The organism is Nitrospirota bacterium (genome assembly GCA_040757595.1).
Classification (GTDB): domain Bacteria; phylum Nitrospirota; class Nitrospiria; order Nitrospirales; family Nitrospiraceae; genus JBFLWP01.
Window position 1 is genome coordinate 1 of the sequence record JBFLWP010000003.1, and the last position, 56,481, is coordinate 56,481.

Annotated in this window: 56 protein-coding genes (1 of these 56 only partly in view); 32 read left to right on the plus strand and 24 right to left on the minus strand. The window is 66.1% G+C overall.

Features of this window, described 5'->3' with window-relative positions; all coding sequences use genetic code 11:
- Positions 1-180: 180 nt before the first annotated feature.
- From AB1411_03540 to AB1411_03550, 3 genes are all read right to left on the minus strand, one after another.
- On the minus strand, positions 181-597 hold the full coding sequence (locus AB1411_03540) for a PIN domain nuclease (GenBank protein ID MEW6542664.1): 417 nt from the start codon (positions 595-597) through the stop codon (positions 181-183).
- On the minus strand, positions 594-794 hold the full coding sequence (locus AB1411_03545) for a type II toxin-antitoxin system VapB family antitoxin (protein MEW6542665.1): 201 nt from the start codon (positions 792-794) through the stop codon (positions 594-596). Before AB1411_03545 ends, AB1411_03540 begins: the two co-directional genes overlap by 4 nt.
- A 105-nt stretch (positions 795-899) precedes the next feature.
- Positions 900-2,201, minus strand: coding sequence for a hypothetical protein (locus AB1411_03550; protein ID MEW6542666.1), 1,302 nt, complete (start codon positions 2,199-2,201; stop codon positions 900-902).
- 113 nt (positions 2,202-2,314) lie between these two features.
- On the opposite strand from AB1411_03550, the gene AB1411_03555 reads away from it, so the two are divergent.
- From AB1411_03555 to AB1411_03565, 3 genes are all read left to right on the plus strand, one after another.
- Positions 2,315-3,313: a ChaN family lipoprotein gene (locus AB1411_03555; GenBank protein ID MEW6542667.1), complete on the plus strand. Its 999-nt coding sequence runs from the start codon at positions 2,315-2,317 to the stop codon at positions 3,311-3,313.
- A gap of 153 nt (positions 3,314-3,466) precedes the next feature.
- Positions 3,467-3,706, plus strand: a complete 240-nt coding sequence (locus AB1411_03560) for a CDGSH iron-sulfur domain-containing protein (GenBank protein ID MEW6542668.1) — start codon at positions 3,467-3,469, stop codon at positions 3,704-3,706.
- Between the two features lie 191 nt (positions 3,707-3,897).
- Complete coding sequence (locus tag AB1411_03565) at positions 3,898-4,488, plus strand: DNA-3-methyladenine glycosylase 2 family protein (protein ID MEW6542669.1); 591 nt, start codon at positions 3,898-3,900, stop codon at positions 4,486-4,488.
- A gap of 30 nt (positions 4,489-4,518) precedes the next feature.
- On the opposite strand, the gene AB1411_03570 is transcribed toward AB1411_03565, so the two are convergent.
- The 3 genes from AB1411_03570 to AB1411_03580 form a co-directional block, all read right to left on the minus strand.
- Positions 4,519-4,857: a type II toxin-antitoxin system PemK/MazF family toxin gene (locus AB1411_03570; GenBank protein ID MEW6542670.1), complete on the minus strand. Its 339-nt coding sequence runs from the start codon at positions 4,855-4,857 to the stop codon at positions 4,519-4,521.
- Complete coding sequence (locus AB1411_03575) at positions 4,844-5,101, minus strand: hypothetical protein (protein MEW6542671.1); 258 nt, start codon at positions 5,099-5,101, stop codon at positions 4,844-4,846. The genes AB1411_03570 and AB1411_03575 overlap by 14 nt, the downstream gene beginning before the upstream one ends.
- 988 nt (positions 5,102-6,089) lie before the next feature.
- On the minus strand, positions 6,090-6,734 hold the full coding sequence (locus AB1411_03580) for a DedA family protein (protein MEW6542672.1): 645 nt from the start codon (positions 6,732-6,734) through the stop codon (positions 6,090-6,092).
- Positions 6,735-6,938: 204 nt separating this feature from the next.
- Between AB1411_03580 and AB1411_03585 the strand changes: the two genes are divergently transcribed.
- Positions 6,939-7,124 carry a hypothetical protein gene (locus AB1411_03585; protein MEW6542673.1) on the plus strand — a complete coding sequence of 62 codons (186 nt, stop codon included), beginning with the start codon at positions 6,939-6,941 and terminating at the stop codon, positions 7,122-7,124.
- Between the two features lie 113 nt (positions 7,125-7,237).
- On the opposite strand, the gene AB1411_03590 is transcribed toward AB1411_03585, so the two are convergent.
- Complete coding sequence (locus tag AB1411_03590) at positions 7,238-8,011, minus strand: arylesterase (protein ID MEW6542674.1); 774 nt, start codon at positions 8,009-8,011, stop codon at positions 7,238-7,240.
- 84 nt (positions 8,012-8,095) lie between these two features.
- Here AB1411_03590 and AB1411_03595 point away from each other — a divergent pair, with 84 nt between their 5' ends.
- From AB1411_03595 to AB1411_03605, 3 genes are all read left to right on the plus strand, one after another.
- Positions 8,096-8,767, plus strand: a complete 672-nt coding sequence (locus AB1411_03595) for an ABC transporter ATP-binding protein (GenBank protein MEW6542675.1) — start codon at positions 8,096-8,098, stop codon at positions 8,765-8,767.
- Between the two features lie 41 nt (positions 8,768-8,808).
- Complete coding sequence (locus AB1411_03600) at positions 8,809-11,502, plus strand: FtsX-like permease family protein (GenBank protein ID MEW6542676.1); 2,694 nt, start codon at positions 8,809-8,811, stop codon at positions 11,500-11,502.
- Positions 11,503-11,727: 225 nt separating this feature from the next.
- Positions 11,728-13,107, plus strand: coding sequence for an HD domain-containing protein (locus tag AB1411_03605; GenBank protein MEW6542677.1), 1,380 nt, complete (start codon positions 11,728-11,730; stop codon positions 13,105-13,107).
- A 7-nt stretch (positions 13,108-13,114) separates the two neighbouring features.
- Here AB1411_03605 and AB1411_03610 read toward each other — a convergent pair whose 3' ends face one another.
- From AB1411_03610 to AB1411_03660, 11 genes are all read right to left on the minus strand, one after another.
- The gene (locus AB1411_03610; protein ID MEW6542678.1) at positions 13,115-14,362 is read right to left on the minus strand and encodes a magnesium transporter; all 1,248 of its coding nucleotides are present in this window, start codon (positions 14,360-14,362) and stop codon (positions 13,115-13,117) included.
- A 38-nt stretch (positions 14,363-14,400) separates the two neighbouring features.
- Positions 14,401-17,025: a M1 family metallopeptidase gene (locus AB1411_03615; protein MEW6542679.1), complete on the minus strand. Its 2,625-nt coding sequence runs from the start codon at positions 17,023-17,025 to the stop codon at positions 14,401-14,403.
- Positions 17,022-17,738, minus strand: a complete 717-nt coding sequence (gene rpiA / locus AB1411_03620; protein MEW6542680.1) for a ribose-5-phosphate isomerase RpiA — start codon at positions 17,736-17,738, stop codon at positions 17,022-17,024. The genes AB1411_03615 and rpiA overlap by 4 nt, the downstream gene beginning before the upstream one ends.
- The gene (gene glk / locus AB1411_03625; protein ID MEW6542681.1) at positions 17,735-18,838 is read right to left on the minus strand and encodes a glucokinase; all 1,104 of its coding nucleotides are present in this window, start codon (positions 18,836-18,838) and stop codon (positions 17,735-17,737) included. Before glk ends, rpiA begins: the two co-directional genes overlap by 4 nt.
- Before the next feature lie 17 nt (positions 18,839-18,855).
- Entirely contained in the window at positions 18,856-19,635 is a 780-nt protein-coding gene (gene pgl, locus AB1411_03630) for a 6-phosphogluconolactonase (GenBank protein MEW6542682.1), read from the minus strand.
- Positions 19,636-19,710: 75 nt separating this feature from the next.
- The gene (locus AB1411_03635) at positions 19,711-21,357 is read right to left on the minus strand and encodes a glucose-6-phosphate isomerase (protein ID MEW6542683.1); all 1,647 of its coding nucleotides are present in this window, start codon (positions 21,355-21,357) and stop codon (positions 19,711-19,713) included.
- A gap of 121 nt (positions 21,358-21,478) precedes the next feature.
- Positions 21,479-22,159, minus strand: a complete 681-nt coding sequence (locus AB1411_03640) for a hypothetical protein (GenBank protein ID MEW6542684.1) — start codon at positions 22,157-22,159, stop codon at positions 21,479-21,481.
- A gap of 11 nt (positions 22,160-22,170) precedes the next feature.
- A complete protein-coding gene (locus tag AB1411_03645; GenBank protein ID MEW6542685.1) occupies positions 22,171-22,827 on the minus strand; it encodes a L,D-transpeptidase in 657 nt (218 codons plus the stop codon).
- Between the two features lie 10 nt (positions 22,828-22,837).
- On the minus strand, positions 22,838-24,025 hold the full coding sequence (locus AB1411_03650; protein ID MEW6542686.1) for a L,D-transpeptidase: 1,188 nt from the start codon (positions 24,023-24,025) through the stop codon (positions 22,838-22,840).
- Between the two features lie 3 nt (positions 24,026-24,028).
- The gene (locus AB1411_03655; protein MEW6542687.1) at positions 24,029-24,634 is read right to left on the minus strand and encodes a hypothetical protein; all 606 of its coding nucleotides are present in this window, start codon (positions 24,632-24,634) and stop codon (positions 24,029-24,031) included.
- Positions 24,635-24,812: 178 nt separating this feature from the next.
- Positions 24,813-25,037: a hypothetical protein gene (locus AB1411_03660; GenBank protein ID MEW6542688.1), complete on the minus strand. Its 225-nt coding sequence runs from the start codon at positions 25,035-25,037 to the stop codon at positions 24,813-24,815.
- A gap of 365 nt (positions 25,038-25,402) precedes the next feature.
- On the opposite strand from AB1411_03660, the gene rpmH reads away from it, so the two are divergent.
- The 23 genes from rpmH to AB1411_03775 all read left to right on the plus strand — a co-directional run bounded on the left by rpmH (position 25,403) and on the right by AB1411_03775 (position 46,819).
- Positions 25,403-25,540, plus strand: coding sequence for a 50S ribosomal protein L34 (rpmH, locus tag AB1411_03665; protein ID MEW6542689.1), 138 nt, complete (start codon positions 25,403-25,405; stop codon positions 25,538-25,540).
- 13 nt (positions 25,541-25,553) lie between these two features.
- On the plus strand, positions 25,554-25,958 hold the full coding sequence (rnpA, locus tag AB1411_03670) for a ribonuclease P protein component (protein ID MEW6542690.1): 405 nt from the start codon (positions 25,554-25,556) through the stop codon (positions 25,956-25,958).
- The gene (gene yidD, locus AB1411_03675; GenBank protein MEW6542691.1) at positions 25,934-26,143 is read left to right on the plus strand and encodes a membrane protein insertion efficiency factor YidD; all 210 of its coding nucleotides are present in this window, start codon (positions 25,934-25,936) and stop codon (positions 26,141-26,143) included. Before rnpA ends, yidD begins: the two co-directional genes overlap by 25 nt.
- A gap of 111 nt (positions 26,144-26,254) precedes the next feature.
- Positions 26,255-28,042: a membrane protein insertase YidC gene (gene yidC, locus AB1411_03680; protein MEW6542692.1), complete on the plus strand. Its 1,788-nt coding sequence runs from the start codon at positions 26,255-26,257 to the stop codon at positions 28,040-28,042.
- Positions 28,043-28,054: 12 nt separating this feature from the next.
- A complete protein-coding gene (gene mnmE, locus AB1411_03685) occupies positions 28,055-29,461 on the plus strand; it encodes a tRNA uridine-5-carboxymethylaminomethyl(34) synthesis GTPase MnmE (GenBank protein ID MEW6542693.1) in 1,407 nt (468 codons plus the stop codon).
- Positions 29,462-29,562: 101 nt separating this feature from the next.
- Positions 29,563-31,452 carry a tRNA uridine-5-carboxymethylaminomethyl(34) synthesis enzyme MnmG gene (gene mnmG / locus AB1411_03690; protein MEW6542694.1) on the plus strand — a complete coding sequence of 630 codons (1,890 nt, stop codon included), beginning with the start codon at positions 29,563-29,565 and terminating at the stop codon, positions 31,450-31,452.
- A gap of 82 nt (positions 31,453-31,534) precedes the next feature.
- Positions 31,535-32,200, plus strand: a complete 666-nt coding sequence (gene rsmG, locus AB1411_03695; protein MEW6542695.1) for a 16S rRNA (guanine(527)-N(7))-methyltransferase RsmG — start codon at positions 31,535-31,537, stop codon at positions 32,198-32,200.
- A gap of 83 nt (positions 32,201-32,283) precedes the next feature.
- Positions 32,284-33,060 (plus strand): AAA family ATPase, encoded by a 777-nt coding sequence (locus AB1411_03700; GenBank protein ID MEW6542696.1) that lies wholly within the window; start codon positions 32,284-32,286, stop codon positions 33,058-33,060.
- On the plus strand, positions 33,038-33,883 hold the full coding sequence (locus AB1411_03705; protein ID MEW6542697.1) for a ParB/RepB/Spo0J family partition protein: 846 nt from the start codon (positions 33,038-33,040) through the stop codon (positions 33,881-33,883). The genes AB1411_03700 and AB1411_03705 overlap by 23 nt, the downstream gene beginning before the upstream one ends.
- 218 nt (positions 33,884-34,101) lie before the next feature.
- The gene (locus tag AB1411_03710; GenBank protein MEW6542698.1) at positions 34,102-34,542 is read left to right on the plus strand and encodes a polymer-forming cytoskeletal protein; all 441 of its coding nucleotides are present in this window, start codon (positions 34,102-34,104) and stop codon (positions 34,540-34,542) included.
- A gap of 120 nt (positions 34,543-34,662) precedes the next feature.
- Positions 34,663-35,115 (plus strand): polymer-forming cytoskeletal protein, encoded by a 453-nt coding sequence (locus AB1411_03715; protein ID MEW6542699.1) that lies wholly within the window; start codon positions 34,663-34,665, stop codon positions 35,113-35,115.
- A gap of 20 nt (positions 35,116-35,135) precedes the next feature.
- Positions 35,136-36,233, plus strand: coding sequence for a tRNA 2-thiouridine(34) synthase MnmA (gene mnmA / locus AB1411_03720; GenBank protein MEW6542700.1), 1,098 nt, complete (start codon positions 35,136-35,138; stop codon positions 36,231-36,233).
- A gap of 123 nt (positions 36,234-36,356) precedes the next feature.
- Positions 36,357-36,896 (plus strand): ATP synthase F1 subunit delta, encoded by a 540-nt coding sequence (gene atpH / locus AB1411_03725; protein MEW6542701.1) that lies wholly within the window; start codon positions 36,357-36,359, stop codon positions 36,894-36,896.
- A 3-nt stretch (positions 36,897-36,899) separates the two neighbouring features.
- A complete protein-coding gene (gene atpA / locus AB1411_03730; GenBank protein ID MEW6542702.1) occupies positions 36,900-38,417 on the plus strand; it encodes a F0F1 ATP synthase subunit alpha in 1,518 nt (505 codons plus the stop codon).
- Between the two features lie 53 nt (positions 38,418-38,470).
- Positions 38,471-39,337, plus strand: coding sequence for an ATP synthase F1 subunit gamma (gene atpG / locus AB1411_03735; GenBank protein ID MEW6542703.1), 867 nt, complete (start codon positions 38,471-38,473; stop codon positions 39,335-39,337).
- Positions 39,338-39,425: 88 nt separating this feature from the next.
- Entirely contained in the window at positions 39,426-40,871 is a 1,446-nt protein-coding gene (gene atpD / locus AB1411_03740) for a F0F1 ATP synthase subunit beta (protein MEW6542704.1), read from the plus strand.
- Positions 40,872-40,955: 84 nt separating this feature from the next.
- On the plus strand, positions 40,956-41,372 hold the full coding sequence (locus AB1411_03745; GenBank protein MEW6542705.1) for a F0F1 ATP synthase subunit epsilon: 417 nt from the start codon (positions 40,956-40,958) through the stop codon (positions 41,370-41,372).
- A 98-nt stretch (positions 41,373-41,470) separates the two neighbouring features.
- Positions 41,471-41,674, plus strand: coding sequence for a DUF6722 family protein (locus AB1411_03750; GenBank protein ID MEW6542706.1), 204 nt, complete (start codon positions 41,471-41,473; stop codon positions 41,672-41,674).
- A gap of 612 nt (positions 41,675-42,286) precedes the next feature.
- Positions 42,287-42,529, plus strand: a complete 243-nt coding sequence (locus AB1411_03755; GenBank protein ID MEW6542707.1) for a DNA-binding protein — start codon at positions 42,287-42,289, stop codon at positions 42,527-42,529.
- Positions 42,526-42,927, plus strand: coding sequence for a type II toxin-antitoxin system VapC family toxin (locus tag AB1411_03760; GenBank protein ID MEW6542708.1), 402 nt, complete (start codon positions 42,526-42,528; stop codon positions 42,925-42,927). Before AB1411_03755 ends, AB1411_03760 begins: the two co-directional genes overlap by 4 nt.
- Positions 42,928-43,558: 631 nt before the next feature.
- Entirely contained in the window at positions 43,559-45,277 is a 1,719-nt protein-coding gene (locus AB1411_03765) for a PAS domain S-box protein (GenBank protein ID MEW6542709.1), read from the plus strand.
- Positions 45,278-45,332: 55 nt separating this feature from the next.
- Complete coding sequence (locus AB1411_03770) at positions 45,333-46,292, plus strand: RluA family pseudouridine synthase (protein MEW6542710.1); 960 nt, start codon at positions 45,333-45,335, stop codon at positions 46,290-46,292.
- 95 nt (positions 46,293-46,387) lie between these two features.
- Complete coding sequence (locus AB1411_03775; GenBank protein MEW6542711.1) at positions 46,388-46,819, plus strand: hypothetical protein; 432 nt, start codon at positions 46,388-46,390, stop codon at positions 46,817-46,819.
- A 98-nt stretch (positions 46,820-46,917) separates the two neighbouring features.
- Here AB1411_03775 and AB1411_03780 read toward each other — a convergent pair whose 3' ends face one another.
- Positions 46,918-47,097 carry a hypothetical protein gene (locus tag AB1411_03780; protein ID MEW6542712.1) on the minus strand — a complete coding sequence of 60 codons (180 nt, stop codon included), beginning with the start codon at positions 47,095-47,097 and terminating at the stop codon, positions 46,918-46,920.
- Positions 47,098-47,189: 92 nt separating this feature from the next.
- On the opposite strand from AB1411_03780, the gene AB1411_03785 reads away from it, so the two are divergent.
- Positions 47,190-47,600: a GNAT family N-acetyltransferase gene (locus AB1411_03785; GenBank protein ID MEW6542713.1), complete on the plus strand. Its 411-nt coding sequence runs from the start codon at positions 47,190-47,192 to the stop codon at positions 47,598-47,600.
- 29 nt (positions 47,601-47,629) lie between these two features.
- Here AB1411_03785 and AB1411_03790 read toward each other — a convergent pair whose 3' ends face one another.
- Positions 47,630-48,409, minus strand: a complete 780-nt coding sequence (locus AB1411_03790) for a hypothetical protein (GenBank protein MEW6542714.1) — start codon at positions 48,407-48,409, stop codon at positions 47,630-47,632.
- Between the two features lie 113 nt (positions 48,410-48,522).
- Here AB1411_03790 and AB1411_03795 point away from each other — a divergent pair, with 113 nt between their 5' ends.
- A complete protein-coding gene (locus AB1411_03795) occupies positions 48,523-49,608 on the plus strand; it encodes an alpha-hydroxy acid oxidase (protein MEW6542715.1) in 1,086 nt (361 codons plus the stop codon).
- Positions 49,609-49,620: 12 nt separating this feature from the next.
- Here AB1411_03795 and AB1411_03800 read toward each other — a convergent pair whose 3' ends face one another.
- The 4 genes from AB1411_03800 to AB1411_03815 form a co-directional block, all read right to left on the minus strand.
- A complete protein-coding gene (locus tag AB1411_03800; protein MEW6542716.1) occupies positions 49,621-52,701 on the minus strand; it encodes a CusA/CzcA family heavy metal efflux RND transporter in 3,081 nt (1,026 codons plus the stop codon).
- Position 52,702: 1 nt separating this feature from the next.
- Entirely contained in the window at positions 52,703-53,842 is a 1,140-nt protein-coding gene (locus AB1411_03805) for an efflux RND transporter periplasmic adaptor subunit (protein MEW6542717.1), read from the minus strand.
- A 98-nt stretch (positions 53,843-53,940) separates the two neighbouring features.
- The gene (locus AB1411_03810) at positions 53,941-55,203 is read right to left on the minus strand and encodes a TolC family protein (GenBank protein ID MEW6542718.1); all 1,263 of its coding nucleotides are present in this window, start codon (positions 55,201-55,203) and stop codon (positions 53,941-53,943) included.
- A 783-nt stretch (positions 55,204-55,986) separates the two neighbouring features.
- Positions 55,987-56,481 carry the final stretch of an MFS transporter gene (locus AB1411_03815; GenBank protein ID MEW6542719.1) on the minus strand. 771 nt of this gene lie beyond the right edge of the window, so the window shows 495 of its 1,266 coding nt (coding positions 772-1,266); its start codon lies beyond the right edge, outside the window; its stop codon occupies positions 55,987-55,989.

The following is a 56,481-nucleotide window of genomic DNA, read 5'->3' on the forward strand; positions in this document are numbered from 1 at the left end:
CTGCGAGCTTCTGCTCAGCCGGCCACCGCCGCTTCCGCCCACGCCCATTCTGGACAGGTTTGATCGTCGCTTCCATTATCCCTCCTGACCTATTCTACCTGTCCAAACCTTAAGTGGGGCACGACAGCGAGGGAAGTGCCACTGTGTCGCATAGAACCCTCCAGCGCAGTGACGGCCGCGTTAGACAACCTCTTTGGGCAACATCCGATGAAGCCGGAGGCCGCGCACCTTGGCAATCGCGTCGAAGTCCCGATCGTTGTGGAACAGCTCCGCCCCGGCCTCCAGACAGACGGCCGCAATCAGACAGTCCACGGTGCTGCGGATCGTCAATCCCTTCTTGCGGCAGGCCCGGTAGATCGCCGAAGCTTCCTCGAACGTCTCAAGGCCGCTGACGCAGAGGATGGGAAAAGCCCGCAAGAGCTCACGAGTCCTTCGAAAGGTTGCGTCCGGCCCGATCCCCTGCAGCACTTCACAGTAGATCATGTCCGTGAGCCCAACAGGCGCGCCCTCCTCAATGAGGCGCGTGAGATGGAGGTCCTGCGGCGTCGCCCTGGCCTCCAGGAAATCAATCCAGACTGTGGTGTCCGCGACGATCATGATCGGCTACGGCGCAGCGCCGCCAGATCGCCTTCCCACTTAACTCGCCCGCGCAGGGTCAAGATCTCTTTCCGCTTGGCGTCCCTGAGGAGCTGTTTCAACGCCAAATTCACCAGCTCCCGCTTCGATTTGCACTTGTAGAGTCGCAAGCCCTCCCGGACCAGGCGGCTGTCGAGATCAATGTTGGTTCTTGCCACGGTCTGCCCTCCAGTTATGCTACGTGGTGTATAATTCACGCTCATCTAGTGTATGAGCTGAATCATAGAGCCTTGCCCGAAGGAAGGCAAGCCGTTTTCCGTCCGTTACTCCGGCACCAGGATCAGCATCCAGGGCGGCGCCTCCTCCTTCATGTCCGTGAACAGCCGCGCGGTGCGGCTGGCCGGCAGGCCCGCGAAGACGGCTCCGCGGCGAATCTCGACGTAACGGAAGCGGAAGGGCCGGCCCTTCGGACCGTCGAGCACGGAGGGCAAGGCCTGACGGAGCGGCGCCAGCTCGCCGAGCGAGACGGAGCCGCCGACCGGCAAGGCGGTCAGCCGTTCGTACACAACGCCGAAGACCTGCGGCAGGATTGCCTGGGTGAAGATCACGTCGCGCGGCCGCACCTGCTGGTCTTCCAGCAATTGCGCCAGCAGCTCCCAGAAGACCTCCGTGTCCACCGCCGAGAGGACGCCCAATGTCCCGCGCCGCGCGAGCACTTCGAGCAGGGCCAGGGGCCCGCGAATCTCGAACTTCCAGGGGGGAAACAGCAGAGCCCGTCCCCCGTGCAGGACCTCCAGCGCCTCTTCCCCCTCCACCCGGACCTTCCGGAACCGGCCTTTGGTGGCCCGGAGGTGGGCGTCAATGACGGAGGGGGCCAGTCTCGTCGGCTCGAAGGCGACGGTCGGCGTGGGGGGCGCATGGCAGGTCACGATCGTATAACGGGGGAGCAGCTTCTTGAGTCTCCCGAGGTCGAACAGGTCCTGGCCGTGCCAGAATTGGAACTGAGGGCCACGGGCTCCCTCGTGACGCAGCCGCGCCAGCCGGCCGGGATCGGCCTGGAGCACCCCGCCGAGCTTGGAGCCCGGTTGCAGCCGGTCAATTCCATGGACGGTCAGCGATCGGCCGGACTCGTGCAGCCGTGGGAGATACTGCCCGGTCAATTCCTCCACGAAGGAGAGGTCGCCGGCGCCCAGATCCAGGAGGGAGGGCTGTTCCGTCTCCAGCAAGAGGTCGAAGGGGTTGCGGTGGCTCCGCACGAAAGCTTCGACAAGGTCCGGTGCCAACGGAGGTTGCCCAGGGGCTGTCCGGTCCCCGGTCAGTCCGAACAGGAGGCAGAGCGAGCGGATCGCCTTGGTCGGCGGAAGGCCGGTCATGAGCTTCAGCGCGTCGCCGGAGAGCGATTGAATGCGATCCGCCTGCCCCTGGCTGAGCCCTTGGAGGAGGGCGTCGCGCAGGGGAGCAGCCAGCGAAGAGGTCCGGACCGCTTCGGCCAGCCGCGTCAGCGTGGCCTGGACCATCGGCTGGCTGACCAACCGACGCGAGGCTTCCCAGGCAGCGGGATCGGCATCGCGGGCTTGGGCCAGCTTGGCTCTGAACTCGGCGAGGAGCTGCGGATCGAGCGTCATGGGAGCGGCAGGATAGTCTCGGTTTTCCAAACCAGTCAAGGTCGCGCTTGCCGCTCGCCCGCCCCTGTGTTAGGTAGAAACTGGTTCGCTTCCCAATGATGGAAGGTCTTCTCATGGTTCGCGCGCTCCGTCGTCGGGTATTCTCCGCCGCGTTCCTGCTCCTCTGGCTGCTGCTCACCCAGTCCCTTCTCCCGTGGGCGGCGGAACCGTCCTCCGAGTCGGGCGACTCGCTGCCGCTGTTTCGGGAATGGCAGGTCTGGGAGGTGAAGAGCGGCAAGCCGATTCCCTTCGAACAGCTCGCCCCGGATCTGGCGGCCGTGGACGTCATCTACCTGGGCGAAGAGCACCATAATCGGTGGCATATCGAAGCGGCGCTCCTCGTCCTCCGGAGCCTCCTGGATCGGGGGCGCCGGCCGATCCTGGCGGTGGAGATGTTCGGCTGGGACGGGCAGGAGGCCCTGGACCGGTACCTGGCGGACCCGAGCGAGGCGCGGGATCGGTTCCTGCGGGAGTCTCTGTGGGAGCAGAACTGGGGCGGTGCCTTCGAGGACTATGAGCCGCTGGTCCGTCTGGCGCGGGAACAGCGGCTGGCCGTCCTGGCGCTCAATCCCCCCAAGTCCCTCGTCCGCAAGGTGGCGATGCAGGGCCTGTCCCGCGCCAAGGACGATCCGGAGATGGCGCGGTGGGGCATGAAGGAGGAGGTCCTAGTCGAGGAGCCGGCCTATCGGGAGATCATCGTCAACCAACTGCGGCTCTGCCACGGCGGGATGGCCGACGACGCCTACGAGCGGATGTACGAGGCCTCGGTCTTTCGCGATGAGGGCATGGCCAAGACCATCGCCGATCGGCTGAAGGCCGCTGGAGCTGCGCAACAGACGGAGCCGCTCGGCCCGATCGTCAGCTACACGGGCAGCGGCCACATCCAGTATCGCCTGCCGGTGCCCGACCGGGTCAGCCGGCGGGCCGAGTCGGTCCGACAGGTCACCATCTATTTGTCGTCGTACGATCCCTCCCGCGCCGAAGAGATCCGGTCGCTGCTCAAAGACTCGGTGGCGGATTACGTCTGGCTGACGCCGATGAGCCCCCACGGTCCGCCCCGCCGCTGCCGGTGATTCACGCCTTTATTTCCCGGATTGTGTTCAAGTACAATGCCGCTACTGTCGGGGCGCGAGGCCCGAGGCGAAGGGGCACGTGGTGAGATCCTGCAAGCCCACAACCGCGTGCCCCGTGCCTCGAAACCCCGCAGCCGTTTGCCGGAGGAAAACATGGCCGATCAGGTGGTGGTTGCCCAGCGGACGCCGTACGTGCTGGAGGTGGAGCCGGGCAAGTATTGGTGGTGCCGGTGCGGACGGTCGAAAACGCAGCCGTTTTGCGACGGGTCCCACACGGGCACGGAGTTCGCGCCGGTCGAAGTCGAGTTCAGGGAACGAAAGCGGGTCGCCTTCTGCGGATGCAAGCACACAAAAAAGCCGCCCTTCTGCGACGGCACGCATTCGAGGATTTAGCTCGAAATGCTGGACGATGAACGCTGAATTGAAGATTCCCGCCGCCTTGCTTTCAACGCTCTGCATTTTGCGTTCAGCGTACAGCATTTAGCATTGAGACGATGGCTCTCCTGCCCGCTTCCGACCGCCGCCTCACTGCGTCGAACGGATTCGATGAAGCCTGTCGCCGTCTGGCGCAAGCCGATCCGGTCATGCAGACCCTCATCGCCCGGGTCGGGCCCTGCACGTTGCGGCCGCGGCGTCACCACTTCGCGACCCTCTGTGATTCGATCGTCTCCCAGCAGCTCTCCATCGTCGTGGCCGAGGTGATCTACGACCGGTTCGTGACGCTCTATCCGAAGCGGCGTCCCACGCCGGAGACGGTCGCCGCGACGCCGCTTCGGCGCCTGAAGGCCGTGGGCCTGTCCGGTCAGAAGGCGAGCTATCTGAAGGACTTGGCGGCGGGCTTCCTGGACGGACGGGTTCAGCCCCGGCGGCTGGGGCGCCAGTCGAACGAAGAGGTCATCGCGGCGCTCACCTCGGTCCACGGGATCGGCCGATGGACGGCGGAGATGTTCCTCATCTTCTCGCTCAACCGGCCGGACGTGCTGCCGGTGGACGACTTGGGGATCAGGAAGGCGATCCAGCGCTGGTACGGGTTCAAGACCCTGCCGGCCGCCAGGACCATCAAAAGGCTCGGGGAGCCCTGGCATCCCTACGAGAGCGTCGCCTCCTGGTACCTCTGGCGAAGCCTGCGGCTGCCTAGCGCTTCCGCTTCCCCGATGGGGGAGCGGCGAAGGTGAGGAAGAAGCGTTGTCACAACGTTTCGGGCTTTACAGATCGAACACCTCGCGCAGCCGTTGACGGACCTCTTGGAAATCGCTTTCAGAAGCCGACCCAAGTTTTCGATGGATCATATCCTGTTTGATCGTCCTGACCACTCCGGTCACAACGGACGGGTGCAGGAGGCCGGATTGGCGCCAGTCGTTCAGCTTGAAATCCCCAAAGAGGATTCGACTGACATTGCTGGTGATCGCCGCCACGATGGTTTCGCGGCGCTTCTGATGGTAGCGGGGGACGCTCAGCACCAGAGCCGGCCGGCGCTTGACACCGCTTTCGTCGGAGAAGACGAAATTCACCAGCACGACATCGCCGTGATCACAGTCGATCATAGGCGGCGTCTTTGTCGTTGTCCCACAGGGCAGCCAGCACGGGATCGGCCTTCGACGTCAAGGCCAAGAGATGGTCCTGATCGGCCTCGTTGCCCAGGTCTTCCTTCAGGCGAGCCTCAACCGCTTCCAGGACATACTGGCTGATGGGAAGGTCCCGCTTGGCCGCGGCGATGCGAATGCGCCGGCGGGCCTGGGGCGGCACATCAATGCTGAGTCGGGCCCGTTTCGACGGGAGAGAAGCCATATCATCCCTCACTGGCGGACCGTAGCAGAGGCGGAACTGCCGTGTCAATCAGCATTGGCACATTGGCACAAAGGCAGAGCCCGAACCGCTTACGCCGTTTCGCGCATTGCTACGGTCAGTCGAGCTTGCTACTTTTTCGGCCAGTGGCCGATGATTTTTGACCTGGAATTCTCCACCGTTTCGGCCATCCCTCCCCATAAGTCCATGGAGGTCTCCATGCTAAGGACAACGAGGTGCCGCCGGTAGGTTAGTGGCATCGTTGCTGGTGGTTTTTGCCTTTGGGTGCGCACCCGGCACATATAAGGCAAATCTATACGGAGTCACCTGGGAAGGTGAACGGGCCCGCCTGTACCAACAGGCTGTCACCGAGAAAGATTGGCCATCCGCCCTGTCCCTCCTGCGCGAAGAGATCACCGACCCTTCCCCGAAGACCAATTTCCTTAATGCTATGTTGCGGCTGAAAGGTCTTGAGAGCCTTCGTGAAATAGTCCGTAACGTTGGGGTACGCCCTGGAAATGACGAGGATGCCTTGCAGTTTTACAACGAAGCGCCGCGGTACCTGCAAAACGACGAATACAATCAAGCTATTCTGCACAATGTTCTAGCTCAATACTATTCAACATCGTATCGGAACGGATTGGCTTTACCGTACGTCAGGAAGTATACCGACTATTTTGAGCGGACAAAGAGGGATCAAGCACTTCTTGCGAGGGGCTATTCCTTGCTTGCAGGAGCTTCCACTGATATGGGTGACCGGAAACTCGCCAAGCTTTACTGGGATAAATCACTTGACGTGTGGCAAGAACATCTTGAGCGATCGGGGAAGCGAGCAAGTCAACAGGACTGGCAGGGCTGGTACCGAGCTCTCACGGACTATGGGAACTTCGCATCCTCTAAGCCCGCCGCAGCGGGCCTAGCCCAGGAGGTTGAGAGAGTCTGGAAACTCATGGAGCCAGTCAGTAAAGACCCCCCAGCTTGCTGGGGGGCTTTACTCTCGTCGGCCGGTAGCGGCGGGCTTAGCCGTGAGCCGCATGACTAGCACGTAGAGCACACAGAGCAGCAGCGCGCCGCCCCCCACCAGCCAGGAACGTTCACGCAGCACTTGCACCAGGCGGCCGGGGTTGGCGACCAAGTCCGGCTGATCCCCCAGCAGATTCCCGCCGTACCAGGCCAGGACCCAACACCAGAGACCCGCGCCCACGATCGTCATCGCGCTGTAAAGCCCGAAGGGCATCCGCACGATTCCGGCCGGGATGCCGATCAGGTGCCGGACCACCGGCACCAGCCGGGCGAAGAAAACCCCGCCGGCCTCGTAGCGGGCGAGCCACCGCTCGGCCCGGAGCAGCTTGTCTTCGGGACAGAAGACGTACTTCCCATAGCGGATCAGCAAAGGACGTCCAAGCCACCGGGCCGCCCAGTAGGTGACCGCCGCCCCGATGTAGCTTCCGACCGTGCCCGCCAGGACGACGCCGCCGAAGCTGTACCGGCCCTGCGCCGCCCAATAGGCGGCGGGCGGGATCACCACCTCGCTGGGAATCGGCACGATAGAGCTCTCCATCGCCATCAGGACCACGATCCCGGGATAGCCCCAATCGTGGACCCACTGGAACCAGAGACTGATCCATCCATTCATGCGCGGGAATCTCCGCTACGCCGGCACGGTCTGCGACGAAGGCGCGCGATTGTACCGCGCCGGATCGTGCCACGCCACAAAAACCTGAACGAGTCGGCTGTGCGGAGAGAGCGTCAACCCCCTTGCGCCGGGTCAGGCGTTTCGGTACAATCGCCCCCATTTTGCGGCCGGGGGTCCCGGCCTGAACCATAGGAGGTTGTTCCCATGAGAAGAGTCGGTGTGCAGTTGTGGAGCGGTGCCTTGTCCGTGCTGATGGGGGCGTCCCTCGCGCTCGCCAACGAGCCGAAGGGTGGCGCGCCGGATTACAGCGGCATCTCGTACATGTACTATACGTTGATCGGCCTCATCCTGGCCTACGGCGTCTACGACACCTTCTTGAAGAAGTCCTGATCCTCCTCAGGTCTTTACTCTTCCGCCAAACCGGAACCACAAGCTCGGATCACGGTCCGATTGTGCGTCGCCGGCTTGGTGTGTCCTCACGCAGCCGCATCGTTCACAGCGGCCTACCCCTTGCTGCGATCGGGCTTCTCCAGCATCGGCTCCAGGATCGGGAGCAGGTGGTCCACGATCACCCGGTAGCCTTCGGCCGTCGGGTGGATGCCGTCCGCCTGGTTCAGTGAGGTCGAGGCGGCGACCCCCTCCAGAAAGAACGGCGGGGATGGGAGCCGGTACTTCCGCGCCAGCTCGGGATAGAGGGCCGCGAACCGGCCTGCGTACTCCGCCCCGTAGTTGGGCGGCAGCTTCATGCCGGCCAGCACGACCGTCACGCCTGCGGCCTGCAGCCGCTCGATGATCCGCTCCAGGTTGGCTCGCGTCTGGTCCAGGTTCAGCCCTCGTAATCCGTCGTTCGCGCCCAGTTCCAGGATGACCAGTTGCGGCTGGCTCGTGAGCACCCAGTCCACCCGCCGCACCCCGCCCGCGGTCGTGTCGCCGCTCACCCCCGCGTTGATCACCCGGTAGCGGTAGCCGGCCTGGTCGAGCCGACGTTGCAACTGCGAGGGATAGGAGTCCTCGGCGGCGACCCCGAGTCCGGCCGTCAGACTGTCCCCGAAGGCGACGATGCGCGGCCGGTCTTCACGGGCCTGGTCGCCGCCACGTCCGGGCTGGCTCGTAACGTCGGTCCCGATCCGTTGCCCGAACCCGTCGTGCGGCGAGCTGGCGACGGAAGAGGAGGGAGGGGGGACCGGCTCCTGGGCCCGGTCGCAGGCGGCCAGCCCGACTGCGGCCAAGAGGATGGCCGGCAGCCAGAGCGCGCGGTATGCCGATCCGTTGATCATGCGCAAAACAGTTGTGAAATCCTCCACACAGTATAATATAGCCGCTGGTCGCCCCGTGCACGTGCATCTCTCGGAGGACGGAGAATGATCTCAATCCAGCACCTCTTCATGTGCCTCACCGCCGGCGGCCATCCCGTCACGATCCTCAACAACGTGTCGCTGGAGATTCCGGAGAAGCAGATGGTCGCGATCGTCGGCCCGTCGGGGAGCGGCAAGTCCACCCTGCTGGGGCTGATCGCCGGCTTGGACAGGCCTACCTCCGGCTCGATCCTGCTGGATGGCGTGGACATCACCACCCTGGCCGAAGACCAGATGGCCCGCTACCGGCGACAGAAGATCGGCTACATCTTCCAGTCCTTCCACCTGATCCCCACCCTCACGGCCCTTGAGAATGTCGCGGTCCCGCTGGAGCTGAACGGGGACCCGCAGGCCAGGGACCGGTCGGCCGAGCTCCTCGACGCAGTGGGATTGGGCGACCGGCTGGGCCACTATCCGGTGCAACTGTCCGGCGGGGAGCAGCAGCGCGTGGCGGTGGCCCGCGCCTTCGCGTGCCGGCCGCCGATCCTCCTGGCCGACGAGCCGACCGGCAACCTGGACTCGACCACCGGGCAGCAGGTCATCGAGCTGCTCCTCTCGCTGAACCGCGACCAGGGCAGCACGCTCGTGCTCGTCACCCACGACCCGGCCCTCGCCTCCTACGCCGAGCGGGTCGTGGCCCTCCGCGACGGCCGGATCGAATCGGATCAAACGAGATGAAGGGTAGTCCTTCTCTGAGGTCGTTCCCGTTTTCTCTTCGCATGGCTTGGCGGGAAACACGGGCGGCCTGGCGCCATTTCCTCTACTTCTTCGTCTGCATCGCGTTGGGAGTGGGGGCCCTCGTCGGCGTGGCCCTCTTCGCGGCTAAGGTGGAGCGGGCCGTCACGCGGGAGGCGCGGGGCCTCATGGCGGGCGACCTGGAAGTCCGCCTCTCCCACCCGCTGAGCGAAACAGGGCAGGAAGTCCTCCGTTCACTCGCCCCGCGCGGGATCGCGGTCGCGCACGTGAGTGAGCTGGCCGCCATGGCGGCGGTGGTCACGGATGACCCCACGGCGCAGCGGATTCCTTCGCAGATCGTGGAGCTCAAGGCGGTGGAGGAGGGCTATCCCTTCTACGGCGCGCTCGTGCTCGACTCGGACCAGACGTTGATGCGCTTGCTGGCTCCGCCGGAGGAAGTGTGTCGGCGGGGAGAGGGTGTGGGGGAAGGGAGAGCCTGTTACGGAGCTGTGGTGCAGGAGTCGCTGCTGATCCGCCTGGGCCTTTCGGTCGGCCAGCAGGTGAAGATCGGCGAGGCGGTCTTCACGATCACCGGCGTGCTCAAGAAGGAGCCGGACCGGGTGGCCGGGGCCTTCAGCCTGGGACCCCGCGTGATGGTCTCGCAAGAAGGGCTCGCCGCCGCTGCGCTCGTCAAGCCGGGAAGCCGCGTGCGGGAACGGTATCTTCTGAAGGTCCCGGCCGGCACCGCGATCGAGCCGCTGCTCTTTGAGCTGCGCGGCCGGCTTGCGCGGGAGTCGGCCCGCGTGATCCATTACCGGGACGCTCAGCCGCAGCTCAAGCGCTTCCTGGATCAGCTTACCCGCTACCTCGGCCTCATCGGCCTGACCGCCCTCTTCGTCGGAGGGATCGGCGTGGCCAGCTCGGTCCAGGCCTTCCTGCGGGAGAAGATGACGACGATCGCCGTCCTCAAGACCGTGGGCGCCAATTCGGGAACGGTCCTCCGCACCTATCTGATCCAGACCCTGCTGCTCGGGACGGTCGGCAGCCTGGTCGGCATCGCCCTCGGCCTGGCCCTGCAAGCCGGGCTTCCCGGGCTGATGGCTACGCTCCTGCCGCTCGCCGCGATCGAGTTGACGGCGACATCCGCTTCAGCGGCCCTGCCGATCCTGAAGGGGATGGCCATGGGTATCCTGACCACGCTGCTCTTCACCCTCTGGCCGCTTTTGGGCGTCAGGGACGTCCGGCCGGCGGTGATCTTCCGGCGGGACGTGCTTCCCGTCGCAGGCATGTGGCAGCCCCTGTTTCCCTTGGACTGGCGGAAGCTCCTCGCGTCGGTGGACCGGGTGCGCGTCGGGACGGCCCTGGGCATCGGGCTCGGCCTGGCTGGCTTGGCCATCTGGCAGGCCGGTTCCTGGCGGGTTGGGCTCCTCTTCATCGGGGCCCTGGCTGCGGCGGTGCTCGTGCTCTACGTGGCCACGCTGCTCCTGATCCGTGTCCTCCGGCTCGTGCCCGGTCCCCGCTCGCTGGCCCTGCGTCATGCGATCGGGAACCTCCACCGGCCGGGCGGCCAGGCCGTGGGGGTGATGGTCTCGGTAGGCATCGGGGTCATGGTGATCGTGGGCGCCTCGCTGCTCGAACGGTCGCTCGTCAACGAGCTGGGGGAGAACCGGCCGGTGAATTCGCCCACCTTTTTCTTCATTGACATCCAGCCGGACCAGCGGGAGGGCTTCATCCATCTGTTGGGCAGCCTGCCGAACGTGCCCCGTCCCGAGCTGACGCCACTCGTCCGCTCGCGCCTGCATGCGCTCAACGGGAAGCCGGTGGAGCTGGAGGAGGAGGCCGGCGGGGAGGCGGCTGAGGGCGAGCGGAACCGGCCGGAGCGGCCAAGAGACCAACAGAAGGGTCGAGAGGATCGGAAATCCTGGTACGCCACCCGCGAGTACGTGCTGACGTTCCTGGACTCTCTGCCCAAGGACAACGTGATCCTCAAGGGCCGGTGGTGGCCGGCCGGGGAGCTCTCGCCCGGGCCGCTCGTGTCGGTGGAGGAAGAGGCGGCCAGGAACCTGGGTCTGGACCTCGGCTCCACGGTCGAGTTCGAGATCCAGGGGGCCACGGTGACCGCTGAGGTCTCCAGCATCCGCAAGGTGGACTGGAGCACCTTCTCGACGAACTTCTACATGATCCTCTCGCCCGGCTCACTGACCGGGGCGCCGTTCACCTACGTCGCGACGGTCCGGGTGCCGCCCGAACAGGAAGTCCCGCTGCAGCAGGCGGTGGTCGCCGCCTTCCCGAACGTCACGGCCATCAACATCGGGGACGTGCTGGACAGTTTTTCGCGGATCGTCGAGCGCCTCTCCCTGGCCATCCGGGGCGTAGCCCTCTTCTGCGTGCTGACCGGCGGCATCGTCATGGCCGCCGCCCTGGCCGCCACCCGCTACCGGCGGCTCTACGAATCCGTGATCCTCAAGGCATTGGGCGCCACGAGAACGTTGGTCGCACAGGCCTTCGCCGCCGAATATGCGATGCTGGGAGCCGTGGCGGGCCTGCTCGGCATCCTGCTGGCGAGCGTCCTCTCCTGGACGCTCCTCTATTTCGTCTTCGAGTTGAGCTGGTCGTTCCATCCGAAGATCCTCGTCGTCAGCCTCCTGCTGACGGTCCTCCTGACCCTGGCGGTCGGCTTCCTCAGCACGTTCCGCCTCCTTGGGGAGAGGCCGCTCGCCATCCTCCGGCACGAGTAAGGCTGCTGAAAAAAGCCGCCAGCTTCGTTCAATCACCCATTGCACGAAGCTAAGCAATGGGTACCCGGCGTCTCCCTGCGACGTACCTCCCCAAAAGTACGCCTCAGTCGCCGCGCTTCCTGCGGCCTTGCTGGCAGCGTTTTTGAGCAGCCTTCAGGAAGGAAAGCGGGCTGGTTGCCTCCTGCCGCTTGCCTCCTGTGCCCGGTTCGTGCAGGATCGGCTCCCATGGGGATCACTCTGCGATTCGAGGACCAGGAGCTGGCCCGGTCGCTCACGGCCATCTGCGAGACCGTGCGCGCGGCGGGAGGCCGTGCCCTCTTGGTGGGCGGTTGCGTCCGTGACGCGGCCCTCGGCCTTCCAGCCAAGGACCTGGACCTCGAAATCTACGGGATTGCGCCGGAGGGATTGCGCGACCTGCTGGCGCCGCACTTCCCTCTCGAGCTCGTCGGCCAGTCCTTCCGGATCTTCAAGGTCCGGGGCCTGCCGATAGATCTGTCCCTGCCCTGCCGTAAGTCCGTCGCGGTGCCCGCGGCGGCCTCCTACGATCCGACCATGACGGTCGGGGAGGCCGCCTCGCGGCGGGACTTCACGATCAATGCGATCGCGCTCGATCCGCTCACCAGCGAAGTGCTCGATCCGCACGGGGGCCTCCGCGACCTTGAGGCCCGTGTCCTTCGGCACACGTCGGAGAAATTCGGCGAAGACCCGCTGCGCGTCCTCCGCGCCGTGCAGCTTGCGTCCCGGTTCGACCTGACCGTGGCGCCGGAGACCGTCTCGCTCTGCCGGACCCTGAGCCACGAGGGGTTGGCCAGGGAGCGGGTGTTCGAGGAGTGGCGCAAGCTGCTCCTCAAGGGAGTTAGACCTTCCCGCGGCCTGAGCTTTCTCAAGGACTGCGGCTGGGTGAACGGTTATCCGGAGCTGGTCCCGCTCAGCGGCTGCCCGCAGGGGCCGGACTATCATCCGGAGGGGGACGTGTGGACCCACACGCTCCACTGTCTGGACGCCTTCGCGGGGGAGCGAATCGGCGACGACTGGGAAGATTTAATCGTGGGCTTCGCCGTCCTCTGCCACGACCTCGGCAAGCCGGCCGCGACCAGGACGGAACGGGGGCGCATCCATTCGCGCGGGCACGAGACGATCAGCGAGGAGCTCACCGTGACGTTTCTCCGCCGACTCACGAACCAGGAGGCCCTCGTCGAGGCGGTGGCGCCGCTCGTGCGCGCGCACCTGCGGCCGCAGGCCCTGTACGAGGCCAAGGCCGGGGACAGCGCGGTCCGCCGCCTGGCCCGGGAGGTGGGCCGGATCGATCGGCTGGTGCGGGTGGCCCGCTTCGACCAGATGGGAAGGCCGCCGAGACCCTTCGACGGCTTTCCCGCAGGAACCTGGCTGCTGGAGAAGAGCCGGACCTTGGGGGTGGAGCGGGAGAAGCCCAAGCCGCTCGTCCTGGGCCGGCACCTGCTGGAGCTGGGGCTCGCGCCAGGCCAGCAGGTCGGCCGGATCCTCGCCGCCTGCTACGAGGCCCAGCTCGACGGCACCTTCACGACGCTGGACGAGGGCATCGAATACGCAAAACGGGAGCTGACCCGGCGCAGAATTCTGAGTTAGGGGACCGTCACAGGACCAGCATGGTGGCCAGCCAGAGGAACAGCCCCATGCTGGCCACGTCCGTCGCGGTGGTGACGAAGATGCTCGAGGCGGTGGCCGGGTCCGCGCCGAACTTTTTGAGCGCAATCGGCACCAGCGCGCCGAAGACCCCGCTGACGATGCAGCTCCCGGTCATCGCCAGCAGCACGACCGCCGCCAACATCGGGGCGTGCGGATGGCCGTGCAGGCTGGCGTAGCCGTACATCGCCAGCGCCGCCACCACTCCCACGAGCGCGCCGTTCAGCAGGCCGAGCAAGGCTTCCTTGCTGAACTGTTGTTTCTCCTTGCCGCGGCGCAGCTCCCCCAGTGCGAGCCCGCGCAGGGTCACGGCCAGGGCCTGGCAGCCGGTGTTCCCCGACTGGCCGGCCAGGACCGGCAGGAAGACCGCCAGGGCCACGACTTGGCCGATGGTTTCTTCAAATACTCCGACCACTCCCGCGGCCAAAAACGCCGTGAGCAGATTGATCTGCAGCCAGGGGTGACGGAACTTGAAGCTGCGCCACCAGTGCGTGGCCAACCGCTCTTCCTCCTCGACGCCGACCATGCGGCCGGCCTGGGCGCTGATCCTGGTGTTCTGCTCTTCGAACAGCACGTAGCCGCGGACCAGGCCGACGATCCGGCCCTGTTCGTCGCACACCGGATAGACCGGATAATGCCGGTGCCACACGGCGCGGACGGCATCGGGCACCCCCATGCGCGGGGTGAGGAAGAAGGGGTCCCGCAGCATGATGTCGGCCACGCGCTGCGTCGGCTCCGCGAGCACCAGCTCCCGCATCACGAGCACGCCCAAGAGCTTCTTCTGCGCGTCCGTCACGTAGCCGTAGGTGATGAAGGCTTCCTTCACCATCGTTCGCAACTGCTCGATCGCCTCCCGCACGGTCAGGTCCGGGCTGAACAGTCCGATGGGCCGCTCCATCAGCCGGCCGACGGAGTTCACCGGAAAGGTCAGGTTCACGGCCCATTGCTCGCTCTGCGGCGACGGCAACAGGGAGAGGACGGCTCTCTTCCGGTCCTTCTTGAACCGCGACAGGATTTTCAGGGCGAGCGAGTGATTGAGGGCCAGCAGGACCTTGCCGATCACCTGATCCGGCTCCTGCATGAGCTGCTCCGCGGCCCCTTTCGGCGTGCTCTGCTCGACGTCCGCGGTCAGCTTCTTGACGTGCTGCTCGTGGCCGGCGTCGGGAGCGGCGGTTGAGGATTGCGGCGTCGGTTCCATCGTCAACCCCTTCGTGTCGGTTGTCGGTGAGGGAAAGATCAGGTCGCGGGGTGCGGCTGCCCGGTGAACGGCTTGAGATACCGGACGAGGCCGTCGCCGGCCGTCCTCTTGAGCCTGACGAAGACGTGCAGTTGCTCGAGATACTGGTCGAGGATCTTCCCGCCCAGGTCAATCTTACGGTCGGCCAGGAACCGGTGCACGTCCCGTTCCAGCTCGGGCGTGGCCAGCCCGGCGAAGCCGTCGCACATCCGCCGGAGTCCCTGCTTGGGATAGAGCCGGTCCATCGTGTCCCAGTTGGCCTTGACGAATTCCCAGGCCAGCTCCCGCCCGGAGGGGCTCATGAGCAGCAGCCGGACCATGAACGGCGCGTCCTGCGTGCGGAAGTCTCCGTTGATCGTGCAGCCCAAGGTCCGCTTCAGCAAGTCGGGCGGCTGGAAAGAAGCGAGCGAGAAGAGATAGCGCCGCTCCTCCTGAGGCGTGGCCGCGGTCCGGAACCGCTCGAAAAATTCCTCGTATCGCGCCGAATCGCCCGTGTGGGCCAGGACGGCGATCAACGCCGGCAGCACGTTGGCGTCCACCGCGGCGGGATTTCTCTGCTGCTCGACATAGGCTTCGGCCGCGCGGGCCTGGACGGCCGGGTCGTTGCCGATCGTCCCGAGCGCCCGGATCAGGTCGCCGCGGAGCTGGCGGGCCAGCTCGTCCTCGGCCGGCCTCGGCGTCCAGCCGAGGGAAGCCGCCGCCCGGTGCAGACGGTCGCGGACGAGGGCCTCCAGCCCGGCCCGGTCTGCCGGCTCGACGAGCCGGTAGAGGGTGTGGAAGGAATCGATGAGGACCGTCCAGACGTTCTTGTCCTGCTCCGTGCGGAACCGTGCCGTGAGGTCGAGGTACTCGGTTACGGGCAGGAGGCCGGCGACCGTGACGGCCCAGGCGTCGTTGACCAGGTTGAATCGCTCGATGGGGGCCAGGTGCTCCGGTGTCCGTAAGAGCCGTTCCAACAAGGCCGGCTCGTAGCGCACTCGATAGAAGCCGTGACCCTGCTCGTTCACCAGCACCGATTCGAAGCCAGGCGGCAGATCGAAGCTGGTCCCCTTCTTGGTCAAAAGGAGCCGATGGCTGGCGGCGGCGCCTCGGACGGTCACGCGGAGCTGCAGGGGCACCTGCCAAGTCACATCGGCCGGCTCGCCCGCCGCGGGCGCGGGGCGCGAGGCACGAGGCGAGGGGGAAGGGAGATAGGTGAAGCGTTGTTGGGTCAAGCGCAACTGCGAGCCTTGCAGCCTCACCGTGATGAGCGGATAGCCGGGCCGGAAGATCCAGCCGTCCATCAGGGCCGGCACCGGCTGCCCGGCCGCCTCGCCCAGGGCGGTCCAGAGGTCGCCCGTGTCCGCGTTTCCGTAGGCGTGGCGGCGCAGGTATCCGCGGATGCCGGAACGGAACACCTCCGGCCCCAGGTGCTGCTCCAGCATGCGGAGCACGGAGGCGCCCTTCTCGTAGGTCAGCACGTCGAACATCGCGTCCGCATCCTTCGGGGCCCGCACCGGGTATTCGATGGGCCGGGAGCTGTGCAGCCCGTCCACCGCTAGGGCCGCGGCGCGCGACACCCCGAAGGCGGTCCAGCGCCGCCACTCCGGCTTCCAGGCGTCCACCGCCAGCATCTCCATGAACGAGGCGAAGGCCTCGTTGAGCCAGAGCCCGTTCCACCAGCTCATCGTCACGAGGTCGCCGAACCACATGTGCGCGTTCTCGTGGGCGACCACGTCGGCGATCCGTTCGAGCTCGGCGTGGGTGGCGGCCTGCTCGTCCACGAGCAAGGCGGACTCCCGGAAGGTGATGGCGCCCAGGTTCTCCATCGCGCCGGAGGCGAAGTCGGGAATGGCCAGCAGGTCCAGCTTGTCGCCCGGGTAGGGCAGGCCATAGTAGTCCTCGAAGAAGCGGAGCGAGAAGGCGCCGATCTCCCGGCCGAACCGGGCCAGCCGGCGCTTGCCGCGCACGCACCAGACGCGCAGTTGGGTCCGGCCGACGGCCACCGGGTCGCTGGCCTCCAGCTCGCCCACGACGAAGGCGACCAGATAGGTGGACATGCGGATCGTGTCCTTGAACCGCACGACTTTTTTGCTTCCCTCGATCCGCTCGTCGAGGATCTCGGTGTTGGACAGGGCGGTCAAGATCGGATCGATCGCGAGGGTCACGGAGAAGACAGCCTTGAAGGCCGGCTCGTCCCAGCAGGGGAAGGCCCGGCGGGCGTCGGTCGCCTCGAACTGGGTGGCGGCCAGCGTGCGGATCCGGCCGGCCTCGTCCTTGTAGGTGCTCCGGTAGAAGCCCCGTAGCTTGTCGTTCAGGAGGCCCTTGAACGAGAGGCGCAACAGCCAGGAACCGGGGGCCAGCGGCTCGGGGAAGGAGAGCCGGCACCGTTCCTCCGGTTCCTGGAGCTCCACCGCCGCCTGGAGCCTCCGCCTGGCCTCTCCGTCCCGTTCGATCGTCGCCTCGGTCACGGTCAGCTCGGCGGCGTTGAGGAGGATCTCGCTCGTGGGCTCGGCGACGGTCACCGAGATGGTCGCGAGGCCGGAAAAGGTGCAGGTCGCCAGGTCCGGCTCGAGCCGCAGCTCGTACCGGCTGGGGATCACGGTGGTGGGAAGCCGGTAGGGATCCACTGGCCCGTCCTTCACCGTCCGGCGCGCCGGGACGCCTGCCTGGTCTCCACTCCGCGGGAGGTGCCCACGATCAGGAGGGCCGTGCGGCCGACGAAGAGGCCGGTTTCCACCACGCCGGGAATCAGGTTGAGCCGGGCTTCCAGGGCGGCCGGCTCGGCGATCCGGTCGAGGTGCAGGTCCAGGATGTAGTGGCCGGCTTCGGTCCGGAACGGCTCGCCGTTCTTCTCGCGCCGCTGGGCCTTGGCGCCCGCTCCCGCCGCCTGCTCAACCTGCTGCGCCGTGCTCCGCCAGCCGAAGGTGGCCACTTCGATCGGGAGCGGGAAGGTGTTGCCCAGGACCGGGACCAGCTTCGATTCGTCCACGACGACGATGAGCCGCCGGGACGCGGCGGCCACGATCTTCTCGCGGAGCAGCGCGCCCCCGCCTCCCTTGATGAGGTTGAGCTGCGGGTCCACCTGGTCCGCCCCGTCGATGGCGACGTCGATCTGCCAGGCCCCGTCCAGCTCCAGGAGCGGGATGCCCGCCTGGGCGGCCAACTCGGCCGTTTCCCGCGAGGTCGGCACGCCCTTGATCGCGAGACCCTTCCGGACCCGCTCGCCGAGGGCCTTGATCATGTGGCGGGCGGTCGAGCCGGTGCCCAGCCCCACGATCTGCCCGTCGCGGACGTGTTGGACCGAGGCCTCAGCGGCCATTCGTTTCAGGTCGTCTGCTGAAGTGTTCATGCTCATGACGCTGATTCGGCTCTCATCCGGGCGGCGACCGAGGCCGCGCCCAGCAAGGCGGTTTTCTGGTTCGTGATGACGCGGACCGGGATCGCGCCCAGAAGCTGCTTGTAGCGGCCCTTGGCTGTGAAGGCCTTCATGAAGGTTCCGTCCTTCAGCTTGGGCAGGATCTTGGGCGCGATGCCGCCGCCCACGTAGACCCCGCTCAGCGCCAGGGCCTTCAACGCCAAGTTGCCGGCCTCGGCCCCGTAGATCGAAGCGAACAGGTCGAGCGCCTGGACGCAGATGTCCGCCTGCCGGTTGAGCCCGACCTCGGCGATGACGGCGGCCGGGTCCCCGACCTTCAGCTTCTCCGCTACCCAGGTGGGCTCGTTGCGCTTCGTGTCCCGGAGGAACTCATAGATGGCGTGTAGGCCCGCCCCGGACAGGACCCGCTCGTAGCTCACGTGGAGGTACTGGGTCCGCAGGCGCCGGAGCAGGTCAATCTCCAGGTCGCTGGTCGGGGCGAAGGAGACGTGGCCGCCCTCCGAGGGCATGGGCCGGTACTGGGTGCCGTCCCAGAACAGGATGGCCTCCCCCAGCCCCGTGCCTGCGGCGATCAGAGCCATCGGGCCTTTCGAAGGCGGCGGCGTGCCGGCATTCAGCGTGGCGGTTTCATCCGGGTTCAGAACCAGGAGCCCATAAGCCGTGGCCTCCAGGTCGTTCAGGAGCCGAACCGGGCCGATCTTCAGGTCCTTGGCCAGCTCGTGACCGTCCACCATCCACGGGAGGTTCGTCGTCCGGCAGCGGTTGTCAATCACCGGCCCCGCGATCCCGAAACAGGCCGCTTCGACCGTGGGCGGCTCCTCGGCCACTGGCTTGGCGGTCTCCGCGGTCGTCTCCTCCGAGTCTTGCTCCTTCGATGCTCCTTCGTCCTTTCCCCTCCCTTCCTCCTCCGGTTCCTCCTCGGGAGCCGGCGGGGTGAGAAACTCCGTCAGCACCTCTTCGAAGGACTTGTAGTCCCCGCTCGCGAAGGTCTGCTCCCGAACCGGCTCCACCCGCTCGGTGCGCCAGTCGAAGAGGGCCAGGATGGTTTTGGTGCCGCCGATATCGCCTGCGAGAATCATTTCTGCATATCCCTCAATTACTCCTCGTGCGAAACCATCCCTTGCTTGGCGATCGTGAGGCCGGCCGCGGCCACGCGATCCAGGAACCAGATCAGCCGTCCCTGCGCCGGCCGGATCATGGTGGCCGGCAGGCTCCGGTCCTCGCCCTTGGTTCCCTCCAGCACCGAACGGACGATCGCCTCCTTCCCGGCGCCGCTGACGAGGAAGACGACCGTCCGGGCCCGGTTGATGGCCGGCACGGTGAGGGTCAGTCTGGCTTTCACCCCTTTCGGCGACTGGCTGCTCACGACCAGCCGATCCTTCTCGTCCAGCGCCGGCGTGCCGGGAAAGAGGGAGGCGGTGTGCCCGTCCTCGCCCAATCCCAGCAGGACGAGGTCGAAGCAGGGCCAGGCCGGCGCCGGCGTTTCGAACTGTGTACGGATCATGGTTTCGTACTGGCGGGCCGCTCTCTCCGGATCTGGAGCCTCCCCGGGCATGCGGAAAATCTGCTGCTGGCCGATCCTCAACGGCTGGAACAGGGTCTCCTGGGCCATGCGGAAGTTGCTCTCCGGATGGTCCGGTGGCACGCACCGTTCGTCGCCGAAGAAGAACTCCGCCTTGCTCCAGTCCATCCGGCGCGACGAGTTCAAGCCGGCCAGGGTGCCGTACAGGGTCCGCGGCGTCGTCCCGCCGGAGAGCGCGACCCGGAAGCGCCCGTTTGCGGCGATGGCCTCCCCGCCGAGCCAGACGACCAGGTCGGCTGCCTCGCGGGCCAGCTCCGTCCCGTCGTCCATGATCCGGAGCTCGGGCGCAGTCATCTCCGGCGTCCTCTCCCGCAGACTCGTGGCTTGCCCGCCTGTAGACGTACCATAATCCGGCTTCCGTCTGCTCGGTCAGCCCCGCGTGCGGCGCGAAGCCTTCCAGGCTTGGCGCGCGGCGCGCGCCAGCGCCTTGATCTTCGCCAGCGGCTGCCGTCCCAGGTGCACGGAGACGACCGGGCGCTGGTGGGCTTGCAGCGACTGGAAGTCACCGACCGCCTGGGCCTGGGCCAGGGTGCCGAACGAATACGGGGCGCCGGGAATCGGCACGTCGGGAGCCATGGGCTCGAGGAGCTGGAGGAACAGCCCGCTGTTCGGCCCGCCCTTGTGCAATTGCCCGGTCGAGTGGAGGTAGCGCGGTCCGTAGCCGGCGGTGGTGGCGACGCAGTAGGTCGTGAGCAGGGTCTTGCGGAGCGTCCGGACCGCTGCGTCCGTCTTGGCGGAGAACCGGGCATAGTTCAGCACCGCGAGGTACTTGCCGGGCGCGGCCTTGGCCAGCAGGTCCGACAGGGAGTCGCTCGCCGGCGGCGTCGGCAGGCGTCCCTGGCTCTTGACCTCTTCGAGCACCCGCCCCGTGTTGTCCTTGCTCTCCTGCACGTTCGGCTGGTCGAACGGGTGGATGCCGAGCAGCCGCCCCGCCACCGCCGTGGCGAACTCCCAGCGGAAGAACTCCGCCGCCAGGTCGTACCGGTCGCGGAGCGTCAGACGCACCACCGGCTGCCCGGCTTTCTCCAGCGCCTTCACGTGCCGGTCCGTCGGCGTGTTGGCGTCGCCGTTGAGGCGGAGGTAGACGAAGAGCCGGTCGTCCCCGTAGGAAGCCGGCGGCGCGAGCGGCTCCTCCGCGACCGGGATCAGGCCGGTCCCCTCTTTGCCGGTGCTCTCGGCCAGCAACTGTTCCGCCCACAGGCCGAAGCTCCGGATCTTCGGGGAGGTCACCAGCGTCACCTTGTCGCGGCCGGCCCGGCCGAGCGTGCCCATGATCGCGCCCAGCATCGCGCCGGGATTCTGCCGGACCGGCACGTCCCGGCCGCAGGCCCGCCCCATCTCGACCCCTCGCCCCAGCAGCACGGTCAGATCAAGGCCCAGGAGGGCGGCCGGGACCAGCCCGAAATAGGAGAGGACGGAGTAGCGTCCGCCGATGTCCGCGGGGTTGAGGAACGTGTCCCGGAATCCACGCTCCTGGGCCAGGGTCGCCAGGCCCGTGCCGGGATCGGTGATCGCGATGAACTGGGCCCCGCCGCGGTTGCCGCGCGTACGGCCGACCAGCTCCCGGAAGTGGGCGAAGAGGGACATGACCTCGATCGTTCCGCCGGACTTGCTCGCGAGGATGAAGAGCGTCTTGGCCGGCTTGATGGCCCTGGTGACCTCCCGCACGAGGCCGGGGACGGTGGAATCCAGCACCCAGAGGCGCGGAAAGCCGCGGGCCGAGCCGAAGGTGCAGCGGAGCACCTCGGGCCCCAGGCTGCTCCCGCCCATGCCGAGCAGCACGACGTGGCCGATGCCCTCGGTCCGCACCGAGTCGGCGAAGCTCTTCAGCCTGGCGACCTGCTCCTGCATCTGCTCGGCCACGGTCAGCCAGCCGAGGCGGTTGGCGATCTCGGTCGGCGTCGGCTTCCAGAGCGTGTGATCCTTGGCCCAGAGGCGGGCCGTGACCCGCTCGGTTTCCATGTCGCGCAGCGCAGTTTCGACCCCCGTCTGCCAGGAGCCCACTTTGACGCTCATTCCGATGTCCGGCATCGTTCGCCTCGCCTCATGGGAGTATCGGCTGACCGGCTGAGAAGCTCGAGAGCTGGGAAGGTTGCGCCCGCATCTTAGGCCGGCGGGCCGCAAAAGGCAACGGCGCTCAGGGGAGAGGGACGGTCGTCCGCCCGATCAGCAGCGGCATGCCGTCGGTCACGGACCAAGCCAGCGAGCGGGCCGCTTCGGCCGAGAGGGTGAGGCGCAGGAGTGGCGCCGACCGGTCCTGCGCGGGGACGAAGCCGAGCCAGGAAGCGAGGCGGGTCCGCCATTCGCGCCAGCGGCTCCTGCCCCACAGCCAGGGCTGTTCGCGCGCGGGAGGGCCGACGAAGATGGCGAGGGGGGGATCGAAGCCCAGGTCATATTCGCCCGGCATGTCGTCCAGGGCGACGGGTTCCAGGGTCGGATCCTTGCCCGGCTCCAGCTTGGGGCGGTCCACCTGAGGCCTGGCCCTCAGCCGGAAGAGGCCGCGCACCGGCCCCTCTCCCGCCCGACGCGACAGCCTCCAGCCGTGGATGGGCAGCCGGTGCAGCTCGACCCCACGCCCTTTGATGAGCAGCACCCGCTCGGTGAGGTCGAGGATCAGATAGATCTGCGGGCGGGACGCGAGCTTGATCTCTCCTTCGAGCGTCTCGGTCGCCTCGCGGACGGCTTCGACCTCTCCAGCTTCCGCGGGGCGAGGCGTCCACAGGGCGAGGCTCGAAGCGGTCGCCAGAAGCAGCGGCAAGATGAGCCAGAGCGGAGCGGGAAGCGGAATCCGATGCGGGGCGGAGTGGGCGTCCAGCACGCGCTCTCCGGTCAGAAGATCATGAGCGGGGTGCCGATCCTGGCCAGTTGATAGACGGCCCGCAGGTCTTCGTCGTTCAGGCGAATGCAGCCGTGGGTCACGTTCTTGCCCAGCAGCCTGGTGTAGAGGGTACCGTGGATGAAGTAGCCCTTGCCGAATCCCAGGGCGTACTCGCCGAGGATGCCTGGCTCCAGCCGTTGCGCGGGATCCGTCGGCACGTCCAGGCCCTCCTCGAGGAAGGCCCAGTCGGGCTTCACCCAGACCGGGTTGGTCAGCTTCGATTGGACCTTGAACTCGCCGCGCGGCGTGTCGAACACCCAGCGGGTGCCGGGCCGGTCGGGATTGTCCAGGATGGTTCCGGAGCCGGTGGAGGCCAGGGCGGAGAGGAGCACCTGGTCCCGCCGTTTGACGAGCAGCAGGTTCCGCGCCGTGTCCACGACGATGTAAGGCCCGTCGGGCACCAGTTGCGCCAACTGTCTGGCGAGGGCCGTGTGGCGCGCCTTGAGGGCGTCGAGGGACGGCGTCGGCTTGGCCTGCGGCTGACTCGCCGGTTTGTCCGCGCTCGTGCCCAACGCGTCCGGCCGGTCTCCGGAGACGGCTGCGGCGGCCAGGAGCAGCGCGGCGGCCCCTGCGATGGCCGTCATCCTGATGTGGAACAGCAGGCTCACGTCGTTTCTCTCAGCTCTCGACCGACTGCGCCAGCTCGGCGAGGGCCGTGGAGACGGCGTTGGCGACTTCCGTGGCCCCCACGATCGTGACCGGCGTGCCCACCTCGACGGCCTCGAAGAGACGGTCGATCTGGCGGTTCTCCAGCATGACGCAGCCCAGGGTCTGGACGAGGCTCTCGTCGTCCCCGCCGTGGATTTCGATCTGCCCACCGATGAAGGACGAGGTCGGAATCGAGCCGGCCACCCGGGCCCGCGTGAAGCGCCGCCGGTCTTCCGCGTTGGGATAGTCCAGCAGCAGCGCCCGGTAGAACTTGGTCTGGCCGCGGTCCCGCTTCCGGATGATCCGGTACTGTCCCTCCGGCGTCGCGCCGTCGCCCTGGTAACGCTTCTCCAAGATGCCGTTATAGCCGAGCCCGATGGAATAGGACACCACCGGCCGGCCGTTCCGGTAGAGGGTCAGGCGGCGGTCGGCCTTGCTGATGACGATCGCGGGGGCGTGGTGCGCCCGCGACCAGTCCACCGTGTGACGGACCATGCGCCGCCAGCCCACCACTCGCCGCGCGTCGGCATAGCGGCCGAGCTCGGCGCTCAAGCGGGCGATCTGATCGTCCAGCAGATCGGAAGCCTGCTCCGCCGTTCGCAGGGAACGGGAGTAGAAGCCCTGCTCGAAGAACGACCGGGCCTGCCTGGCGAGGAGCTCCGTCTCGACGGGCCGCTGTCCCAGGACGACCCGGCCGCCCATCCCGTCGAGGCTGCTGGTGAACAGCTTGAGCCGGTCTTCCAGCGCGGTCAACCGCCCTTCCGCCTTGACCCGTTCGGCTTCTCTCCGTTGCGAGGCCGCGGAGGCGGCGCGCAGTCCCTCCTCATGCACCTTGTGCAGATCGGCCAGCAGCGGGTTCGTCTCCCAGGGCCAGTGAATGAGGTCTTCGTCCACCGACAGCCGCCCCTTGAACGAAGCCCAATGTTCGACGAACCGGGCGTATTCCTCCGGCGCGAATTCCGCTCCCTGGATCGCCGTCAGCTCGCGATCCAGCGTCTCCACCGCTTCGAGCAACTCGGGCGGCATCTTCTGCACGCAGGCGACCAGGCTCAACCCCAGGCCCAGACAGACGACGGCCAGCCGCAGGCCCCCCGAGGCCACACGACGGCTGGCCGAATCGGCATGGGATCGTCTGATCGAAAAAGCGGGACCCGGCATCGGCTACTTCTTCTTCCCCTTGGCCGCGGACACCTTGGCGAGCGCCTTCTCGACCTCGGCCGAGACCGCCTGGCTCTTTTCCTGGATGGCTTTGGCCTTGGCTTGGGCCGCCAGGTAATCCTCCGCGTCAATCGCCTTCTGCACCTCGGCCAGCGAGGCGGCCAGCCCCGCCGCATCCGCCTTGATCGCTTCCAGCGCGGCCCGATCCTTGCCGGCCGGCGCCTTGGCGACCAGTTCCTGGGTCTTCTTCACCGATTCCTGCGCCGCCTGCTGGGCCTGGGCGGCCGCCGCCTTGGCCTCCTCCTTCTTCTTCCCGGCCTCGGTCGTCACCCGCCCCGCGTCCGTCTGGACCGAGGCCAGCAACTCCTCTGCTTTACCATAATCGCGGACAAGAGCAAACTTGGCATCCTGATCCGCAATTTCCTTCTTGGCGCTGTTCAGCGCTCCCTCCAGTTTAGCAAAATCTTCCGCCAGGTAGGCGGGGGCGCCGGCGGTGCGGGCCTCGTTCACCGCTTTTTCGGCGGCCGCGAGCTTCTCGGTCGGGGCCTGCGCGCATCCGACCGCCAGGACGAACAGGGGCGCCAGCGCGCCTGCGAACCATCGCTTCATTGAGCAATCCTCCTTATCTGCTTGAACCTTTTCCCTTGCGTCGCCGTGCCGTCATCGCTTGGGGAATTCGCCAAGGGCCCCGAGACCGTGGGTGAGATGGTGACTCGGACGGGAAACTGGTGGTCCCTCCGGCCAAGCGGAACTTGGCCGGAGGGACCAACCCTTCCGCCAAGCCGTGTTACTTCTTGGGCATCTCTTCCTTCTTGGCCTCGCCCTTCTTCTTCCCCTTCATCTTACCGGCCTTCTTGCCCTCTTCCTTCTTGGGCTCTTCCTTCTTCTCAGCCGGAGCCGCGGGCGCAGCAGGCGCGGCAGGAGCCGCCGCCTTCTCGTCAGCCTGCACGAAGGTGGTCGCGCTGAAGCTTAGCCCGATGACCAGGGCCAACATGGACAGGAACAGCTTCATAGAATCGTCACCTCCTTTCTTCCATAGTCTCGCCTCGCGTGAGGCGGATACAGGGCTCTTAGAACAGGGATCCCCACCGAGCAGAAAGGATCGAGCAAAATTGACGCCAAAAGGCGGACGCGGCTCGGAGCCGATAAAATGTCTCGAAGTTCCCGCATCCTGTGCGAACCCCAAAACTCTCTGATGCTCCGTTTCCGTGGCGGAATGGTCAAGATTCGACAAAACCGCCTCAGGGCGGGAAAGCCAGGAGAGAAGAGAGGCAGACGCCGGCAATTCCAACGGGGGCATGGAATTGACAGGCTCTCGCAAGGCCCCCTATAATGCCCACCTTTGTCCATTCCGAACGGGCGGGAAGGAGCCAGGTCATGTCGTTCACGTTCAGGCAACCCTCGAATTTAAAAAGAAAAAGAGAGCACGGATTCCGGAAGCGGATGAGCACCAAAAACGGCCGCAAGGTCCTCGCCCGCCGGCGAGCCAAGGGTCGGGCTCGGCTCGCGGTTTGAATCCAGGCGTGGGATGCCCCGCCCGTCCGGAGACCGCCGATTCTTTCTCCGCGCCAGCAGGGAGATTGAGCGGGCCAAGCGGGAGGGTCGTCGGCTTCAGACACCGGTCTTCAACCTCGTCTCCTGTCCTAGGCTGCCTTCCGAATCAGGCCAGGCGTCCTCGCGGGTCGGCATCGTGGTCGGGAAACGTCTGGGCGCTGCGGTCACGAGGAACCGCGCCAAGCGAATTTTTCGCGAGCTCGCCCGGCAGATCAGGGGGCAGTTGGCGGGGGGCCACGATCTGCTGGTCTTTCCGAGACGGGAGGCGCTTGAGATCAGCCACGCGCAGCTTCGGAGCGCCTGGGTGTCCGCGCTCAGCCGGGCCGGCCTGTTGACCGCCGAATCATCCGAGCCATGCGGCAACTCTGCCTCAGAATGATCGGCCTGTACCGACGGTGGGTCTCGCCCCTGCTGCCCCCCGCCTGCCGATTCGAGCCCACCTGCTCGCAGTATGCGTGGGAAGCGGTCAGACGGTATGGGGTGCTGCGCGGACTCGGCCTGGCGTCGTGGCGGCTGCTGAAGTGCCATCCGTTCCATCCAGGCGGGTACGATCCGGTGAAATGAGCGGCCTCCGTCGGCAGCCCGCTTGGCCGAGGTCCTGAATCGGGAGCCGCACGGGCCCAGATTTTCTACGAGAGGCCGGTCGCTGATCGGCTACGTCATACACGTCATACAATGGAAAAGCGCGTCGTCATCTTTCTTGTCCTCTCGCTGGCCATTATCCTGAGCTACGACTACCTCCTCAAGGAGTTCGGGCTCGCTCCCAAGCCGTCCCCGCAGCCCAAGCCGGCGTCGCAAGCGGCTCCACCTCCTGCGGCTTCTCAAAGCCGGACCGGGTCTCCGGAATCCTCCGGCGAGCCGGTCCAAAGCCCGCCGCCGTCCGGCCGGCAAGCTGCGGCGAACGGGGCGCCGGCCGTTCCTGCGACCGGTGAGCAGACGGTGGAAGTCGTCACCCCGCTCTATCGCGCGGAGTTCACCAACCGCGGAGCCGAGATCAAGGGATGGGAATTGGCTCGTTACCGGACTGCAGACCGGGAGCAGCCCAAGCCGGTTCAACTGCTGACCCAGCACGACCCGGCCACGGGGCCGCTGGCGATCCACACGGTAGACCCGAAAATCACCAAGCGGCTGCGCGAGGGGCTCTACGGCGCTGAGCGGGACTTCTCGACGCTGGACGCCGAGCATCCGACCGGTCACGTGACGTTCACCTACCGGGAGCCGGAATCCGGCGCGAGGGTGACCAAGCGCCTGACCTTTCACCACGACAGCTACCTGGTGGACGTCTCGGTGCAGGCGGAGGGGCTCCCCGGCCCGCTGGACGTCGGGCTGGGCGCGAATTTCGGCATCGTCGAATGGGGCGAGGGGTTCATCGGGCTGATCGGGCCGGCTTCGCTGGTGGACGATCAGGTCGAGAAGTCGCTCCCCGAGGCCGAGCTGGAGCGGAAGGGGGCGGTCCGGTGGGTGGCCCTCCAGGACAAGTATTTCCTGAGCGTGTTGATTCCGACCGAGGCCAGCGCGGCGGTCGTCCGGAAGGAAGGGGACAAGCTCGCGACCGCGCGGGTCCGGTTCTCCCCGGCTGCAGGCACGGCCGCCGGGACGGCCAACCTCTCGCTGAAGCTCTACGCCGGGCCCAAGGAGTACGACGGGCTCCGGGCCCTGAACGTCGGGCTCGAAGAGACGATCGACTTCGGCTGGTTCATCTACGGGAGCTGGGACATCGTGCGGGCCGTCGCCAAGCCGCTGTTCTACGTTCTGCGCTTCCTCTACGACTTCACGCACAACTACGGGGTCTCGATCGTCCTCCTCACCGTCGGGATCAAGCTGCTCTTCGTGCCGCTCCAGTACAAGAGTTACAAGTCCATGAAGGAGATGCAGTTCATCCAGCCGAAGGTGGTCGCGCTGCAGAACAAGTACAAGGACGACCGGGAGCGGCTGAACCGGGAGCTGATCAAGCTCTACCGCGACCACAAGGTGAATCCGGTGGGGGGCTGCCTCCCGATGCTGCTCCAGATGCCGGTCTTCGTGGCGCTGTTCAACATCCTCTACATGACGATCGATCTGCGGCAGGCCCCGTTCCTCCTCTGGATCACCGACCTGTCGGTGCAGGATCCCTACTACGTGCTGCCGATTCTGATGGGCGTCTCGATGGTCGTGCAGCAGAAGATCATGCCGAGCACGATGGACCCGGCGCAGGCGAAGATCATGCTGCTGCTGCCGGTGTTCATGACCTTCCTCTTCCTCACGTTCCCGGCCGGCCTCGTGCTCTACTGGCTGACGAACAACGTGCTGACCATTACCCAGCAATTCGTGACGGACCGCTACGTCTACAAACAGCCGACCTTCGCGTCGGCCCCGGAATCGGGCGGAGCGGAGGCCCAGCCCGACGGCCAGAAGCAGGGGGGCAAGCGCAGGAAAGACCGGGGCGCGGAGAAGGTCGAAGCGGACAGCCGGGTCGAAACGTGAAGGGGGCGGACCGTGGAGGGACCCTCCCGACAGGCCGACGATACGATCTGCGCCATCGCGACGCCGCAGGGGGAAGGCGGCATCGGCGTCCTCCGCATCAGTGGTGAGAAGGCCGTCGAGATCGCGGCCGGCCTCGTCCGTCTCCGCTCAGGCAAGAAGCTCGCGTCCATCCGCAGCCACACCCTCTCTCACGCCGACATCCTCGATCTGAGCCAGACAGGGGGCCGCAGCCCCGGCGTCGTGGACGAGGCGCTGGTCGCGGTCATGCGCGCGCCCCGCTCCTACACGGGCGAGGACGTCGTCGAGATCCACTGTCACGGCGGGGCGCTGGTGCTCCAGACCGTTTGCGACGCCCTGCTCCGGCTGGGCGCCAGGCTGGCCGAGCCGGGCGAGTTCACCAAGCGGGCCTTCTTGAACGGGCGGCTGGACCTGACCCAGGCGGAGGCCGTCCTCGACACGATCCGATCCAGGACCGCCGGCAGCCTCCGGCTGGCGCAGGCCCAGTTGCGGGGCAGCCTGTCGGACGAGATCAACCGGCTGCGCGAGGCCCTCGTCCCTCTCCTCGCGCAGGTGGAGGCGGCGATCGACTTTACCGAGGAAGACATTGCCTTCATCCAGCCGCAGGAACTGGCCGACGGTCTCCGGCAGGCCGGCGAAGCCGTCACCCGCCTGATCGAGAGCAGCAAGGAGGGGTTGGTGCTGCGGGAGGGCGTGGCGGCGGCCATCGTTGGCCAGCCCAACGTCGGCAAGTCCTCCCTGCTGAACGCGCTGCTGCAGACGGATCGCGCCATCGTGACGCCGATCCCTGGAACCACGCGCGACGTGCTGGAAGAAACGGTGAACATCCGGGGCGTGCCGGTCCGGCTGCTGGACACGGCGGGCGTGCGGTCCACGGACGATCCGGTGGAGCAGGAGGGAGTGAAGCGGAGCCAGGCGGCGATGGAGCAGGCCGACCTGCTGGTGATCGTGCTGGACGGGTCCTCTCCGCTCACCGAGGCGGACCGGCAACTGCTGGTCCGATCGCGAGAGAAGAAGCGGCTCGTGGCCGTCAACAAGAGCGACCTGCCTGCGCGGGTGAGCGAGGCCGAGATCGAGGCGGCCACTTCCCCCGTGTGGATCTCGGCTAGGACCGGGGCCGGCCTGGACGACCTGCGGGATGCGATCCGGGCGCTGGTGCTGCGTGCGGACTTCGAGCCGGGCGAGTCCCCCGTCGTCACGAAGGTCCGGCATAGGGCTTCGCTGATCAAGGCCGGAGACGCGCTGGCCAACGCCCTGCGCTCGACGGAAGCGCGGCTCTCGGGCGAGTTCGTGGCCGTGGACCTGCGGGCCGCGGTCGAGGCCCTGGGCGAGATCACCGGAGCGGTCACGACCGAGGAGATCCTGGACCGGATCTTCAGGGAGTTCTGCATCGGGAAATAAACAGGCGAGAGGCGCGGGGCAAGCGGCTAGAGGGAATGGCGAAGATGCGAAGGCTCCTTTGCCCCTAGCCCCGCGCCCCTGGCCTCTTGCCAGAGACTCCTATGGCTCTTGAATTCGACGTCATAGTAGTCGGCGGCGGGCACGCCGGCTGCGAAGCGGCGCTGGCCGCGGCGCGGATGGGGGCCCGCACCCTGCTGCTCACGATGGACGAGGGGACGATCGCCCAGATGTCCTGCAATCCCGCGGTCGGCGGCATCGCCAAGGGGCACCTGGTCAAGGAGATCGACGCGCTGGGCGGCGAAATGGGCCGCAACACCGACCGGGCCGGCATCCAGTTCCGCCTGCTCAACACGAGCAAGGGGCCGGCCGTGCGGGCGCTGCGCGTCCAGTGCGACAAGGCCCTTTACCGGCGGGCCATGCAGCAGACCCTGCGGGAGCAGGCCGGCTTGGAGGTCGCCCGCGGCACGGCGGACCGGATCCTCACGCGGGGCGGGGCCGTGACCGGCCTCGTGACCGATTCGGGCGGGTTCCTCACTGCACGGGCGGTGATCCTGACATCGGGTACATTCCTTAAGGGTTTAATCCACGTCGGGCTGAGCCATTTTCCGGCCGGCCGGGGCGGTGAGCGCGCGGCCGAGCACCTTTCGGACTGCATGAAGGACCTGGGGTTCGAGGTCGGCCGGTTCAAGACGGGCACGCCGCCCCGCCTGGATCGCGACACGATCGACTTCGGCGTCATGACCGTGCAGCCGGGCGACGAGCCCCCGCCGCCCTTCTCGGCGCGGACGGAACGGATCACGACGCCGCAGGTTCCCTGCCACCTGACCCACACCAACGAAGAGACGCACGCGGTCATCCGCGGCAACCTGGACCGGTCGCCGATGTACAGCGGCGTGATCGAGGGCATCGGGCCCCGCTACTGTCCTTCGATCGAGGACAAGGTGGTCCGCTTCGCCGACAAGCCGCGGCATCAAGTGTTCATCGAGCCGGAGGGGCTCGAGACGAACTCCTACTATCCGAACGGCATCTCGACGAGCCTCCCCGTGGACGTGCAGGCCGCGATGCTCAAGACGATCCCCGGGCTGGAGCGGGCCAGGATGCTCAAGCCGGGCTATGCGATCGAATACGATTACTTCCCGCCGCGGCAGTTGCACCCGACGCTGGAGAGCAAGCTCGTGGAGGGTCTCTACCATGCGGGGCAGATCAACGGGACCTCCGGCTACGAGGAGGCCGCGGCTCAGGGCATCATGGCGGGGATCAACGCGGTGCTGAAGCTCAGAGGCGAGCCCCCGCTCGTCCTGGACCGGTCCCAGGCTTACATCGGGGTGCTGGTTGACGACCTCATCACCAAGGACGCGCACGAGCCTTACCGGATGTTTACCTCGCGCGCCGAATACCGGCTCCTGCTCCGGCAGGATAACGCGGACCTGCGGCTGACGGAGCTCGGCTATCGGCTCGGTCTGGTCTCTGAATCCCTGTATGCGAAATTTTGCTCCAAGCGGGAGCGAATCGAGCGGGAGGTCGCCCGGTTGAAGGAGACCAGGCTCCAATGGACGCCCGCGCTGAGGGAGAAGCTCGGCGCATGCCAGATCGAGCCGGGCTCGTCCGGCCTGACGCTGGCGCAACTGCTTCGCAGGCAGGACCTCACCTATGACGGGCTGCTGGAGCTGACCGGCGAGGTCGGGCCGGAGGATGGGGAAACCAGGGAAGCCGTCGAGGTTGCGGTGAAGTACGAAGGCTACATCAAGCGTCAGTTACAGCAGGTCGCTTCATTCAAGAAGCTGGAAGAGCGCCGGATCCCGCGGCACTTCAACTATGACGGCGTCGTCGGGTTCTCCCGGGAGGTTCTGGAAAAGTTCAAGAAGGTCCAGCCGGCCTCCATCGGACAGGCCTCGCGGATCTCCGGGGTGACGCCGGCCGCCATCGCCCTCCTGCTCGTTGCCCTCGAACGGGACCGACGGCGAGAGTCTTCACCCCCTTTCAAGACATGATTAAAAACATTTTTATTATCAAATGGTTATAATATAAATCCGGTGAAAAATACCCCTTGACGCCGGAGCCGGATTGTCGTACATGTTCCACGTGGAACAGGACAGGGTTCTGTCCGAAGTCTTGCGACAAGGGGCTCGAGATTTTGGCCTCTCGCTCACCGGCGAAGCACTCGCTTCGTTTCTCCTCTACCTTCATGACCTTTTGGTTTGGAACGACAAGTTGAACTTGACGGCGATCCGCAAGGAGCGAGAGATCGTCGTGAAGCATTTCCTGGATTCCCTGGCCTGCCTTCAGGTCCTCCCGAAAACTGCGGAGCACGTGCTGGACATCGGAACCGGCGCCGGCTTCCCCGGCATTCCAGTGAAGATCCTCTGCCCGGAGGTCGAGCTGACCCTGTTGGAGCCGAGTCTCAAGAAGACGGCTTTCCTCCATCACGTGATCGGCACGCTGGGATTGAAGAAGGCGACGGTCGTCTCCAGGCGAGTCGAGGTGGTGGCTGCCGATCCGGAGCATCGAGCCCGGTATGGAACCGTGCTCAGCAGAGCACTTGAGATCATGGACGTGCTCCCCTTCCTCCGCCCGCTTCTTCGTCCTGACGGCCGGGCTATCCTCTGGCGGGCCAGGCCTTTGGATAAGAACATGGCGCTACCCGGTCTCAAGCTGGTCCAGGAGTTGACCTATACGCTGCCGGAAGGGCATGGTATGAGACTCCTTGCGGTGCTGGAGCCAATCACGAACCAGGCCTGAGCTGCTGGCAATGTTCCACGTGGAACATTGCCTAAGCCACGCAAGATAAGCCGGCGAGATAAGTCGGATAGACGAGGGAACCATTGGGCAGGATCATCGCGATTGCGAATCAAAAAGGAGGAGTTGGAAAAACAACGACTTCCATCAATCTTGCCGCCTCGCTGGCAGTCAGCCAGCGATCCGTTTTGCTGGTGGACCTTGATCCCCAAGGAAATGCCACAAGTGGCCTGGGCGTAGAGCTCGAGGCCGATGATCCGACGATCTACGATTGCCTCATGGGTGGAAGGCCGGCGACGGAGGTCGTTCGGCAGACGGCTGTGGCCGGGCTTAGCCTGCTTCCCGCCAATGCCCACCTGGCCGGAGCCGAGGTAGAACTGGTCGCCGTGCCGGATCGGGAAACGGTGCTGAAGGCGGCGCTCCAGGGGATTGACTCCACCTACGAGTTCATCATCATGGATTGCCCGCCGGCCCTGGGGCTCTTGACGATCAATGGCTTGACTGCCGCCACCTCGGTCCTTGTGCCCGTTCAGTGCGAATACTATGCGATGGAGGGGCTAGGCCGCTTGATGAGCAACGTCCGGCGAGTCCAGGACTCCCTCAACCCGGCCCTGGAGGTGGAAGGTATTCTCCTCACGATGTTCGACTCCCGCAACACCCTGGCCAAGCAGGTGGTCGAAGAGATCCGCTCCCATTTCAAAGACAAGGTGTTCACCACCGTCGTTCCACGCAACGTCACGCTGGCCGAGGCGCCTAGCTACGGTCGCCCGGTCCTGCTCTACAACGCCGCGTCCACTGGCTGCCAGGCTTACCTGGAGCTGGCCAAGGAGTTTCTCAACCATGGAAAAACGAGCGCTCGGTAAAGGACTCGAAGCCCTCCTCCCCACCGTGGTCAGGCCGGCTGCGCCGGATCGGGACGTGCAGCAGGTTTCCGTCGAGCAGATCCATCCGAACCGCTATCAGCCGCGGACCGACTTTTCCGAGACGGAACTGGCGCAATTGGCCGACTCGATCAAGCAAAACGGGCTGCTTCAACCGGTCTTGGTGCGGCGGAAGGGAGACGGGCAGTTCGAGCTCATCGCCGGTGAGCGTCGCTGGCGAGCGGCTAAGCTGGCTGGATTACAGCAGATTTCGGCGATCGTGCGGAATACGAGCGATGAGCAGGCCTTGGTGCTCGCGCTGCTGGAAAACCTCCAGCGCGAGGATTTGAACCCGATGGAAGCGGCCCGGGCCTACCATCGCATGGTCGCGGAATTCGGTTTTACCCAGGATGCTCTGGCCCAACGGATCGGTAAGGACCGCTCTTCCGTAGCCAATATCGTCAGGCTTGTTAATTTGCCAAATGAAATCCAGCAGTTAGTAGAGAGTGGCCATCTGTCGTCCGGTCATGCGAAGGTGCTGCTGGGACTTCCCAAAGGAGAGGCTCAGATCAACCTGGCGCGACAGATCGTCAAGGATCAGCTCTCCGTGCGCCAAGCCGAGCATCTAGCCGAAAGCCGCGTGAAAGGGCGGAAAGCTCGGCGGTCGGCTCCCCGGCAGAAGGCCTACCCTGATTTGGAAGAGCGGCTCCAGCGGCGGCTGGGGACGAAGGTTAGCATCGTCAAGGGTCGGAGCGGCGGGAAGATCGTCCTGGATTATTTTTCCACGGCTGAGCTCGACCGTCTCGTGGAGTTGCTCTTGGGCTGAGCCGCCCGCGCCGGTCGGGCGAGAAAAACGGAATTCCTTGCCTTCCTTCCTACCTTCCAGTATCCTCTGACTTCTTCTTACACTTAGCTGGTTGATCGCGGCGAACCGCACCGTCTTCATGCTTGGGAGGAGGGACCCTTATGTGGAAATGGGACAAGGAAAAGGAAGCGAAACCATCGAGCGCGCCAACCGGTATTTCTCAAGAGGAGGGGGGAGAGATGGCGAATCAGGAAGCAGCAGCCGCCGGGGCCGAAGGGGGAGAGAACGTCATCGCGTTCGTCGGAAAGGGGGTTGAATTCAAGGGCGTCATCACCTACGACGGCACGGTCCGGATCGACGGGCAGCTCGACGGGGAGATCCACACGGAAGGCATCTTGGTTGTGGGCGAGGAAGCGGTGATCACGGCCAAGGTCAGTGCCGGCACGATCATCAGCCGGGGGAAGATCACCGGCGACATCGTGGCCAAGGAAAAAATCAAGCTCATGTCCCCGGCGGTCCTGAACGGGTCCGTGAAGACGCCCATGCTCTCGATGGAAGAGGGGGTCCTCTTCAACGGCAACATCGAAATGGCGCGGGCGGAAGTGCACGAGCTGCCGCGCGAGGCGGTCATGCGCGCGGTCAACGCTCCGCTGTCCAGCATCAAGCGGGTCACGGGATAACGTGCTTGACGGGGCGATCGGTCCCGGCCCGGTTCGGGACTCCGCCCGGTGCGGCAGGCGGTTCGCTGCGGTTCACCGGAACGCTCTGGCCCCGCAGCGGCCAACCCGAGGAGACACCTTATGTGGGGACTCAACGGTCAAAAGAAATCCTCCCTCGTGGAAGACGAAAACTTCACCTTCCTGGGCAAGGGGGTGGACTTCAAAGGGGTCGTCAATTTCGACGGGACGGTCCGGATCGACGGCCGCCTGGAAGGCGAGGTGCACACGAAGGGTACGCTCATCATCGGCGAGCATGCGGTCATCAAGGGGGTCGTCACCGCCGGCACCCTGATCTGCGGCGGGAAGATACAGGCCAACATCACGGCGATTGAGAAGGTCCAGCTCCTCAAGACGGCGATCCTGATCGGCGACGTCCGCTCGCCTTCGTTCTCGATGGAGGAAGGCGCCCATTTCCAGGGCATGTGCGACATGGGCGTGGACAAGTGGGCGGATCAGGAGCGGGCGGCCGAGCGCGAAAACGTGCACGACCTGGTCGCCCACCGGGGCAAGGTTCGTCTACAGGAAACTTCCTAGGTAACACGCCTCTTCATCTCATGAGCAAGCCCACCGTCATGCTCGGGATGAGCGGCGGGGTGGACAGTTCCGTCGCCGCCGCGATCCTCGTCGAGCGGGGCTACGACGTCCGCGGCGTCACGCTGCAGGTCTGGGAGCCCGAGGACGAGTCCGCCGCCGTCTCCAAGCGCTGGCAGGAGCGCGGCTGCTGCAAGATCGGCATCGCCCGGCACGTGGCCGCTCGGCTGGGGATCCCGTACGAAGTCGTGGACACGCGGAGCGCGTTCCGGACCGGCGTGATCGACGACTTCCTGGCCGGCTACCTGGCCGGCAGCACGCCGAACCCCTGCGTGCGGTGCAATGAGCGCGTCAAGCTCCGGATGCTGCTGCAGCTCGCCGCGGAGCGTCACGTGGAATATGTTGCGACCGGCCACTACGCCCGAATCCTCCGGAGCGGAGGATTTCGCAGTCTCCGTCGCGCCTGCGACTCGCGCAAGGACCAGACCTATTTCCTCTATCGGCTCAGCCCGGCCTGGCTGCCGAGGCTGCTGTTTCCGGTGGGGGACATGCAGAAGTCGGAGGTCTGGACCAGGGCGGAGGCCCTGGGCCTGCCGGCCGACGAGCTGAAGGAGAGCCAAGAGATCTGCTTCGTCTCCCAGGGCAACTACCGAGCTTTCATCGAGGCTGAGGCGCCCGAAGCCAGGCGGCCGGGAAATTTTGTCGATCAAGAGGGCCGGGCCCTCGGGGAACACGAGGGGATCGCCTTCTACACGCCGGGCCAGCGGCGCGGGCTGGGCGTCGCCGCAGGCCGGCGCCTGTACGTTCAGCGGGTGGAGGCGGCGACCAACACGGTGGTCCTGGGTCCCGAGCAGAGCCTCCTCCAGTCCGCGTGCACGGTTGCGGACCTCAACCTGTTCGACGACGCCCTCCGCACGGGGCCGGTTCGGGCCGGGGTCAAGGTCCGCTACGCCACGCCGGCCGCGCCCGCGACGATCCAGCCAGGCGGAGACGGGACCGTCACCGTCCAGTTCGACGCTCCGCAGCGGGCCCTCAGCCCCGGCCAGTCGGCCGTGTTTTACGACGGCGACCGGGTTCTGGGCGGCGGCATCATCCTGTACCTTTCTTCGCCTCCGCGATAACCTCCTTCCCCATATTCTCCGGCTTGACACGCGCCGCAGCCGGATGCTAGGCTGGCGCGTTTTTTTTCGTGCCCACCCGCACGAGAATTTCCCTGTCCATCGCGGACTTCGCCGGTACAGACCGTGATCAAAAGTTCTGTCGCACGCCGGTACGCTAAAGCTCTGTTCGACTTGCTCGATCCCGCGGGCATTGGGTCCGCCCGGAGCGGCCTGACCGGACTGAGCGAGGCGCTCGAGGTGTCGCCCCAGTTGAAGCACGTCCTGGCCTCGCCGGCTTTCGGAGCCGAGGACAAGCAGGCCGTGCTCGCAGCGCTCGCGCGCAAGCTCAGCTGCCCGCCCGTGACCGAGCAGTTCCTCGCCCAACTGGTGAAGAAGAACCGCACCGGCCTGCTGCCGGAGATCGCCGACGCCTTCGCCGACTTGGCGGACCGGGCCAAGGGCACCGCCCGGGTGTCGGTCGCCTCGGCCAAGGCTCTGAGCGAGGCCGAGCGGACGCAGCTCCGCCAGCGCCTCAAGGAGCTGCTCAAGCGGGAAGTGGACCTGGAGTTCCACGCCGAGCCGGGCCTGCTGGCGGGCCTGCAGATCCGCATCGGGAGCACCGTCTACGACAGCACGGTGCGGAGCCGGCTCACGGCGATGCAGACCGTTCTGACCAAGGAGTAAGGCATGCAGATCAAGGCGGAAGAGATCAGCTCGATCATCAAGGAAAAGATCAAGGGCTTCGACAAGCAGGTCGACGTCAATGAGATGGGCTCCGTCATCCAGGTCGGGGACGGCATCGCCAAGATCTACGGCCTGGAAGGGGCCATGGCGGGCGAGATGCTGGAGTTCCCCGGCAACGTGTATGGCATCACGCTCAACCTGGAGGAGGACAGCGTCGGCGCCGTGCTCATGGGCGAGGACACGGGCATCAAGGAAGGCGATCCGGTCAAGCGGACCGGCCGCATCGCCGAGGTGCCGGTCGGCGAGGCCATGGTCGGCCGCGTCGTCAACGCGATCGGCCAGCCGCTCGACGGCAAGGGCCCGATCAAGGCCACCGCGACGCGCCGGATCGAGGTGCGCGCCCCCGGCGTGGTGGACCGCCAGTCCGTGCGCGAGCCGCTCCAGACCGGCCTCAAGGCCATCGACGCGATGATCCCGATCGGCCGCGGCCAGCGCGAGTTGATCATCGGCGACCGCCAGACCGGCAAGACCGCGATCGCCGTGGACACGATCATCAACCAGCGCGGGCAGGGCGTCTACTGCATCTACGTCGCGATCGGCCAGAAGCGCTCCACCGTGGCGCGGGTCATCAAGACCCTCGAAGAGAACCACGCGATGGACTACAGCATCGTGGTCTCGGCCACGGCGAGCGACGCCGCCTCGCTCCAGTACCTGGCCCCCTACGCGGGCGTCGCGATCGGCGAATACTTCCGCGACAACGGCAAGCACGCGCTGATCATCTACGACGACCTCTCCAAGCACGCCACCGCCTACCGGCAGCTCTCGCTCCTGCTCCGCCGGCCGCCGGGCCGCGAGGCGTATCCGGGCGACGTCTTCTACCTGCACTCCCGGCTGCTGGAGCGCGCGGCCAAGCTCAGCGACCAGAAGGGCGGCGGGAGCCTCACGGCGCTCCCGGTCATCGAGACCCAGGCGGGCGACGTGTCGGCCTACATCCCGACGAACGTGATCTCGATCACCGACGGGCAGATCTACCTGGCGAGCGACCTCTTCTATTCGGGCATCCGGCCGGCGATCAACGTGGGCCTCTCCGTGTCGCGCGTCGGCGGGTCGGCCCAGATCAAGACCATGAAGCAGGTCGCGGGCACGCTGCGGCTGGACCTCGCCCAGTACCGCGAAATGGCCGCCTTCGCCCAGTTCGGGAGCGAGCTCGACAAGGCCACCCAGGCCCAGCTCAACCGGGGCGTCCGCATGGTGGAGCTCCTCAAGCAGGGACAGTACAGGCCGATGCCGGTGGCCGACCAGGTCATCTCGATTTTCGCCGGCACCCAGGGCTTCCTGGACGACGTGCCCGTGGACAAGGTCCGGCAGTTCGAGGAGGACCTGCTCCACTACGTGGCGCAGCACCATCCGCAGCTCAAGGACGACGTCGTGAAGAAATCGAAGATCGACGAGGCGTTCGGCGGAGAGCTCAAGCGGGTCATCACCGAGTTCAAGCAGAAGATGGGGTACGGCGCCAAGTAGCGGCCAAGAGCGTATGGCTAATGGCTGATGGCTGAAGCGCAGAGAATTTAGGAATGCCGAGCCTGCAATCGCTGCGGCGCAAGGTCGCCGCGGTCAAGAACACCCAGAAGATCACCAAGGCCATGAAGATGGTGGCCGCGGCCAAGCTCAAGCGGGCCCAGGACCGGATTCTGGCCGCGCGGCCCTACGGGCACAAGATGCGCGAGGTGATCGCGAACCTGAGCCAGCGGGTGAACCGCGCCGCGCACCCGCTGCTCCAGAAGCGGAAGCCGAAGATCGTGGAGGTGCTGGTCGTGACCAGCGACCGGGGGCTCTGCGGGGCCTTCAACGCGAACATCGTCCGCAAGGCCCTCGAGTTCATCCGCGAGACGGAGGCAGCCGGCCACAAGGTGAGCGTGAGCCTCGTGGGCCGGAAAGGGCGGGATTTCTTCCGCCGCCGCCCGTGGCCGGTCCGGCAGGAATGGACGGGCATTTTCGACCGGCTGACCTACGAGCACGGGCTCGACATCGGCCAGGACCTGATCGACCAGTTCACGAAGGCCACGTTCGACGAGCTCTACGTGATCTACAACGAGTTCAAGTCGGCCATCCAGCAGCGCGTCATCGTGGAGAAGCTCTTCCCGATCGACGTGCCGGAGGGCGCCGAAGCCGCTGCCTCCGGCGGGAGCTACGAGTACGAGCCGGACGAGGACGAGCTGCTCGCCGCCCTGCTGCCCAAGCATTTCGAGACCCAGGCGTTCCGCATCCTGCTGGAATCCTCCGCCGCCGAGCACGGGGCGCGGATGGCCGCCATGGACGGGGCGACCCGCAACGCCGGCGAGCTGATCAAGAAGCTGACGCTCTATTACAACAAGACGCGCCAGGCCGCGATCACCAAGGAGCTGATGGACATCGTGGGCGGCGCGGAAGCGCTGAAATAGGCAAGGGGCTAGAGGCGAGAGGCCAGAGGTAAGAAGTTCTGCCCCTTACCCCTTGCCCCTCGCCTTGAGCGAGTGAAAGGAGCGAGTCGTGAGCACAGGACAAGTCATCCAGGTGATCGGCCCCGTGGTGGACGTGGAATTCCCGCCCGGGCATCTCCCCCACATCTACAACGCGCTCCAGATTGACCAGGAGGAGGACAAGAAGTCGGGCCGCCCCGCCATCCACCTGACGCTCGAGGTGGCGCAGCACCTCGGCGAGAACCGGGTGCGCGGCGTGGCCATGTCCTCGACCGACGGCCTCGTGCGCGGCATGGAGGTGAAGGACACGGGGGCGCCGATCGCCGTGCCGGTCGGCCGCGAGACGCTGGGCCGCCTGATCAACGTGCTCGGCGAGCCGGTGGACGAGATGGGCCCGATCACGGCCAAGAAGAAGTACCCGATTCACCGTCCCGCGCCCGCCCTGGACGACCAGGAGACCAAGACCGAGATCCTGGAGACCGGGATCAAGGTCGTGGACCTGCTGGAGCCCTATTCGAAGGGCGGCAAGGTCGGCCTCTTCGGCGGCGCCGGCGTGGGCAAGACCGTCATCATCATGGAGCTGATCAACAACATCGCGCTCCACCACGGCGGCTTCTCGGTCTTCGCGGGCGTGGGCGAGCGGACGCGCGAGGGCAACGACCTCTGGCACGAGATGCAGGAGTCCAAGGTCATCGACCCGAAGGATTTCGCCAAGTCCAAGGCCGCGCTCGTGTACGGGCAGATGAACGAGCCGCCCGGCGCCCGGCTGCGCGTGGGGCTGACCGGCCTGACCGTCGCCGAATACTTCCGCGACGAGGAGCACCAGGACGTGCTGCTCTTCATCGACAACATCTTTCGGTTCACCCAGGCCGGCTCCGAGGTGTCCGCGCTGCTGGGCCGCATGCCCTCCGCGGTGGGCTACCAGCCGACCCTCGGTACCGAGATGGGCGCGCTGCAGGAGCGGATCACCTCGACCCGGAAGGGCTCCATCACCTCCGTGCAGGCGATCTACGTGCCCGCCGACGACCTGACGGACCCGGCGCCGGCCACGGCCTTCGCGCACCTGGACGCGACGACCGTGCTGTCCCGGTCGCTGGCCGAGCTGGGCATCTATCCGGCCGTGGACCCGCTGGACTCGACCTCCCGAATTCTGGACCCGCAGATCATCGGCGAGGAGCACTACAAGGTGGCGCGGGGCGTCCAGTCCATCCTCCAGCGGTACAAGGACCTGCAGGACATCATCGCGATCCTGGGCATGGACGAGCTGTCCGAGGACGACAAGCTGGTCGTGGCGCGCGCGCGGAAGATCCAGCGGTTCCTCTCGCAGCCGTTCCACGTGGCCGAGGCCTTCACGGGCACGCCGGGCAAGTACGTGAAGCTCAAGGACACGGTCCGGAGCTTCAAGGAGATCCTGGAAGGCAAGTACGACGACCTCCCCGAGCAGGCCTTCTACATGGTCGGGCCGATTGAGGAAGTCCTCGCGAAGGCCGAGAAGCTGGGCTACAAGAGAGGGTGACAGGTGACGCGTGACAGGTGACGGGTAAGAGGCACCGGCTCTTTTCAATTCGTCACGCATCACGAGTCACACGTCACGAAAACGATGGCTGGCAAACTCCTCTTAGAAGTCGTCACGCCCGACAAGCTCCTGCTGAGCAAGCAGGTGGATGAGGTCATCGCCCCCGGCACCGAGGGCGAGTTCGGCGTCCTGCCCGGTCACTGCCATTTCCTGTCCACGCTGAAGATCGGCGAGCTGCGCTACCGGGTGGGCGACGCGACCGAGTACATGTCGGTCCTCTGGGGCTTCGCCGAGGTGACGCCGAAAAAGGTCACGATCCTGGCCGAGGTGGCCGAGAAGGCCGAGGACATTGACGTGGAGCGGGCCGCCGCCAAGGTCGCGGAGGCGGAGAAGCGTCTGGAGATGGGCGGCCTGCCGTCCGAGCTCAAAGAAGCCCAGATCAGCCTCGAAAAGGCCCGCCTCCGCCAGAAGCTCGCCGAACGCGCCCGCCGTCGTAAGTAACGTTGCTCCCTCGCCTCTTGGGAGAGGGCCGGGGTGAGGGTGCTCCTGAACCCAAAGCCGCTCTTGACGGGTCTCCAGCACGCGAGTACGATCGTAGCGTGCATCGGAGGCAGCGCGAGAACCTTGCGCGGTATGCTTGCGATGTCAGCAAGATCATGGTGGCGGTCCCTGTACTCGGCAATGCTCTATCGGCCGGGTTTCCCATTCTGGCATTTTGGCTTGGCATGACAGCCGCACTCGTTTTTCTTGTGCTGGGGCTGTTCCTGGACCGGGAGTCGGAGGCGACCCATGAGCAACCTTGAAGTGTTCTTCCTGCTCATGATCGTGATCGGCCTTATCGGGATCGGGCTGATTCTCCGCCACGACGCCAAGAAGTCTTCAGACAAGCGCGTCTGATCCTCCACTCCAGAGCGTAGCCCTCCGCTCCCATAACTCTCGTCGCGACCATCCTTGAGATGATGCCTCGGCTGACCGGGCGAACACTCCGGAAGCCGCCACGATGCGGCTCTTGCTCTTCTGCCATTCACACCGGTCATAGTTTCGCAGCGCTCAGGAAGACCAACGGAACCGCGCTGCTCTGCTCCCTTGGCTCTTGATTGACTCTTTCCCCGCAGAGGCGGCTCGCCTCCATGTTCATCCCGTCCAGCCCAGCCAAAGAGAGTATGGAAAGGCCGATCCGCTCCAAGACCCGGCCGCCTCACCATCTCGGCGGCGCGCACAAACGTGGCGCTCTTTATTCATCGCGCCGTGCGCCCCATCCGTTCCAGCCGAAAAAGAAAGAGTGGCGGGACAGGTCGCTGTGAAACCTGTCCCGCTGAGTTGCAGCGTCTGACCTCTTGACTCCCCACTCTCCTTCGAGTACCGTTTTCAAGGATTCCAATTCGGAACCATTTTGGTTGCTCCATGGAGGCAACATGGCGACGCTCACCATCAAAAACATTTCCGATCGAGTGGTTAAACGTCTGAAGGCTCGTGCAGTGCAACATCATCGGAGCTTGAATTATGAGGTGATCGCCTGTCTGGAGGCGGCGGCTCAGGCGACGCCAATCGATCCTGACGCATTTCTAGCCCGCGTCCGGTCGATCCGACGGACACCGGCGAACTTCAAGTTGACCGACAAGACCCTGGCCCAACTCAAGACTGCGGGTCGCCCATGATCGTGGCCGACACCAACTTGTTGGTATACCTCTACGTCGAGGGACAACGAACCAGCCAGGCGGAGATCGCATTGGCGAAAGACCCCCTGTGGGTGGCACCGCTCTTGTGGCGATCCGAGTTTCGAAATACGGTCACGGGGCTGGTGCGAAAGAAGGCCCTGGCTTTGGAAGATGCGTTACGGATCGTGGATGACGCGGAGCGGGCCATGGCCGGGCGTGAGTACAGCGTTCTGTCCCACGACGTGCTCCAGCTTGCCGCCCGGTCCGGTTGCTCGGCCTATGATTGCGAATTCGTCGCGCTGGCTCAGGACTTGGGCATCCCGTTCGTGACGTCCGATCGGCAAGTGCTGGCGGCGTTTCCCACCACGACAGTATCCCTCGACCGGTTCACTGTCTAACGCGCCCGCCGCAAGTGATGCTGTCTCACCATCGCCCTTGACGGGAGAGGGTTGGGGTGAGGGTGCCTGTGCAGCTTGGCTCTCCGCTCCTGCCCTTCCGAACGATTCTCCCAAGATGCCTCGGCTGACGAAGGGCGGACGCCTCCGGCGTCAGCATGATGCGTTGCAGTCTCCTGGCTGGTCGGCACCGTACTGTTGGCCGGTCGCCTCAACGGAATAGAAGAACGGCGACCGGCACTGGGTTCCGCCTCCCACTGCCTCATTCCCGCCATGTTGAACGCCTCCGTGTCTATCCCTTCCAGCCGAGGCAAAGGCAAAAATGGTAGCGGGACAGGTCGCTATCAAACCTGTCCCGTCTATTGCTACAGACGGAACAGGACGAAATTTGAATGCGCATTGGATTCCAAGTAGACTTGCTTTCCAGTAGAGGGCTTAGGTCCCAAGATGCGCTGCACGGGTAGTCTGCGGCAGATTTTCGTTAGACCGCGGTGGCGTGAGGGCCGCCCGGGAGGCTCGTAGCGGGTGAGATGACAAATCCGTTAGGGCGGAGGACGTTGCTGAGGCTGGCTGGGGCGGGGTCATCGCTTGACAGAACCGGCGGCGCCGCACTAGGCTCGCCCCTCCGCCGAGGATGACCGCGATCAGCTCCATACTGGACGCCATCTGGAAACCGGGCGGCAGGCGATTCCGTCTGTACGAGACGATCGCCAATTTCCACCAGTTTTCCATCCTGCACACCCTCGTTGCCATTACCCTGTGCTATCACCTCGTCTTCAGTCCCGAGGCGGGGCTGAGCCCCGAGGCGCGGAACCTCCTGATCCTGCTGCTCCTCGTCACGACGGCCGCGATCTGGCGGGTTCCGCCGCGCCTGTTCGGGGCCGGCTGGTTCGTGGGCGGCTGGGTCCTGGGCGACACCCTCCTCACCGTCGCCGTGATCTTCCTGTCCGGGCACACCGGCTCTGCGCTCTACGTGGCCTTTTTCCTGATCATCCTGCTGGCAGCCTTCGCCCAGAGCTTGAAGCAGACGCTCCTGCTCTCCACCGTCCTGTGCGTCGGGTACGGAGCGGTGCTGTACGTCGAAGGGACCATCGGAAGCTTCTCACTCCAGGAGGATCGCCTGCTGCAGATTCCTCTGCTCCTGGTCGTCGCGACCTTTTACGGGCACGCCGTGGAGCTGCTCCGCCGGGAGCGGGTGCGGCAGTGGACCCTGGCCAACCAGCGACAGAAGGCCCAGGACGCGCTGCACGAGAGCGAGGAACGCTACCGGGCCGTCATCGAAGCGGCCACGGACGCCATCATCGTGGCGGACCACGGGGGGCGCATGGTGTCGTGGAACACGGGCGCCCAGCGGATCTTTTCGTACTCGGAGGAGGAGGTGCTGGGCAAGCCGCTGACGTTCCTGTTTCCGGCGCACCAGCGGCCGGAGCTGGAGCGGTTGGACGCGACCGGGGCATCCACGGCGGTCGGACGGACCGTCGAGTGCGCCGGCCTGCGGAGGGACGGGAGCGAGTTCCCGTTGGAGCTGTCCGTGAGCACGTGGCAGACCGTCCAGGGACGGTTTTACGGTTGCATCATCCGCGACATCACCGGGCGCCGGCGCATCGAGCACGTCAAGGAGGAGCTGGAAGCGCAGAAGCAGGAGGCGCTCCGGCGCATGGCGGGCGGCATGGCCCACGACTTCAACAACCTGATGACCGTGATCGTGGGATACAGCGGGATGGCCCTGTCGAGCCTCTCCGCCGGGCACTCCGCCTATAGTTACGTGGAGCAGATCAAAGAGGCCGGGACCAGGGCAGTGGAGCTGGCCCGACACCTCCTGGTCTTCAGCCGCCGCCACGTGCTCGAGCCCAGGGTGCTGGACCTCAACGAGACGCTGGCCAACCTGGAAGAGACGCTGCGGCAATTGCTGGGCGAACGCATCGAGCTGGTGATGACGTTGGACCCGGCTCTGGGCCGCGTCAAGGCCGACCCTGCTCACCTGGCCCAGGCCGTTTTGAACCTCGCCGACAACGCGAGGGACGCCATGCCCGAGGGGGGCCGTCTGACCGTGGAGACCGCCAACGCCCAGCTTGCGGACATGCTCCCTCCGCAAGACACGGGCATGGGGCCCGGTCCCTACGTGAAGCTGACGATCGGCGACACGGGCCTGGGGATGGACGCGGAAACGCGGACCCGCGTGTTCGATCCCTTCTTCACGACGAAAGCGTTGGGGAAGCGGACCGGCCTCGGCCTGTCCACCGTCTACGGGATCGTCAAGCAGAGCGGCGGCCACATATGGGTCCGGAGCGAGCCAGGGCAGGGGACCACCTTCACGATCTGTCTGCCGCGGGTCGAAGACGTGGGCGAATAGGTCTCCGCGAAGCATCCCGGGTCCCGCCTGGACGTCGTGAACGAGAGAGAGGCTCTTGAACGGTCGCGCTGAGATCATCGTCACCGCCGGCGAGCAGCCGAAGCGGCTGGACCTGTTCCTGGCGAGCCGCGATCCGGCCCTCTCCCGTTCGGCCCTGCAGCGCCTGATCGAAGAGGGGCGGGTCACGGTCAACGGCCAGCCCGTCAAGCCCAGCTACAAGATCCGGCCGGGCGACCGGATCGCGCTGGACATTCCCCGTCCGGAGCCGCTGGAGCTCAAGCCGGAGCCGATCCCGCTGGACATCCTGTTTGAGGATGAGGCGCTCGTGGTGCTGAACAAGCCGGCCGGGCTCGTCGTCCATCCGGCGCCGGGGCACTGGACCGGCACGCTGGTCAACGCCCTGCTCCACCACTTCGGCCGGCCGGGCGGAGCGCTCTCCACGATCGGGGGCAAGGAGCGGCCCGGCCTCGTGCACCGGCTGGACAAGGAGACCTCCGGCGTCATGGTCGTGGCCAAGACCGACGAGGCCCACCGGTCCCTCGCCGGCCAGTTCAAGCACCACACGATCACGCGGGTCTACGAGGCGCTGGCCTGGGGTGCGATCAAGAAGGCCGAAGGGCTGATCGAGCTCGCGATCGGCCGGGACGTGAAGGAACGGAAAAAGTTCTCCGCGCGCACCGCGAAGCCCAAGGAGTCGGCCACGGTGTACAAGGTCCGTCAGCGACTCGGGAAGGCGGCGACGCTGGTGGAGCTCCACCCCCGTACCGGCCGCACGCACCAGATCCGGGTCCACCTGGCGGCCCTCGGCCACCCGGTCCTGGGAGATCCGACCTACGGAGGCCGCAAGGTCGGGGACGTGGGCGGGCTGGACATTCCCCGCGTGATGCTCCACGCCCGCACGCTCGGCTTCACCCATCCGGTGACCGGCCGGCGCGTGGAATTCTCCGCTCCCCTGCCCCTGGACATGCAGGCGGTCCTGGACGCCATCGCGGAGGGCCTCCCGGCCGGGCGCTGAGCGCTCTTGACAGGCCGGACCGGGCAGAGTATGTGTCAGCCGATCCGGCTGCAGCCGGCAGTCGGTTATCTGCGTTCAGCCGAGAAGCACAGAGCGTGACCACCGGAGAAGCCCTCGACCTGATCGGCGGCCTGATCGCCTCCGTCAAGACGTTCAGCGCCAAGCTGCCGGCCGTCGTACATCTGTCAGTGGTGCCGGGCGGGATGAAGCCGACGCCGGAGGCCGTGGCGTCTTACGAGCAGACCCTCTCCCGCTTCCGCTCCCAGGTCGGCGCGACGCCCTACCGCAAGCTCACCGATCTGCTGCTCGAATCGCTGGAGGCTTTCGAAGCGGGCAAGGTGTTGGGCGCCGTGCAGCCGCTGCTGGCGATCCTGGACCAGTTGGAGCAGATGCGGGGGGACAAGGAGATCGCGGTGACCCAGAAGGACGAGAAGCAGATGCAGGAATACCGAGCCGCCCTGCACAGGATTCTGCCGGGGAACAAGCCGGAGCTGGAAGAAGAAGCGAAACGGCTCAAGAAGCCGTGATGGGTGACGGGTGACGGGTGATGGGTCGGATCGAGGAGGGATGAGGGCCAGCTTGGGTGGCTACTCGTCACCCATCACCTATCACCGATCACTATCGTTCAGTGGCCCATCTTGGGGCCGGCGGCGTTCGCCCCTTTGGTCACCAGCTTGAACCGGACAATCTGATGACAGTGGGGGCAGGTGGTGCGGATCGTGTTTTCGTCGAGGTACTCGACGGCCTCTTCCTTCACCCACATCAGCTTGCTGCAGCGGGGGCAGGCATTGACCAGTTGTCCCATAGGTCCCGTCACCTTCAATCGGATCCCCGGCCGGACCGGCTCGGGTCGGGCTGTACTCTAATACAGGGGGGGTGCGTCTCTCAAGACCGATGGTGACCTTCTCCGAACGAAAGGATTTCGACCCGGCCCTCCTAGTCCGGCTCTACGAACAGGCGCCGTGGGCGCTCGGCCGAACCGAGGCGGACGTGCGCCAGATGCTGGCCCAAACGGATCTGGCTGTCTCGGTCTGGGACGGGGATCGGCTGGTGGGGTTCGGGCGGGTCCTGACCGACTATGTCTATCGGGCTTCGATTTGGGACGTGATCGTGGACAAGGAGTATCAGGGGCAGGACATCGGCACCCAGATCATGCAGCACATCCTGCGCCATCCCTCGCTCAAGCGGGTGGAGCTGTTCTGGCTCTGCACCAGAGACAAGCAGGCCTTCTACGAGAAGCTGGGCTTCAGCTCCAAGGAGCAGACCGGCATGGTCTGGGTCAGGGCCAAGCACGCCCGCCTGGAGTAGCAGGCTGCTGAAAACGGCCACCAACGGTATTATTGGAAGCCTTCGAGGAGCTTCGACGCCGCCTTCCCGGCTTCCTCCCCGGCCTTCTCCACCGATTCGCGGAGAGATTCGGCGGCTTTGCCCAGCGGCCGGGCCGCTTCCGCGATCGCGCGCGTGACGGCATGGTGGACCGCCGTGGTGATCGCGGCGGACAGCTCTTCCGGCCTGGCCCCGTTCGTCTCCTTGCCGATGTCTCTGAGGTGCACGTCGGGGAGCCCGATCGCAGCCCGTTGCTCGCCCAGCGCGCCGCCGCTCACCCAGAGGCTCACGCGCCCGTTCGTGAGCCTGAACTCCTTGACGAGGATTCTCCTGCTTCCCGCGGCGTCGGCGGCCTGCGCCGCAGCCGCCTTGGCCCGCTTCCCCGTTGCGGCGTAGGCCTGGACGTTGTCGCGAATCCTGTTGAGGTTGCTGTTGCCGGAGAAGACTCCCTCCACGGTGACGTCCGGGCTCTCCACGGAGACCTCGGTGACGACCAGCGGGTTGAGGAAGAGCGAGAGGGGGGCCACGCAGGCCCGCACCGTCTCGACGCTGAACGAGCTCGGCGCGTGGAATCCGGAAGGATTGCCGATGACCAGCCCCTTGATGGTCGCGCATCCGGTGAGCAGCGACAGGTTCACGGCCTGCAGGCGGATGGTCGTCTTCGTCATCGGCGGGACGAGCCGCTCGATGTTGGTCTTGATCACCGACCCGAGCCAGAGGGAGAGCGTGACGAGGACGGCGAGCCCGACCAGGCCCAGGACGAGCAGCACGACCAGCCACTTCCGCTTCATGGCCCCAAAAGGATAGCGAAAATAATCGGATTTGTCGCGGATCGGCTATAATGCCCGCCGCGTAGACGATCCGTCTCACGACATCGGCACGATCAGCCGGATCGGATTCCATTGTGGCCCGGAAGCTGGACACCCTGTTGAACCTGCGCGAGTTCGAGGAGCGGGCCGGGGCCAAGCTCCCGAGGGCGGCCTTCGCCTACTTTGCGGGCGGCGCCTGCGACGAATGCACGTTGCGCGACAACCTCGAGGCCTTCCAGCGGCTCCGGCTCAAGCCGAAGGTCCTCGTGGACGTGAGTCACCGCGACCTGGCGACGAGCGTGCTGGGTCAGAAGGTCGCAATGCCGATCCTCATCGCCCCCACCGCCCTCCACCGGCTGGCCCATCCAGAGGGCGAGCTGGCCACCGCGCGGGCGGCTGGCGCAGCCGGCACGGTCATGGTCCTGAGCACCCTCGCCACCTGCTCGCTGGAGGAGGCGGCCAAGGCCGCCGCCGGTCCCCTCTGGTTCCAGTTGTACGTCTACAAGGATCGGGGCTTGACCAAGGAGTTGGTGCAGCGGGCGGAAGCGGCCGGTTACCAGGCCCTGGTCCTCACGGTGGACGCGCCGCTCCTCGGGCGCCGCGAGGCAGACCTGCGCCGTCAATTCCGGCTGCCCGCCGGCACGGAGCTGGCCAACCTGCGCCAAGCGGGATTGAAACGGTTGCCGGCCGCCAAGGGCGAGTCGAAGCTCGCCGCCTACTTCGCGTCGCTGCTGGACCCGTCCCTGACCTGGCGGGATGTCGAATGGCTGCGATCCCTCACCCGTCTGCCGGTGCTCGTAAAGGGAGTCCTCCGCGCGGACGACGCGGTCCGTTCCGTGGAGGCCGGCGCGGCCGGCGTGATCGTATCCAACCACGGGGGCCGGCAGCTCGACACGGTCCCGGCCACGATCACGGTGCTGCCCGAGATCGCGGCGGCGGTCGCGGGGCGAGCCGAAGTCCTGCTGGACGGAGGCATCAGGCGGGGCACTGACGTCCTCAAGGCCTTGGCCCTCGGCGCGAAGGCGGTGCTGGTCGGCCGGCCGGTCCTCTGGGGCCTGGCCGTCGGCGGGCAGGCCGGCGTGTCGCGCGTGCTGGGGCTCCTGCGCGGCGAGCTGGACCTGGCGATGGCCCTCTGCGGCTGTCCCTCAGTCCAGGCGATCACCGCGGACCTGATCGCCTGACGAATCTGACCGTCACGCCGCCCGATCCTTGCGGAGGCAGACGCGTGCATAGAGCGTCGGAATCACGAGGAGGGTGAGGGCGGTGGACGTGATCAGCCCGCCGATCACGACCGTGGCAAGGGGACGCTGAACCTCTGCGCCCATGCTGGTGGCCAAGGCCATCGGCAGGAAGCCCAGGCTCGCGACCAGCGCGGTCATCAGCACCGGCCGCAGCCGATTGACCGCTCCCTGCATGACGGCCTGCTCAGCCGGAAGCCCTTGGGCTTCCAGTTGTCGGATATGGCTCACCAACACCACGCCGTTGAGGACGGCGATGCCGAACAGGGCGATAAAGCCGATGATGGCGGAGAGGCTGAGTGGCAACCCGCGTAGCCAAAGCGCCAAGACGCCGCCCGACAGAGCCAGCGGCACGTTGAGATAAATCAACAGCGCCGGTCGCATGGCACCGAAGATGACCGAGAGCACGCTGAGGATCAGCAGCAAGGTGAGGGGCACCACCACAGCCATGCGGCGCGCCGCTTCTTGGAGATGCTCGAACTGTCCGCCCCATTTGACCTCATAGCCCGGCGGCAGCGACACAGCCTCCGTGACCGCCCGTTGCGCCTCCGCCACAAACCCGCCGAGATCCCGCCCCCGGATGTTGCACTCCACGACGATGCGCCGTTGCACCTGCTCCCGGCTGATCTGGGCCGGGCCCGCGTCCACGCGAACCGCCGCGACGCGGGAGAGCGGCACGAGCTCTCCGTGGACGGTGGGAAGGAGCAACGTCCCTAACGCCGCCGGATCGGCCGACGCGCCTTCGGTGAAGCGGACGACCAACTCGAAGCGCCGCGGGCCTTGCACCACGGTGCCGACCACGCGACCGACCCGCATCGCTTGGACCAGCGTGAGCACCTCCTCTGCGGTGAGGCCATAGCGGGCGATCTGGGTCCGATCCACGATGACCCGAACCAGCGGGAGGCCGGCCACCTGTTCCACTTTGACATCCCCCGCGCCCCGGACCCGCTCAAGCGCGCGGGCGACGGCCTCGGCATTCTGCTTGAGCACGTCGAGGTCCGGTCCGAAGATCTTGACCGCCAGGTCCGAGCGAGTGCCCGCGATCAGCTCGTTGAACCGCATCTCGATCGGTTGGGTAAAGCTGAGTCCCACACCGGGCACGGCTTCCAGGACGGCCGGCTTCATCTTCGCGATCAGTTCGTCGCGAGTCCGGGCCGTGGTCCACTCCCGCTGCGGGATGAGCGTGACGAAGACATCGGACAGCTCGATGCCCATCACATCGGTCGCCACTTCTGGACTCCCCGTTCTCGTGACGACCTGCGTGACTTCCGGAAATCGGCGGAGCGCACGTTCCACTTCCAACGCGGTGGCGACCGACTCCGTGAGCGACACACTGGGCAATCGCCAGACCTGGATCGCCAGATCGCCTTCGTCCAGCCGCGGGACGAATTCCACGCCGAGCCGCGCGCCGATTCCGACGCTGACGACGAAGAGCCCAACCGAAAGGGCGACTACCAGGGTCGGGCGCCTCATGGCCCAGGCGAGCGCCGGCTCGTAGAGACGGCGACCCAGCCGAACCGCACGGGTGTCTTCATGGGACCGCGCCGCGCGGGCAAACCAAAAGGCCAGGACCGGCGTGACGGTCACGGCCAGCACGAGCGATCCGGCCAGGGCCAGGATCACCGTCAGCGCCATCGGGCGGAACATCTTTCCCTCAATGCCCGTGAGCGCCAGAATGGGCACGTACACCAGGATGATGATGCCGACCGCGAAGGTCATGGGGTGCAGGACCTCCCGACCGGCTGCATGGACTTCCGCCAGGCGCCGGTCGGGACTCATCGTGCCCTTGGCGGCGAGCCGCCGCAGGATGTTGTCGATCATCACCACCGACCCGTCCACGAGAAGGCCGAAATCAACGGCGCCGAGGCTCATCAGGTTGCCGGAGAGTCCGGCTTGCATCATGCCGGTGAACGCGATCAGCATCGAGAGCGGGATCGCGGCGGCCACGATCAACCCCGCGCGGAGGTCCCCGAGAAACAGGAACAGGACCGCGATGACGAGCAGACCGCCTTCGAGGAGATTGTCGCGCACGGTCCGGATCACGTTCGAGACGAAGAGGGCCCGGTCGTAGTACGGCTCGATCGTGACGCCTGACGGAAGGGTCGCCTGAATTTCCTGTACCCGCGCCTTGACCCGTCCGACCACCTCCTGGGCGTTCTCGCCGGCCAGCATCTGCACCATGCCGATGACGGTCTCGCCTTCCCCCATCGCCGTGGCGGCCCCAATCCGAAGGGCCGACGCCTCTCGGACCTCGGCGATGTCAGAAACATAAATCGGCACCCCGCCCGGTCCGTGCGCGACCACGATCTGGCGGAGATCGGCGACCTGCGTCGCCAGGGCCTCGCCTCGGATGAGCAACTGCTCGCGTTGGCGCTCGATGTACCCGCCGCCGGCGATCGCATTGTTCCGTTCGAGCGCTTCAAAGACCTGGCGAAGCGACACGTGGTAGGCAAGGAGTTTGGCTGGGTCCGCCACGATCTGGAACTGTTGCGGCTCTCCTCCCCAGATGTTCACTTCCACGACGCCGGGCACGGCTCGCAAACGCATCCCGATGTCCCATTCGAGGATCGTCCGCAGGGCCATGGCGCTGTACCCGCTCCCCCTCAACGTGAACTGATAGACTTCCCCCAGTCCCGTGGTCAGCGGTCCCACGACGGGGCGACCGTACTCGGCCGGGATGCGCTCCATGGCCCGGGCGAGGCGCTCGCTGACCAATTGCCGGGCTCGGTAGATGTCCGTGCGGTCTTCAAAGATGGCCGTGACGGCGGAGAGCCCATAGCGCGAGACGGATCGCAGTTCCCGGAGCGCAGGCAATCCGCTCAGGGAGGCTTCGATCGGAAACGTCACGAATTGTTCCACTTCCACGGGTCCGAGGGTCGGGGCGCGTGTGAGGACCTGGACCTGGACCGGGGTGAGGTCCGGCACGGCGTCGATGCTGAGGTGAATGAACGACCAGAGGCCGGCCGCCATCACCAGCACGAGCGCCACGAGCGTGAAGAAACGGTAGCGGAGCGAGAGGGTGAGCAGCCGGTCCATGTCAGTCTCTTTCGCCGGACTCGATGTGTTCCTTCAAGAGGACGTTCTTCAAGTCGAAGACGCCGGCGATCGCCACGCGCTCGCCCGCTGCCAATCCCTTCCGCACCTCGATCCAGCCCTCGCCTTCTCGTCCGGCTTCAACGGGCACGAAGGCGTACCCTGTTTCTCGCTGGACGAACACACCCCGGAGGTTGTCCACCATCGTCATGGCCGACACGGGCACGGCCAGCGTCGGGGAGCCGGGAAGGGCCAAGGTCACGTCAACGTATTCTCGTGGCCTCAGGAGACCGTGGGGGTTGGCGACCTCGAATCGCACCCTGATCGTCCTGGTGGTTTCATCGGCCACGGGCGCGATATACGTGAGCGGCGCCGTGACGGGCTCGCCTCCCTTGGGGGCGATCGTGCCCGCGTCGCCTGGTTTGAATCTGCGGGCCTGCTCGATCGGGAGGTTGGCAAAGACCCAGACGCGACTCGTATCCACGACCTCGAACAATTCGCTTCCCGGAGCGACACCCTGCCCTCGGACGACGTTCTGCGCGATGACGACTCCTGCGATGGGCGATTTCAGGGTATAGCGATGGCTCTCTTCGTGACGGCCGCGCTCGAGCTCGGTGAGTTCCGCCACGGTCAAGCCCATGTTCAGGAGCTTTTCCCGGACGTGTTGGTAGCGGGCCTTGGTCTCGAGGTAGCGGCCCCGCTCTTCGATGAACCGCCGCTCCGTCACGATGTCCTCGGCCTTCAGCTTTTCCGTCCGCCGGAAGCCGTTCTCGGCCACATCCGCTTGGGCCTTGGCCACGAGATACTCCTGCACGAGTTCGTCGAGATGGAGGCTGCCAATGGCCGCCAAGGGCTGTCCGCGCGTCACGCGATCGCCCAGTTGCACGTGAACCTGTTCAACCTGGCCTTCTATACGGGAGGTGATCTTGGCCACCTGCTTCAGATCGAGGGCAACCTCGCCCGGCGCCCTGACGATCTCGGGGACGACGTGCGACGCCACGACATCGGTACGCACCCGGTCGCGGAGAGCCGGGGGGATCTGTACGACGCGGAAGTTGGGTGCAGGGACCTTCCGCCCCGCCTGCGCGCTCTGCGCGGGCGGTTGAGCGTCCCGATCCCCGCAGCTCACCAGCAGCAGGCCCATCAGAACCGCTATCGGTCCAATCTCTGTTGCACGGCCACCGTTCATGATCGCGCTCCTGTCACGTAGTCAGGGATGCGGTTTCTGCCGGGCTAGCAACGTCACAGCTTGCCTCCGACCGCACGTTCGAGCCGTGACAATGCGATGGAAAGCTCGGCGCGCGCCTGGGCATACTCCAGCAGAGTCTGTCGGAAGACTCGCTGCGAATCGAGCAGATCCAACAGACTGGCTGTCCCCTGCCGGAAGCTGGATTTGGCAATCTCCAACGTCCGCTCCGCTTGCTTCAGGAGCCCGGTTTCAAAGACTTGAATCTGCTCGTTGGCCGTGCGAACTTCCTGCACGTGTTGCGTAATGGCCTGTTCCAGCTCGTTACGGGCGCGCAACCGTTCGGCCTCCGCCCGATGCTTGGCACCGAGGGCGGTTTCGATCTCTCCCTGCCGTCGGTACCACAGCGGAAGGGGAACGCTCAGCCCCGCCGTCATCGACTCATCGCCGGCCTCACGATGGTACTGCGCTTGCACGGTGACGGTGGGAATGCGCGACTCACGTTCGAACATCAGATGGAGGTCGGCCTGCTCCGCAAGTTTCGAGAATCGCCGAAGGGTGGGATGCTGCTCGATGGCCCTGGCGACCAGACCCTCAAGATCCAATGGCTGCCGAAGCGATTCGAAGGCGCCTTGGACGGAGAACTGTTTCCCCAATCCCCCCGCGGTCTGCATATTGAGATGCGTTCTCGCCACCTGCAACGCGTTCTGGGCGCGAGCGACTTCTTTCTTGGCCTTTTGGACTTCGACGGTCGCCTTCATGGTTTCAAAAGAGGTGGCCTCGCCCGCGATCGCGCGAGCTTTGACCGTGCGCAAGACTTCCTCCACCGTCGTCAGATTCTGCGCGGTCAGATCGGCGTCCCGCTGGGCGAGCAGGAGCTGGTAAAACGCGGCCTTGACGTCGGCGATGAGGGCGAGACGGGTTTCTTCCAACCCGGCGGTGGCTCCAGCCAGCGCCGCTTCAGCCGCCTGCAGGCGGGCCCGGCGCTTGCCCTGCCACTCGACCGGCTGTTCGACCGTCACGGTCCGCTCGATAATCGAAACCCCCGTGCTCGGGTCTCGAATTGCGCCTCGGCCAGCCGTCCCTGAGATCAAGGGGTTGGGATAGGACCCCGCCGCCAGCAGTTGGCCTCGACTCTGCCGTATGAGCCCCTCTGCTCCTGCGACAGCCGGATTTCTCTCGAGCGCAAGCTCCAGCACCGCATTTAACGTGTAGGCTGCAGAAACGGATTCGCCGGTGGCGGTGGCCGTGCCCAGGCCCAGGAGCACGAAGCCCAATGCCGCGGGCGGGCCCAGCCACACGATGAGTCGGGAAGTCATTGGCGTTCTCCTTTCCATCGCACGCCTGAGGATCGAACCATTCACTGCGAGCCGAAGCACTCGCAGGAGCAGCGATCGAGTCCACCGAGAGACGTGCTGCCAGCGAGAAGGAAGGGGTCGCCCTCACCCCGCACTGGCCGTCAGGTACCCACCCGGGTGGGTCATGAGTGAACGCGAAAGAGGATCAGAGAGAGAAGAAGGGGGGAGCCCGAAGAGCAAGGCCGGTTGAGAGGAACGCAGCGATAGGTGTGGTGGCCGGTGGCGGTGATGCGATGGAGATGCTTCCGTGCAGAGGCGAACGTTCGGGTTCCGGTGGGGCAGGCACTGCGTGCACCGGCTTGTCCACTGAGCGATCGAGAGGCTCGTTCAGCAGGGTGAATGCGATCTCCGGGTGATTCAGAACATGGCCCGGTTGAGCATGGCCTTGTAAGTGCGGATGACCGGTCTCCGAAGGGGCCGGATGGTGGACGTGGGCCGCGTACTCGCATTCGAGGTCAGGGGAGAAAACCGTATGGAGCGTGCCGCCGTGGGTATGCCCGGCGATCCCGTGATGGTGGTCCGTCTCGGGGTGAACATGGACGAGCGGGACCGCCACCATCCACAGGGCCAACCAGCCGAGGATGAGCATATGGGGCCGCTTTAGATGGCCGGCGGAGGGAATCACGGAGTCGGCTCCCGATATGTCGTGCAAGCTACCACAGAGGGCGGGAGGGATCAATCGTTTGGTGCAGTCGCAATCCTGTTTCCGGCCGACATCGGCCGCCGGCAAGGGCTATCCCAAACTCATTGGGGCACGACCGGCTCCGGAGGCAGGAGCCCCTGCTCCCGCACGTGGTGCCGGATCGCCGGCAAGGCTCGCCAGAAGAGGCCCGCTCCGATCAAGATGGTCAGCCCGCCCGCCGCGACGGTGAGCGGAGCGCCCAGGTAGCTCCCGCCGAGTCCCGCCAGCAGGCTCCCGAAGACCGTGAAACCCAGGGAGCCGATGGTATAGAGGCTCACGACACGCCCCCGCAGGGCCTCCGGCGCCAGCGACTGGAGCAGGGTGTTGACGCCGGCGAGGCTGCTCACCATGCCGAACCCGATCAACAGGAGTGCGACGATCGAGAGCCACAGGTCGGTGCTGGCCGCCAGAGCGAGCAGGCCGAGCCCGAAGAGCCCGGTCGCCGCGGCGATGGCGGCGCCCAGCCCGTGGACCGTCCTGCGCCGGGCCAGGCGCAGGGCCGCGCCGAGCGCGCCGATCCCCGTCGCCGCCATGAGCAGGCCCAGCCCGTCCGGCCC

Coding starts and splice junctions, on each gene's coding strand:
- AB1411_03745 (MEW6542705.1), top strand. CDS start 40,956: ATGGCTGGCAAACTCCTCTTAGAAGTCGTCACGCCCGACAAGCTCCTG.
- AB1411_03575 (MEW6542671.1), bottom strand. CDS start 5,101: ATGGCTTCTCTCCCGTCGAAACGGGCCCGACTCAGCATTGATGTGCCG.
- AB1411_03810 (MEW6542718.1), bottom strand. CDS start 55,203: ATGACTTCCCGACTCATCGTGTGGCTGGGCCCGCCCGCGGCATTGGGC.
- AB1411_03560 (MEW6542668.1), top strand. CDS start 3,467: ATGGCCGATCAGGTGGTGGTTGCCCAGCGGACGCCGTACGTGCTGGAG.
- AB1411_03540 (MEW6542664.1), bottom strand. CDS start 597: ATGATCGTCGCGGACACCACAGTCTGGATTGATTTCCTGGAGGCCAGG.
- AB1411_03705 (MEW6542697.1), top strand. CDS start 33,038: ATGGAAAAACGAGCGCTCGGTAAAGGACTCGAAGCCCTCCTCCCCACC.
- AB1411_03635 (MEW6542683.1), bottom strand. CDS start 21,357: ATGAGCGTCAAAGTGGGCTCCTGGCAGACGGGGGTCGAAACTGCGCTG.
- AB1411_03595 (MEW6542675.1), top strand. CDS start 8,096: ATGATCTCAATCCAGCACCTCTTCATGTGCCTCACCGCCGGCGGCCAT.
- AB1411_03800 (MEW6542716.1), bottom strand. CDS start 52,701: ATGGACCGGCTGCTCACCCTCTCGCTCCGCTACCGTTTCTTCACGCTC.
- mnmA (MEW6542700.1), top strand. CDS start 35,136: ATGAGCAAGCCCACCGTCATGCTCGGGATGAGCGGCGGGGTGGACAGT.
- AB1411_03655 (MEW6542687.1), bottom strand. CDS start 24,634: ATGAAGCGATGGTTCGCAGGCGCGCTGGCGCCCCTGTTCGTCCTGGCG.
- glk (MEW6542681.1), bottom strand. CDS start 18,838: ATGATTCTCGCAGGCGATATCGGCGGCACCAAAACCATCCTGGCCCTC.
- AB1411_03780 (MEW6542712.1), bottom strand. CDS start 47,097: ATGGGACAACTGGTCAATGCCTGCCCCCGCTGCAGCAAGCTGATGTGG.
- AB1411_03580 (MEW6542672.1), bottom strand. CDS start 6,734: ATGAATGGATGGATCAGTCTCTGGTTCCAGTGGGTCCACGATTGGGGC.
- AB1411_03660 (MEW6542688.1), bottom strand. CDS start 25,037: ATGAAGCTGTTCCTGTCCATGTTGGCCCTGGTCATCGGGCTAAGCTTC.
- rpmH (MEW6542689.1), top strand. CDS start 25,403: ATGTCGTTCACGTTCAGGCAACCCTCGAATTTAAAAAGAAAAAGAGAG.
- AB1411_03565 (MEW6542669.1), top strand. CDS start 3,898: ATGCAGACCCTCATCGCCCGGGTCGGGCCCTGCACGTTGCGGCCGCGG.
- rnpA (MEW6542690.1), top strand. CDS start 25,554: ATGCCCCGCCCGTCCGGAGACCGCCGATTCTTTCTCCGCGCCAGCAGG.
- AB1411_03755 (MEW6542707.1), top strand. CDS start 42,287: ATGGCGACGCTCACCATCAAAAACATTTCCGATCGAGTGGTTAAACGT.
- AB1411_03590 (MEW6542674.1), bottom strand. CDS start 8,011: ATGATCAACGGATCGGCATACCGCGCGCTCTGGCTGCCGGCCATCCTC.
- yidD (MEW6542691.1), top strand. CDS start 25,934: ATGCGGCAACTCTGCCTCAGAATGATCGGCCTGTACCGACGGTGGGTC.
- AB1411_03550 (MEW6542666.1), bottom strand. CDS start 2,201: ATGACGCTCGATCCGCAGCTCCTCGCCGAGTTCAGAGCCAAGCTGGCC.
- AB1411_03765 (MEW6542709.1), top strand. CDS start 43,559: ATGACCGCGATCAGCTCCATACTGGACGCCATCTGGAAACCGGGCGGC.
- AB1411_03760 (MEW6542708.1), top strand. CDS start 42,526: ATGATCGTGGCCGACACCAACTTGTTGGTATACCTCTACGTCGAGGGA.
- yidC (MEW6542692.1), top strand. CDS start 26,255: ATGGAAAAGCGCGTCGTCATCTTTCTTGTCCTCTCGCTGGCCATTATC.
- AB1411_03790 (MEW6542714.1), bottom strand. CDS start 48,409: ATGAAGCGGAAGTGGCTGGTCGTGCTGCTCGTCCTGGGCCTGGTCGGG.
- AB1411_03570 (MEW6542670.1), bottom strand. CDS start 4,857: ATGATCGACTGTGATCACGGCGATGTCGTGCTGGTGAATTTCGTCTTC.
- AB1411_03585 (MEW6542673.1), top strand. CDS start 6,939: ATGAGAAGAGTCGGTGTGCAGTTGTGGAGCGGTGCCTTGTCCGTGCTG.
- rsmG (MEW6542695.1), top strand. CDS start 31,535: ATGTTCCACGTGGAACAGGACAGGGTTCTGTCCGAAGTCTTGCGACAA.
- AB1411_03805 (MEW6542717.1), bottom strand. CDS start 53,842: ATGGGCCTGCTGCTGGTGAGCTGCGGGGATCGGGACGCTCAACCGCCC.
- pgl (MEW6542682.1), bottom strand. CDS start 19,635: ATGACTGCGCCCGAGCTCCGGATCATGGACGACGGGACGGAGCTGGCC.
- AB1411_03555 (MEW6542667.1), top strand. CDS start 2,315: ATGGTTCGCGCGCTCCGTCGTCGGGTATTCTCCGCCGCGTTCCTGCTC.
- atpG (MEW6542703.1), top strand. CDS start 38,471: ATGCCGAGCCTGCAATCGCTGCGGCGCAAGGTCGCCGCGGTCAAGAAC.
- AB1411_03605 (MEW6542677.1), top strand. CDS start 11,728: ATGGGGATCACTCTGCGATTCGAGGACCAGGAGCTGGCCCGGTCGCTC.
- AB1411_03710 (MEW6542698.1), top strand. CDS start 34,102: ATGGCGAATCAGGAAGCAGCAGCCGCCGGGGCCGAAGGGGGAGAGAAC.
- AB1411_03715 (MEW6542699.1), top strand. CDS start 34,663: ATGTGGGGACTCAACGGTCAAAAGAAATCCTCCCTCGTGGAAGACGAA.
- rpiA (MEW6542680.1), bottom strand. CDS start 17,738: ATGAGCATGAACACTTCAGCAGACGACCTGAAACGAATGGCCGCTGAG.
- mnmG (MEW6542694.1), top strand. CDS start 29,563: ATGGCTCTTGAATTCGACGTCATAGTAGTCGGCGGCGGGCACGCCGGC.
- AB1411_03600 (MEW6542676.1), top strand. CDS start 8,809: ATGGCTTGGCGGGAAACACGGGCGGCCTGGCGCCATTTCCTCTACTTC.
- atpA (MEW6542702.1), top strand. CDS start 36,900: ATGCAGATCAAGGCGGAAGAGATCAGCTCGATCATCAAGGAAAAGATC.
- AB1411_03610 (MEW6542678.1), bottom strand. CDS start 14,362: ATGGAACCGACGCCGCAATCCTCAACCGCCGCTCCCGACGCCGGCCAC.
- AB1411_03650 (MEW6542686.1), bottom strand. CDS start 24,025: ATGCCGGGTCCCGCTTTTTCGATCAGACGATCCCATGCCGATTCGGCC.